Source organism: Algoriphagus sp. TR-M9, from assembly GCF_027594545.1.
In the GTDB taxonomy this organism is placed as follows: Bacteria; Bacteroidota; Bacteroidia; order Cytophagales; family Cyclobacteriaceae; genus Algoriphagus; species Algoriphagus halophytocola.
The window spans coordinates 402,501-460,171 of the sequence record NZ_CP115160.1 but is presented as its reverse complement, the minus strand read 5'-3'; the positions used below and the strand labels follow the sequence as shown (position 1 = coordinate 460,171).

The window sequence follows — 57,671 nt, the reverse complement described above, 5'->3', positions numbered from 1 at the left end:
AACTTTTTCATGTGTTTATAATTTTTTTTAAGGTCACATGGAATCTTCGCATGAATTATAATCATCCCTCTGTGTGTCGCTTCGGGTCATGCTTGATTTCATATAATTATAATTGATTTTTAGTGGTCATATGGAATCTCGCCAAGGAAATATCCATCCTTCAATGTGTCCTTATCGACAGGCTCGATTTCATAAGGCTCATTTCAATTTAGACTTTCAAGATCTGCTGTTTTCACCATTTAACAAAGTCTTAATTTTACGAATGGAGCTTATCCCTATCTTTGGGCTATAAAAATTTGCTATAAGAACAAAACTGAAAGACAAGCTGGTTAAATCCAGTCCAAGAGGGCTACTTTCTCAATTAAAAGCTATACACAAGAAATCGAGTTTGTCACAAACGACACGCACCGGGATGATTCAACATGGTGCGCTATCTTATGTGGCCATAAAAAATCAATTAAAACCAGATGAAAAGAACAGGAATATTTACTTTGGCTTTCACGCTAGTATTTTTCAATCTGTTTGCGCAGAACAGAGCAAACAAACCCAAACTGATCGTAGGCATAGTGGTAGATCAAATGCGCCAGGAATACCTGCACAAATATTACGATCGCTATGAAGAGGGCGGATTTAAGCGCCTGATGAACGAAGGCTTTATGGCCAAAAATGGTCATTATAACTACATCCCTACTTACACCGGACCTGGTCATGCATCCGTATACACCGGAGCTACTCCCTCCACGCATGGCATTATCGGGAATAATTGGTACGTGAAAGAGCTGGGAAAATCCATTTACTGCGCAGAAGACAGCACCGTAAGCAATGTAGGGGGAACAGCAAGATCAGGCGAAATCAGCCCTAGAAACCTTCTGTCCACTACAGTCACAGATGAACTGCGCATGGCTACCAATCAAAGATCCAAAGTGGTGGGTGTAGCAATCAAAGACCGAGGAGCAAGCCTACCGGCTGGACACCTTGGAGATGCTTATTGGTATGAGGGTGCCAATGGTGAATTTATGACTTCCACTTACTACTATGAATCCCTACCAGACTGGGTGAAGGAATTCAATGAGCAAAACAAACCTGCTTCCTATCTGAATCAGACTTGGGAAACACTCTACCCTGGTGACACTTACATCCAAAGTATAGCTGATGACAATGACTTTGAAGCAGCATTTTCAGGAAAAGACACCCCCTCCTTTCCTTATGATCTAGCAGCTTTGCAAGAAAATAATGGAGGTCTGGGCATGATTTCTTCTACTCCTTTTGGCAACTCACTAACACTTGACTTTGCGCTAGCTGCGCTGGAAGGGGAAAAAATGGGAATGGGCGAGGAAACGGATTTCCTAGCTCTGAGCTTCTCTTCTACAGATTATGTAGGTCACAGATTTGGTCCTACCTCCAGAGAACTGGAAGACACCTACCTCAGGCTGGATCAGGAGATAAAAAGGCTTTTGGATTACTTGGATGAAAATTATGGCAAAGGGGAATACCTGGTTTTCTTGACTGCAGACCATGCAGTAGCCGACATTCCTTCCCTAATGCAAAGCATGAATATGCCGGGTGGATACCTGAATAGCGGGCAAGTAAAAAGTGAAACAAATGATTTTCTGATCAAAAATTATGGACCGGGGGAATGGGTCAAAAACATCTCCAATGATCAGATCTTCCTAAATGAACCCTATATTTTAGAAAAAGGGATCTCCCTAGCAGATATGGAAAATGCTTTGGCACATTTCCTTTTGAGATTTGACGGAATCAAAGAGATTTATACTTCATCGGCAATGAGAAATTCATTCTTTGCGAAGGGAAGACCACACCTGGTACAAATGGGGTACAATCAAAAAGCCTCTGGCAACCTGATGATCATTCTGGAATCTAGCTGGCTATCTGGCTCAGGACCTACTGGCACTACTCATGGTTCCGGCTATACCTATGACACCCATGTTCCGATTTTGTTTTATGGATGGAATGTAAAGGCAGGACAAACCTCACGCTATATCACGATTACAGATATAGCTCCTACGGTGTCCATGTTGCTAGACATCAAGCTTCCAAGTGGTGCTACAGGACAACCTATTTTGGAAATCACGGATTAAGCAACTCTAAGTCTATTAAAATCCAAAAGGGGCTGTTTCAAAAGTATAGCTAGCTACCTTGAGGAAAGTCGAAATGTATCCTAATTTATAGGAAATAACCTTCGACTTCCCTCAGGCAGACACCAAGAAACCTGTTGAGACAGCCCCTTTGCTTTTTTAGTCCGGTCAGTGTTTTAAGCTGCTAAATCAAAGGCGTAGAAATCTTGGTAAAAATGGCCTTCCAATATCTTACAGCGAGCCAGAGGTTTGATCTGATCGGAGCAAGTAGGCATAACTCTACTCTGTCCAACTCATCGGATAGTTTTCGTCCACAAACTCCAAGGCATCAGTGGTGATTTGGAGCGGTCTGAAAGTATCCAGCATAACGGCATACTCATCGGTAGATTTCGCTCCGATGGATTTCTCCACCGTCCCTGGATGTGGCCCATGCGGCAAGCCTCCCATATGAATGGTAAAGGAACCTCGATCTATTCCTTTTCTACTCATAAATTCGCCCTCAGCATAGTAAAGAACCTCATCGGAGTCAATATTAGAGTGATTATAAGGTGCAGGTATAGCCAGAGGATGATAATCAAATAGTCTGGGAACAAATGAACAAATCACAAAACCGCCTGCCTGAAAAGTCTGATGCACCGGCGGGGGCTGATGAATCCTCCCGGTGATGGGCTCGAAATCGTAAATAGAAAGCGCATAAGGATACAGGTATCCATCCCAGCCCACTATATCTAATGGACTATGCTCATAGGCGTATTGGTGAAGCATGCCCTGCTTTTTGATCTGCACCAAATACTCGCCCTTTTCCTCTTCGATATGAAGCTCATGAGGTGGGCGTATATCCCGCTCACAGTACGGCGAATGCTCCAGTAGCTGTCCTACTTCATTTCTATACCGCTTGACAGTCTCAATAGGTCCATGCGATTCAATGATCAACAGCCTGAGCGCACCTTTTTCACTGAATTCAAATCTATATATGGTGGTGCGTGGAATCACAATATAATCTCCCTTCCTCACCTCCAGCTTGCCAAACTGCGAGTACAATACCCCTTCTCCATCATGCACATAGATCAATTCATCTCCATCTGCATTTTTAAAAAAGTAATCCATCTTCCTTTGCTTCGGAGCGCAGATTCCCATCATCACATCTCCATTCATCATAAGCATACGCCGGGATGACAAGTAATCCTCACCGGTAAATTCCACACCGGAAGTCTTGAGGTGAGTCTGGTTTAAGCCATGCTCCTGGGCGACTTCGCAGCGGAAAGGCACAGGTTCTCCAATGGATTTCACTGCATTTGGATTATGGATGTGATACAGGGTGGAGTAAATACCGGAAAAGCCCTTGGAACTGACCAGCTCTTCTTTATAAAGAGAGCCGTCGGGCTGTCTGAATTGAGTGTGTCTTTTGGGAGGGATTTCCCCCAGTCTATGATAAAAGGCCATGAATTTTGGGTTTATTTCTTGGTCTCAAGTTAAGCATTCTGATAAATCCAATCAGCGAAAAAATGTAATTCTAATCAGGCGAATATAAAAAAAGCGACCGAAGCCGCCTTTTATTCTAAATCAATACTCTTCGAAGAATTCCTTCTTGATAGTTTCCTCTGCTTCTCCAGTACGTTTCTGGATTTTGCCCAGCAGTTGATCTTCCTGTCCTTCTACATAAGCAAGATCATCATCGGTCAATTCCCCGTACTTCTCTTTCAGTTTACCTTTCAGGATATTCCAGTTTCCTTTTAATTTTAAGTTAGTTGCCATAATAATAGTGGTTTTGGTTTTACATTAACTATTTTATGGATTGCAAAGCCCATTCCAACAACAACCCAAAATGAAGCAGCTACTATTTCTCTTTTCCTTCATCATCTGCATAAACTCATGCATACAGGCTCAGGAAGCCCGTTTACTTTGGTCTGATGAGTTTAATACTGAGGGGCTGCCTGACCCTAATCATTGGAATTACGATGTGGGAGACCATGGTTGGGGAAATGAAGAACTGGAATATTATACACAGAATGACCTTAAAAATGCCCGAATAGAAAGGGGAATTTTGATCATAGAGGCAAGAGCAGACTCTACCCGTCCCAAGGGATACACTTCAGCCCGCTTGGTAACCAAAGGAAACGCATCTTGGAAATATGGCTATGTGGAAGTAAAAGCCAAGCTACCGGAAGGACGCGGTACCTGGCCCGCGATCTGGATGCTGCCAGACGAGAACACCTATGGAGGATGGCCCAAAAGCGGAGAAATAGACATCATGGAGCATGTAGGGTACGATCCCGGCAAAGTACATGGGACCGTCCATACCGAGGCTTTCAATCACACCATTGGTACACAGAAAGGAGGAAGTCTACTCATCCCGGACTTTCATACCGATTTTCATGTATTTGCGATTGACTGGACTGCGGAAAAGATTGACTTTTTTATTAACGGGAAAAAGTACTTCACTTTTGAAAATACCGGTGGCGACTACAAGGAATGGCCATTTGACCAGACTTTTCATTTAATCCTTAACATCGCAGTGGGCGGAGGTTGGGGAGGGCAACAAGGCGTAGCTACTGACATCTGGCCTCAGCGCATGGAGGTGGATTACGTGCGGGTGTATGACCAAAACCCCCAGCGCTAAGCAACAATTCCCATGCGTAAAAACCTACTGAAATGAATGGATCTGGATTCACCAAAAGAAAATTGACAGCATTGCTTATTGTAGGCGGTTTGCTACTGGCTATATATGCCAAAAATCTATTGGAGAGGAGGTCATTTGAGGGGATGAGCAATACTTTCAAAGAGGTGTACAATGACCGGTTGATCGTGGAGGGATATATTTTTCAGATCTCGGAGCATCTTTTCACCATTCAGAAATTAATAGATCACTGCCAGCTTTCTGCCAATCATGACGACGTGATCCCTCAGATCATGGATAATGAAAAAAGCATTCTATCCATCGTGGATTCCTTTGAAAAAACAAAACTTACGGCGCAGGAAAAGGCCTACCTGAGTGACTTCAAATCCATCATTGTAAATGACCTAAACATCCAGGACTACACGCTCATTTACACCGATTCGGCAGGGGTGAACACCACTCAAGTCAGAAAATATGACGAAAAAATAAGCTTAGCCCAGCAAGATTTAGATGAGCTAAGCAAAATTCAATTGGATGAAGGGGAGAAACTCATCAATAAGGCCAATATCGTGATCAATCGCTCTAAACTCTGGTCACAATTTGAAGTTGCCTTGCTGTTTATCCTAGCGATCAGCATTTACCTATTACTGTTCAGAGGTAAGTTTCAGCTCCCTTCGTCAGATTCTTAAGGTTACAGAGAAAGGTTAGAAAGGTAGCTGGCATTTCGCTCAGCTGCTTCTAGTGGGTTTGTGTTCACAAATCTCTCTTGCTCTACCACAAAATATTCCATACCATATTTCTTAGACTGCTTGATGATATCCACATAAGGGATTTCACCTTTACCTAGCAATACTCCACGATCATGGGCATCGCTTCCGGCAGCCTCTGCATCTTTCACATGGCATAGAGTAAACCTTCCCGGGAATTTGGCCACATAAGCCAATGGGTCATACCCTGCCACATAAGCCCAGTACATATCCAGTTCGAAATCCACCAATTTCGGATCCGTATTATTCATCAAAATATCCTGAGGAAGCTGTCCGTCTAGCTTTTCGAAAGTGTAGGCATGGTTATGATAGGCAAACTTCAGCCCATGCTTCTTCAGCGTTTTACCGGCATCGTTGAATCGATCTGCTATTTTCTTCCAATCATCCACCGTCTTCTGCGCCCCTATATATGGACAAATCAAATACTTCATCCCCACCTCTGCTGCCTGCTCGGCCTGGGCATCTAGGTCTTTGAATACATTGGCATGGGATGAGATGAAGTCTACTCCGGTATCCTTGAGTAAATCCTTGCATTCTGCCGGACTCATCCCCCATAGAATTCCTTTACCTCCATCAAAACCTTCAAATTGCTTGTATCCGAATCCTGCCAGTTTGCGCATGGTGCCGGCGGCATCCTTGGCCATATCTTCTTTGACAGAATAAAGCTGTATCCCAAACTTTTTCAGCTTGGCAAATGACTCAGCAGCTGAGACTAAGCCCGTCGGTAAAAAAGCACCTGCTCCTAGCAGGGCACTCACTTGTAGAAATTTTCTTCTGTTATTGTTCATAGTGTTTTGCTCCTTAATTTTTCTCAATAATTAAGGTAGTTTAATTCAAAGTTAAATCGCGTAGGCTTTGTCCGAATCTGACCAAGGAATACATGGGTCAAATCTGCCCGGCGTCTCCACAAAGTTCAGCGCCTGAGTAGCTCCTATTTCCGAGGAGAAATATCCCAAAACAGTAAGATCTCTTAGCATATTGATGACTTGAGGATCTCGGCTGTCTCCACTGGCTTTGTATTTCTCGTACATTCCGTTCAGATAGGAAAGTCGTTCTTCTGCCGGTGCTCCCACGAAGTCTTTGCCATGTTCTGATTTAAAGTCCTTTCTGATGGTATTCAGCCCATCCACAAAGGTCTTTTGCTGCTCCGCATCATAGCAATCCTTCACCATCATTACCATAAAGGGGCCGATTCCGGCAGCTTTGGCACCTGGGGTATCTGTCTCCGGGATAATCGTATCTCCCAGTTCATCCAAAAAAGCAATGTCATCCGGGCCAAAGTTAAGCCCTTCAATCTGATGCTCAGGAGAACAGCCAGACAGCAGCGCACTGGCTCCCACCATAGTCCCGCCCATCATTAGGGCTACGCTTTTCAATGCATCTCTTCTATTCATTGTCATGGTTTCCTTGGTTTAGATTATAGATTTCCTTTTTTCAGTTCACTCACAGCAAAATCAGCTGCCCGGGCTGTCAAAGCCATATAGGTAAGCGAAGGGTTCACCGCAGAGGCAGAAGTCATGCAAGCTCCATCAGTCACGAAGACATTTTTTGCTTCCCACACTTGGTTATTGCCGTTCAATACAGAGGTTTTAGGATCTCTTCCCATTCTCGCTGTCCCCATCTCATGGATCCCCTGGCCAAAAGTGTAGCCGGCATCCCATGAATTAACGTTTTTGAATCCGGCGATTTCCAGCATTTCGGCGGCATCGTCCATCATGTCTTTGCGCATTTTCTGCTCATTTTCCTTGATCTCTGCATTCATCACTAGGGCTTCCATGCCCCACTTATCTTTCACCGTATCGCTAAACTTGATCGTATTGTCATGATAAGGTAGAATCTCTCCAAATGCAGTGATGCCCATGGACCAAGGTCCCGGTTTAGTCAGTGCATCCTTCATAGGTGCTCCGAAATTAAGCTCAGCTACGTCACGGCTCCAGCCGCTCCTACTTGCCCCGCCCTGATAACCAAATCCGCGTAGGTAATCTCGCTTATCCCCATGTACATTTCGGAACCTCGGGATATACAGTCCTGTAGGTCTTCGACCAAAGTAATATTTATCTTCATAGCCTTCCATGGTACCACTGGCTCCCAATCTGAAGTGGTGATCCATGACATTATGCCCTAATTCATCAGAGCTACTACCCAATCCACCCGGCCAGATATCTGTAGCTGATCTCATGAGTATAGCTGTGGAATTGAAAGCGGAAGCACATAGAAATACGATTTTAGCATCATACTCAATGGTCTGATTGGTTTCTGCATCCAGCACCTCTACACCTGTGGCCTTTTGCGTATCCTTATCATAAATCACCCTGCGCACTATAGACCATGGTCTTAAAGTCAAGTTTCCGGTAGCCTCAGCAGCAGGTAAAGTAGAAGCTTGGGTACTGAAATACCCTCCAAAAGGACATCCCAGTGAACACTTGCTTCTATACTGACAGCCCGGACGTCCTGGAAGCGGCTGGGTAATATTGGCTGGTCGCCCGATGGTCCAAGTTCTCGCACCTTTATAGTGGTCTTTGATCCGTGCTGCAGCATCCTTTTCCACACAGTTCATGGGCATAGGAGGCATAAATTCACCATCTGGCAAAACATCCAGTCCATCTTTGGACCCAGATACACCGGCAAATTTCTCTACATAAGAATACCAAGGGGCGATATCCTTGTAGCGAATAGGCCAATCTACTGCTATACCTTCTTTGGCATTAGCCTCAAAATCCAGGTCAGACCATCTATAAGACTGTCTTCCCCAAAGAAGGGATCGCCCTCCTACCTGATACCCTCTAAACCATGTAAATGGTTTTTCTTCTACATAGGGTGATTCATCCTCATGTGCCCACCAGTCCAGGTTCAGTTCATTGAGTACGTAGTCTCTTCTCAAATTCGGGTGATTTTCCAACATCTCCTGAGTTCTCCTGCCTCTGTGCGGAACCTCCCAGGGTGGAAGGGTTGCGGTTTTATAATCCTCCACATGTTTCACCATAGGCCCTCTTTCGAGAAGCAATACTTTTAGCCCTTTTTCTGTCAGCTCCTTTGCGGCCCATCCTCCACTGATTCCGGATCCGACCACAATAGCGTCATAAGCTTGATTTGCCATAAATTATGGTATTTAAGTTAATATTTTTATACGTCGCAGACTTCTACAGCATGCCTCAGAGAGGCCATCTTATCTGCTGACCTTGGTATGAATTCGTGGGAAACATATCCCTTAAAGCCTGACTCTACGATGGCTTTCATGACAGCTGGGTAGTAAATCTCCTGATTTTCATCCAATTCATTTCGTCCAGGATTTCCAGCGGTATGGTAATGCCCAAAGTACTGATGATTATCCCTGATACTCCTTACGAGGTCTCCCTCATCGATCTGCATGTGGTAAATATCAAAGAGTAGCTTGAAATTATCACTGCCCAGACGCTTGCATAGCTCCACTCCAAAGGCAGACTTATCGCAGAGGTAATCTCTGTGGTTTACCCGGCTATTGAGCAACTCCATTTGAAGTATAACTCCGTGTTGCTCTGCCAAAGGAATAAGCTTTTCCAGGCCTTTTTGACAGTTTTCAAGTCCAGTCTCGTCATCCATTCCTCTTCTATTGCCAGAAAAACAGATCAGATTTTTGTAACCTGCATCTGCTACTTTAGGAATCATTTCAGTGTAGTTCTTGATGAGCTGCTCGTGAAATTTCACCTCTCCAAAACCATCTGTCAATCCTAGCTCGGCACCATTGCACATGGATGAATCTATCCCATGTTTCTTCAGGATGGCCCAGTTGTCCGGTCCTATCAGGTCAATGCCTTTTATACCTATCTTCTTGGCTTCAATGCAAAGTTCTTCTATTGTATAGTTTTCCCGAAAGCACCAGTGGCATACGCCATGGGTTATATTTCCTTTTAATTGGTAGGGTTTTTCTTCTTTGGAGTCAAAAGAGGTGAGACTGCCCAGTGCAGCCCCACCCAAAAGAACCTTTTTGAAGGATTCTCTTCGGCCAGGGTTAATAGGTTTGGTCATTGGAGTTTATTTTTAAGTTATAATTTGTCAATTATTGAAAAGGGCGATGAAAAGTAAGAAAACCATCACGGAAATACCAACAGGAATCTAGCTATTTGGGATATTGAAACAGGAATGGTAGGTAGAAGTATAAGAGAGCTGCTGATTTAATCACCCAATACGCGCAAGGTCCTTCTGACGGCACTATCCCAAAGGGAACCCTATTTCCACTTTAGATTCTACTCTTTTTGCTGTATTTTAGGCAGCGATTTTGGATCCCCAAACTGTGAAAGGAATCATGCTTGCCAAAAGCCATTTATATCCAGATTCGGCTACTAATCAATTATTTCATCATTTTCCATCCGGTGAGCAGGTTTTTACACGGGGATTCAATTAATTCAAAGAATTAAACCTGAATATAAAAATACGCCATGTCTATTTCTAAAAAACTGAAACTAGGGCTCATCGGAGGAGGCCCTGGATCTTTTATTGGAGCTATTCACCTTAATGGTGCACTGATGGATGGAATGTTCGAATTGGTAGCTGGTGCTTTCAGCTCCAATCCCGAAAAATCCAGACAAAGAGGAGAGGAATTAATGCTTGACCCTTCCCGTGTTTATGCAAATTACGATGAGATGTTTACCAAAGAGCTGGAATTACCGGAATCAGAGCGAATGGATGTAGTGGCAATAGTCACACCCAACAACGTTCACTTTGACCCTACAGTAAAAGCACTTGAAAAGGGTTTTCATGTAGCACTGGACAAACCTTTGACGCTGAACTACCAGGAAGCTAAAGCGCTTTATCCTATTGTCAAGGCCTCAGATAAGCGCTTTCTTTTGACTCATACCTACTCGGGATATCCGATGATCAAGCAGGCCAAACAGATGATCGCTGAGGGCAAAATCGGCAAAGTGAGAAAAGTGTATGTAGAGTACCCTCAAGGCTGGCTGTGGAAACTGCTGGAATCTGAAAACAACAAGCAAGCCGAGTGGCGGACTGACCCCAACAGAAACGGACTGGCGGGCTGTATGGGAGATATAGGCACCCATGCATTTCATTTGGCAGAGTATGTGTCGGGAGAAAAAGTCAAAGCACTTTGCGCTGACCTGTATATTAAGGTAGCGGGCAGGCCCATAGATGATGACGGAGTGGTGCTGTTGAGATTTGAAAATGGTGCATCAGGGGTTTTAATGGCCTCACAAACCGATACTGGAGCAGAGAACAATTTGAAAATCCGAATTTACGGGGAAAAAGGAGGCCTGGAATGGCAGCAAGAGTTAAACAACACCCTGATTGCTACTTGGCCAGAATCCCCTGATCAAATATTAAGAGCCGGGACTGGCTACCTGGGATCCCTGGCACAGGAAAATACCAGAACTCCAGCAGGCCATCCTGAAGGATATGTGGAAGCTTTTGCTAACCTTTACAGGAATTTTGCCAGATGCATCTATGCAGACCGTGCTGGAGAGACTCCAAAACCTGAATGGGAGGACTATCCGGGAATTGAAGATGGGATCCGGGGGATGGCATTTATAGATCATGTCCTGAAGAGTAATGAGTCCGATCAAAAATGGACTCCATTTAAAGTTGAAAAATAAATTATCAAACCTAAAAACACCTAAAAACATGAAAAGTATTAAGGGCCCTGCAATTTTTCTCGCACAATTTATTGACGACAGCGAGCCGTTTAACAACCTGAAGAACATCTGTAACTATATGGCTGATCTGGGCTACAAAGGGGTGCAGATACCTTCTTGGGATGGCCGCATGATAGACCTTCAAAAAGCCGCAGAAAGCAAGACTTATGCAGATGAAATTGCAGGCACTGTGAAGGAAGCAGGATTGGAAATCACCGAGCTTTCCACCCACCTCCAAGGCCAGCTTGTAGCGGTACACCCTGCCTATAATGAACTATTTGATGGCTTTGCGCCAGCAAACTTAAAAGGTGACCTCCAAGGCAAAACTGACTGGGCAATCCAACAATTAAAGTACGCTGCTAAAGCTTCGCATAACCTAGGGCTGACCGCACACGCGACCTTCTCCGGAGCCCTGATGTGGCATACCGTGTATCCTTGGCCACAGCGACCTGCTGGACTAGTGGACACAGGCTTTGACGAACTCGCAAAAAGATGGGTGCCAATCTTGGATGAATTTGACAAATATGGCGTGGATGTGTGCTATGAACTCCATCCAGGCGAAGATTTGCATGATGGAGTAACATTTGAAATGTTTCTAGATAAGGTAAAAGGTCACCAAAGAGCAAACATACTCTATGACCCAAGTCACTTTGTACTACAGTGTCTAGATTACCTTCAATTCATTGATATTTACCACGAAAGAATCAAAATGTTCCACGTTAAAGATGCAGAATTCAACCCTAGCGGTAAGCAGGGCGTGTATGGAGGCTATCAGGGATGGGTAGAACGAGCAGGCCGTTTTAGATCTTTAGGAGATGGACAAGTTGATTTTAGCGGAATTTTTAGCAAACTTTCGCAGTACAATTTCGACGGATGGGCCGTTCTGGAATGGGAATGCGCTATCAAACATCCAGAGCAAGGTGCCGCAGAAGGGGCCCCATTCATCGATTCACATATCATCCGAGTGACAGAGAAGGCATTTGATGATTTTGCTGGAACTGGAGCTGATGAAGCATTCAATAAAAAAATACTAGGAATCTAATTACTTACTATAATAGAAACAATGAAAACGATTAAACCTTTGAATCTGGCATTTGTTGCAATTGCCGGTTTAGCTTTCGCCTGTGGCGGAGGAGAAAAATCAACAGAAACTACCACTTCAGCTCCAGTAGCTGAAACTCCGGCTCCAGAAAAGGAAATCAGCTTGGAAGAAAAGTATAAGGACGACCCAATCTATATTAAGGGACTTGCTAAACTAAAAACTTCCGACTGTACCACCTGTCATATGGTGGAGCGAAAAATCGTAGGACCTTCTTATGCTGATGTAGCGGCAAAGTATGAAACCACTGAGGAAAACATCAATATGCTCGCTGATAAGGTAATCAACGGAGGTGTAGGAGTTTGGGGAGAGGTACCTATGCCGGCACACCCGAATCTTAGCATGGAAGACGCCAAAGATATGGTGAGCTATGTACTATTACTGAAGAAGTAAGCAATGAAGAAGCAATTCTTAGCAGCTGTAATTCTGGCGGCTAGCTTAGGGGCTTGTTCTAGTGAAAAAGCCCTAGAGCAGGTCACTGAGGAACTGGAGTCTGAGGCCAGCAGCGCAGAAAATAAAGAAGATTGGATTAATCTTTTTGAAGGGAAAAACTTCGATCACTGGCATAAATACGGTGGAAAAGAAGTTGGGAATGCCTGGAAAATTGATGATGAAGGTGTAGTATATCTGGATGCTGAAAACAAAGACCAATGGGGCGAAGGCGATGGAGGAGATTTAGTAACCAACGATGAGTATGAAAACTTCCATTTCAAATACGATTGGAAAATTTCAGAAAATGGCAATAGTGGTGTAATATTCTTAGTACATGAATCCCCAGAGTACCAGCAGACCTACTATACAGGTATGGAAATGCAGATAGTGGACAATGATGGCCACCCAGATGCCAAGAATATCAGCCACAGAGCAGGAGACCTTTATGACCTAATAGTCAGCAGTGAAGAAACTGCAAAACCTTGGGGAGAATGGAATCAAGCTGAAATCATCGTAAATGACGGAGAACTAGAGATGAAACTCAATGGCAGCACCTTGGTGAAGACTACCCTGTGGACTCCAGAATGGGAAGCATTAATTGCTGACAGTAAATTCAAGGACATGCCAGGCTTCGGCACCTTCAAAAAAGGAAGAATTGCACTCCAAGACCATGGCGATTTGGTTCATTTCAAAAATGTAATGATCCAAAAACTTTGACATGTGTTTCACAACAATCAAAAACCTCCGAATTGGAGGTTTTTTTATGCCTTTTTCGTAATAGAGGATTTATAAATTAGCCTAAAAATAAGAAAAGCAGCCCATTTGGACTGCTCTCTTGTGATCCCTCTGGGGCTTCCCGATTCGACTCGCTTTGCTAAGTCTTATCGGGACAGGCTTCTCGCCCTTCCCTTATTATAATCACCAAGTGATCCCTCTGGGGCTTCCCGATTCGACTCGCTTTGCTTCGTCTTATCGGGACAGGCTTCTCGCCCTTCCCCTATTATAATTATCAAGTGATACCTCTGGGGCTTCCCGATTCGACTCGCTTTGCTACGTCTTATCGGGACAGGCTTCTCGCCCTTCCCTTATTATAATCACCAAGTGATCCCTCTGGGGCCCGAACCCAGGACCCTCCCGATCAAAATCGGGATGCTCTACTGAGCTGAGCTGATCAGAGATTCAATATATTGTCTAGACTTCATCCTCTTTATGTAGGATTCTCGGCGCTTCGCCGACTTTAGATCATCAAATGTTTCCGTATAGACTACACGCCAGGGAATACCCGTTGCCGTAAATTTTGAGTGACCAATATTATGCTCACGCAAACGTCTTTCTAAGTCCGTACATGCACCAACATAGTATTTGTTTAGCCTGTTGGAAAAAAGTATGTAAAGTGTTGCCATATCAGCATAGATTTGACTAAAAATAAGAAAAGCAGCCCATTTGGACTGCTCTCTTGTGATCCCTCTGGGGCTCGAACCCAGGACCCATACATTAAAAGTGTATTGCTCTACCAGCTGAGCTAAGGAATCATTTACTATTAACAACAGTGAAGCTTTTTCCACTGTAAAATCTATTCTTTGACTCGAAACCAGGACCCTCCCGATCAAAATCGGGATGCTCTACCAGCTGAGCTAAGGAATCATTTTTTTATTAACAACAGTGAAGCTTTTTCCACTGTAAAATCTACTCTTTGACTCGAAACCAGGACCCTCCCGATCAAAATCGGGATGCGCTACCAGCTGAGCTAAGGAATCATTTATTATTAACAACAGTGAAGCTTTTTCCACTGTAAAATCTACTCTTTGACTCGAAACCAGGACCCTCCCGATCAAAATCGGGATGCGCTACCAGCTGAGCTAAGGAATCATTTACTATTAACAACAGTGAAGCTTTTTCCACTGTAAGATCTACTCTTTGACTCGAGACCAGGACCCTCCCGATCAAAATCGGGATGCGCTACCAGCTGAGCTAAGGAATCATTTATTATTAACAACAGTGAAGCTTTTTCCACTGTAAAATCTACTCTTTGACTCGAAACCAGGACCCTCCCGATCAAAATCGGGATGCGCTACCAGCTGAGCTAAGGAATCATCACTACCTTTAAAATAAAAAGCGGAACGTTATTCCGCTTTTCAAATAGTGATCCTGTCAGGACTCGAACCTGAAACCTACTGCTTAGAAGGCAGTTGCTCTATCCAGTTGAGCTACAGGACCTGGATAAATTATTGCTCGATCGTGAAGATCTCACAACGGTAAAACAAAGTCGGGGTGGCAGGATTCGAACCTACGACCTCCACATCCCAAATGTGGCGCGATACCGGGCTACGCTACACCCCGAAACTTTCTTTTTAACTCCTTGAAGTTAATTATTCTAATTGTTATTGATTACCTAACAGGCTTACCAATAACTCCAATAAACTATACCAAATAACATTTTATTCGGCGATACAAGATTTTTTAAAGTCGGGGTGGCAGGATTCGAACCTACGACCTCCACATCCCAAATGTGGCGCGATACCGGGCTACGCTACACCCCGAAACTTTCTTTTTAACTCCTTGCAAGTTAAACTCTGTGATCCCTTTTGGGCTTCCCGATTCGACTCGCTTTGCTACGTCTTATCGGGACAGGCTTCTCGCCCTTCCCTTATTGTAATCACCAAGTGATCCCTCTGGGGCTCGAACCCAGGACCCATACATTAAAAGTGTATTGCTCTACCAGCTGAGCTAAGGAATCATTTTTTTTATTAACAACAGTGAAGCTTTTTCCACTGTAAGATCTATTCTTTGACTCGAAACTAGGACCCTCCCGATCAAAATCGGGATGCGCTACCAGCTGAGCTAAGGAATCATTTTTTTTATTAACAACAGTGAAGCTTTTTCCACTGTAAGATCTATTCTTTGACTCGAAACCAGGACCCTCCCGATCAAAATCGGGATGCTCTACCAGCTGAGCTAAGGAATCATTTTTTTATTAACAACAGTGAAGCTTTTTTCACTGTAAGATCTATTCTTTGACTCAAAACCAGGATCCTCCCGATCAAAATCGGGATGCGCTACCAGCTGAGCTAAGGAATCATTTTTTCTGAAAATTTTCAGAAATTTTAACTGCTTTTTATCAGTTAAAAACTTTTCAAATCGACTTCTTGGCCTTGCTTTTTGCCAGATCATTACCGTAATTGGACTGCAAAAATAAGAGGACAATTCTTAAATGCCAAACGTGAAATCAATCTTTCTTACAAAACTTTTGATATTTTTATCAATATCCTTGCAAAGTATTCATTGTCAAGCAGATGCAATCAGCCTAGAAAAAGCAGATTCTTTGTTTGACCAAAGGAGCTACAAAGAAGCCATGGAAATTTATTCATCCAACTTCGAGGATGGCATCTATTCTCCTGCTATGCTCCTCAAAATGGCATTTATCACTGAAGGCATAGGAGATCATGAGCAGGCCACACTCTACCTCACCAAGTATTATGACATCTCGCCAAACCCTCAAGTGATTACAAAAATCAAAAGCCTGACCGGTCAAAATCAACTTGTAGGTTATGAAGTAAGTGATGGCCAACGCTTCTTTATTTTTCTTACTGAATACCAGGACTACATCGTAGGTACGCTGGCCTTCTTCTTGCTGATATCTATTATTGCCATCTGGTGGACAGGTAGGAAGGAAGACAAAAAACAAACTTACTGGCCTACCCTCATGTTATTAGTCCTTACTTTTCTGGCCAATAATTTTCTAAATGGTCCAAAAACCGGCCTTATCACTAGCAGCCCTACCTACATAGTAAGCAAGCCCTCTGCTGGTGGGGACCTAGTGGATCAAGTAGAGCCCGGGCACCGAGTACACATCAAGTCAAGCAAAGACATCTGGTATGAAGTGGATTGGAAAAACAAGAGCGCCTACATCAAAAAGTCAGACGTGACCAGACTATAACTTCATACCTCCGCAGAAAGGAAAAAACTTGTTTATCTACTCGTAAATCCAGATTCTTGAGCATGAAAAACCTGCTCTTGATCTTTTGCATTTTGATTTTAGCAAGCGCTTGCCAACAATCCGTCTCGGACGAGCACTTTTATGATGCCGGTATTTCAGTAGACTTGGCGAAGTTTAGAAAACACCAGGTATCCGACATTCATTATCAGCTAAACTTTAAAATCCCGGAGAAGAAAGCTGATCCTATACCTGCAAGTTTGACCCTAGAAGTCAAAATTTCTGACCTTACCCACCCCTTGATTTTGGATTTCAATGAAAATTCTAAGAATCTAAAATCACTAATCGTAAACGGTACCGCCACACCTATTGATCATAGAAATCAGCATTTGGTCATTCCAAAGACCGCTTTACTTCAAGGACTTAACTCTATTTCAATTGAATTCATCGCTGGAGAACTTTCTCTAAACCGAAATGAGGACTTTCTCTATACCCTGCTAGTCCCCGATCGGGCCAGCACGCTATTCCCTTGTTTTGATCAACCCAATCTGAAAGCCAACTACACCTTGACCCTATCCGCACCCAACACGTGGAAAGTCCTGGCTAGTGCACCAATAATAGATTCCTCTCAGGATGGTGAACTTACTGCTCACCAGTTTGCTAAGTCTGACTTAATGAGCACCTACCTATTTTCTTTTGTGGCCGGAAAATTTGAAGAAGCGGAAGTAACCGCTGATTTCCCACAGAAAATGCTTTACCGGGAAACCAACCCTGAAAAAATTGCAGCTAGCATCCCTGAGCTTTTCAGGTTACATCAAAAAGCTAAGGACTTTTTGGAGGAGTACACTGCTTACCCTTTCCCATTTCAAAAACTCGATTTTGCCACCATTCCCATTTTCCAATACGGGGGAATGGAGCATGTGGGAGCTATTCAGTACCGGGAATCCTCACTTTTTCTGGATGAAAATGCTACCGATTCCCAATTGCTCAGCAGAGCAAAACTGATAGGACATGAAACGGCCCACATGTGGTTCGGGGATCTGGTGACCATGGATTGGTTTGAGGACGTTTGGATGAAAGAGGTTTTTGCAAATTTCATGGCCGGGAAACTTGTCAACCCCACATATCCCGAGATCAATCACGAGCTTTCTTTTCTTACCAATCACTACCCTTCCGCTTATGGAGAAGACCGCACCAAAGGAACCAACCCAATTCGACAGAATTTAACCAATCTGAAGGACGCTGGCTCATTATATGGTAGCATCATCTATGACAAAGCCCCCATCATGATGAGACAGCTGGAAACCGCCATGGGGGAAAAGGAATTTCAGAAAGGCATACAGCAATACATCAAGACCTACGCAAATGGAAATGCAGACTGGAATGCCCTTGTTGAGATTTTGGATGAAAATACAGAAATAAACCTTCAGCAATGGAGCGAAGTCTGGGTAAATCAATCCGGCAGACCTATTCTTTCAGACAAAATAGAACTTGGTGAAGACGGGACAATCAGCTCCTTTGTGATCACACAAAAAGCAGAAGATGGATCGGATAAAGTTTGGCCCCAGCTTTTCGACATTTCCTTTTTCTATAAAGACGGGATTAAAACCTTTTCAGTGGCGATGGAAGATAAAACGCTGGATCTGAAAGAAGCAATAGGCGAGAAACAACCTACAGCCATTCTTTACAATAGCAATGGCTTAGGATATGGCGTTTTTCCTATAGATCAATCATCATTGATAAACATCTCATCTTTGAAAGACGAGGTGATGCGAGGACAGTCTTACATCAACCTATATGAAAACACCCTATCAGGTAATATTGCTCCAATTCTGGCTTTTGAAACTTTCCAAAAAGGAATTGCTGCAGAGCAAAATGAGATTCTTGCACGCTTGATTTCTGGAGAACTCAACAGTATTTTCTGGAACTACCTCACAAAAGAGCAACGTAAACAAGTTTTACCTGCCTTGGAAAAGCAACTTTGGAATCAATTGCATCAGGATCTTCCAACTAACTTGAAGAAAACGATCTTCGCGCTTTATAGCGGAATTGCCTATTCTCCTGCCGGACAGGAGCGTTTGTATAAAGTCTGGAAGAAAGGTCATAAAATCAAAGACCTGAAACTAAACCCGGACAATTTCACCAGCCTAGCAATGGATCTGGCTCTTTACGGCCATTCCAAATCAGATGAAATACTGACTGAGGAAAGGAGTAGAATTAGCAACCCTGACAAGCTGGCCCGCTTTGATTTTCTCTTGCCGGCTTTATCACAAAATGAGGGTGAACGTGCCACACTTTTCCAGTCTTTTGCTAGGGCAAGTATGCGTGAAAAAGAGTCCTGGGTACTTTCCGCCTGCGGCTATATTCATCATCCTTTGCGCCAGGAAGCAGCGATCGTGTACCTCCCACTAGCCTTACAACTTCTGGAAGACATTCAGAAAACAGGAGACATCTTCTTTCCTAAAAGGTGGATAGCTGCGACCCTAGGACAATACTCATCGCCAGAAGCTGCTAAAATCCTTGCAGCGTTCTGGAAATCTAACCCTGACTACAATCCTATCTTGAAAAACAAAATCCTTCAGGCAACAGACGATCTGATGCGGGTACAGAAAATCAAAAAGTAGCATCAGTAGCAGTGAACAGGTTTAATGATTGCACCCGTAATTAGCATGCAGCACCTGTCATTTCGTAAAATCAATCCTAAAAAACTTGTACTTAAAGACCCCAATAAAAAAAGCCATTCACTTAACGTGAATGACTTATTTTTTTACTAAACACCCTTGTGGCGCAGGGGTGAAGCAATGTTATTTGCTAGCAATATAGCTCACTAGGTCGATTACTTTGTTTGAGTAACCCCATTCGTTGTCGTACCAAGAAACTACTTTCAAGAATGTGTCAGAAAGCTGGATGCCGGCACCTGCATCGAAGATAGAAGTTCTAGCATCTCCAAGGAAATCATTAGAAACTACCGCATCTTCAGTGTAGCCAAGCACACCTTTCATCGAAGATTCAGAAACTTCCTTCATTTTAGCACAAACTTCCTCGTAAGTAGCTGCCTTCTTCAACCTTACAGTCAAATCTACAACAGAAACATCTGGAGTAGGAACTCTGAATGCCATACCTGTCAATTTACCGTTCAACTCAGGGATTACTTTACCTACCGCTTTAGCAGCTCCTGTAGATGAAGGGATGATGTTTTGACCAGCACCACGTCCACCTCTCCAGTCCTTCGCAGAAGGTCCGTCAACAGTCTTTTGAGTAGCAGTAGTCGCGTGAACTGTAGTCATCAAGCCTTCCTCGATTCCCCAGTTGTCATTCAATACTTTGGCGATTGGAGCCAGACAGTTGGTAGTACAAGAAGCGTTAGACACGAAAACCATGTCAGAAGTGTAAGAATCTTCATTTACGCCCATCACAAACATCGGCGTGTCATCCTTAGATGGAGCAGACATCACTACTTTCTTAGCGCCAGCATCGATGTGGCCTTGAGCAGTTTCTTTAGTCAAGAAAATACCGGTTGATTCGATTACATAATCAGCTCCTACTTCTCCCCACTTCAGGTTAGCTGGGCTTTTCTCAGAAGTAACCCGGATGCTATTTCCATTCACTACCAATGCGCCGTCTTTTACCTCTACAGTACCTTTGAAGTTACCGTGAGTAGAGTCATACTTCAGCATGTACGCCATGTAATCCACGTCGATCAAATCGTTGATCGCTACTACCTGGATATCTTCTCTTTCTTGCGCTACTCTGAACGCCAAACGTCCGATTCTACCGAATCCGTTGATTCCAACTTTAATCTTGCTCATATTTATTTTGATTTGAGTATAGGTTTGATTCCTAAAAACCCCTTTATAGGGTATGCCACTTTTGGCTAAAAATCCCTGAGGGATGGCTAAGTTATTATAAATATTTGGCTAGCCCAAACTATCTTTGAGCACTGGGGCAAACATTGGAAATTCAATCGATTTCAGAAACAGAATTTTCTTAAAAAGTGAAAAAACACTTCTTTCCCGATCCATTTTTCTAATTTAAAGTCTCACTTACCCCATTTTTGATGTTTGAAAAAGCAATTCTCGAAACTGCCGGATACACCCGGGCGATACATTCTATCTCCAGAAAATTTGGAAGTACCCAAATCGAACGCGGTGCTGCGACTCTTTTTTTTGTAAACCAAGAAGGCTATGCACTGACCTGCAAACATGTAGCACAATGGCTTTCCCAAGCCGACAAAATCAATCAACGATACCATTCCTTTCTACAGCAAGGTAAGAACTCAAGCGGAGGACAGCGCTCAGCATTGGCAAAAAAGCTAGGCTTAAAATCTGACTCCACCTCAGAAATGCGAATCACTTTTGTGGATTGTGTGGATCAGATCAAAAACATGAAGTTCTTCCTTCACCCGGAATACGACTTGGCCCTGATCAAATTCGAAGGCTTCGAAAAGACACTCTTTACGAATGTTCCGAAATTCAAAAAAGACCATTCAGACATCCATCCCGGGGCAATGTTGTGCAGGCTGGGATTTCCCTTTCCTGAGTTTTCCAACTATCAATTGAACACTCAGAACCAATGTTTGGAATGGACCAATACTGGAAACAAGCGATCGCCCAGGTTTCCCATAGACGGCATGCTTACCCGATTTCTGGGAGACAAAAACGGAAAAGTCTATGGAATGGAAATGAGCACCCCTGGACTCAGAGGTCAAAGTGGCGGACCGCTTTTCGATGCCAAGGGAAAAGTCTGTGGCATGCAGAGCCGAACCAAGCATTTACACTTAGGATTTGATATTGAAGAAAAAGCGATCATTGCCCATGGCAAAGCCAAAAAAGTGAATGACTACGCTTTTATCCATCTGGGTGAATGCATTCACGTCTCAGTAATCAAGGAGTTTATGCGGGCAAATGGCGTGAGTTTTGAGGAGGAATGATTGGATTTGGGATTGCGACAAAACGGGGCAGAAGGTTGTCTAAGCTCTCCGCAATCGAAAAAAGCCATCCAACACAATGGTCAGATGGCTTTCTAATTTTATCGAATTTCCTCTTAAACCAAAGTGGTCAAAATATCATTTAGCGTAGCGCTTGGTCGCATCGCTTGAGATGCTAGTGCCGCATCTGGCCTGAAGTATCCACCGATGTTCAATGGAGTTCCTTGAGAACCGTTCAGTTCACCCACTATAGTAGCTTCCTGTGCCTCTAGTGCCTGAGCCAGAGGAGTGAATTTAGCCTTCAATTCTGCATCCTTATTTTGCGCAGCAAGTGCCTGAGCCCAATAAAGTGCCAGGTAGAAATGACTTCCTCTGTTGTCCAGTTTACCTACGACTCTGGCTGGGGATTTGTCATTTTCCAGCCATTTGCCCGTCGCCTGATCCAAAGTTTCACCCAGAAGCAAAGCCTTATCGTTATGGAAAGTTCTGCCTAGATGCTCTAGGGAAACTGCCAATGCAAGGAATTCACCGAGAGAATCCCAGCGTAAGTGACCTTCAGTCACGAATTGCTCCACGTGTTTAGGCGCAGATCCACCAGCTCCGGTTTCGAACAAACCTCCACCATTCATCAATGGAACGATAGAAAGCATTTTGGCAGAAGTACCCAATTCCAAAATCGGGAACAAATCTGTCAGGTAATCTCTCAGCACATTTCCAGTCACAGAGATAGTATCCATGCCTTCTTTGATTCTCGCCAAAGAGAAATTAGTGGCTTCGATCGGAGAAAGGATAGAAATCTCCAATCCTTCCTGGTCATGCTCTGGTAGATATTTATTTACTTTTTTAATCAATTCCGCATCGTGCGCTCTGTTGGGATCCAACCAGAAGACCGCAGGAGTGTTAGAAAGCCTCGCTCTAGTTACTGCCAGTTTTACCCAGTCCTGGATCGGAGCATCTTTAGTCTGGCACATTCTCCAGATATCGCCGGTTTCTACTTCGTGAGAGAAAATTTCAACACCGTTTTGGTCGATCACTTTGACCTCTCCAGCATAGGAAATTTCAAATGTCTTGTCGTGAGAGCCATATTCCTCCGCTTTTTGCGCCATCAAACCTACGTTTGGAACAGACCCCATGGTCGCAGGATCAAATGCACCATGTCTTTTACAAAACTCAATGGTGGCACTATAAACACCAGCATAAGAACGATCTGGAATGATGGCCTTGGTGTCTTGTTGATTTCCTTCTTTGTTCCACATCTGACCAGAGGTTCTGATCATAGCAGGCATGGAAGCATCGATGATCACATCACTCGGCACATGCAGATTAGTAATCCCTTTATCAGAATTTACCATGGCTAGGTCCGGGCTATCGGCATAGCAGGCCTCAATATCTGCCAAAATCTCGGTTTTCTGCGCTACCGGAAGTTTCTCCAGACTGGCCAGCAAATCCCCAAATCCATTATTTACATCTACTCCTGCTGCCTCTAGGGTAGCCGCATGCTTGGTGAAAACCGGTTCGAAAAAGACTTTAACAGCATGTCCAAAAATGATAGGGTCTGAGACCTTCATCATGGTGGCTTTCATGTGCAGTGAAAACAACACGCCTTTTTCCTTTGCGTCAGCTTTTGCTTTGCGAAGGAAAGCCTTCAATGCAGCAATACTCATAGTTGAAGCATCGATCACCTCGCCTGCCTGGAGCTTCAACCCTGATTTTAGGATTTCTTTTTTTCCATCTGCACCGTGTAGCTCAATGGAGACTACTGCCTCATCTGCCAGGGTATGTGACTTTTCACTTCCGTAAAAATCCCCCTCAGTCATGCTATCTACATGAGACTTGGAATCAGCCGTCCATTTGCCCATTCTGTGCGGATGCTTTTTGGCATAAGCCTTCACGGCCTGTGGAGCTCTACGGTCGGAGTTACCTTCACGGAGAACTGGGTTTACAGCAGACCCTTTGATTTTATCGTATTTGGCTTTCACCGCTTTTTCCTCGTCAGTTTTTGGCTCTTCCGGGTAGTTGGGCAGTGCATAGCCTTGCGCCTGTAGTTCTTTGATGGCCGCTTTCAACTGAGGGATAGAAGCAGAGATGTTTGGAAGCTTTACAATATTAGCTTCCGGAGTCTTAGCTATGCTGCCAAGCTCTGCCAGGGCATCTGGAATCTGCTGCTCGGAACTTAAGTATTCGGGGAAAGTGGCAATGATTCTACCGGAAAGTGAAATATCGCGGGTTTCCACGGCTACACCCGCAGACTTGGTGAAAGATTCTACAATTGGCAATAAAGAATACGTGGCAAGAGCCGGAGCTTCATCTGTCAGCGTATAAAGGATTTTTGGAGTTTGGTTACTCATGGTTTTAAGAATTCAAAAGGCTTGTTTCACCCTGAATCTTCTAGCGACCTATGGAGATCTGTTCCATTTGACTATTAAAATGGAGTATAAAAAGAGAAACAGGGTCTTAAAATATCGCGGCTAAAATACGCAAAATATCCTTGTTTCAAATTCCGCTCGCATAAAGTCCTGAGCGAGTGAAAAATGCATTATTTGATCAAGAAATCATCCGAATCCATCCAAGCAGGAAATTTCTGACGAAAGGCCTCCAGCTCTTCAGCGTCTAGATGTACCAGGGCGATCTTATCCTCTTCCCCCATATACTCAAGCTGATTCCCTTTGTAATCGTAAGCGGCTGAGTGACCGTTGTACATGACCCCATTGCCGTCTGCTTTGACCCGGTTGACACCTATGGAATATGCCAAATTTTCAATCGCCCGAGCAGGCAAAAGCGCATCCCAAGCTGATATTCTAGCTGCTGGCCAAGAGGCTACATAAAAAATCAAGTCATAGGCAAGCTTTCCATCTAGGGTTCTATTTCTAGACCAAACGGGAAATCTCATATCATAGCAAACCTGTGGACAGACTCTCCAGCCATTCAGCTCAAAAATCGGTTGCCTCAGCCCGGCAGCAAAAGTCTGCTCTTCCTTCGCCATCCTAAACAAATGCCGCTTATCATAGTGCTGGATCATTCCTTCGGGACTCACCCATAGCAGACGGTTGACAAAGCCTTCCTCCGTTTTAATAATGGCGCTTCCGGTGATATAGGCCTTCTTTTGCGAAGCCATCTGACGAAGCCACCTGCATACGGTAAGATTCATGGGTTCGGCCAGTTCCTCCGCATCCATAGAGAATCCCGTGGGAAACATTTCGGGAAGTATAATCAAATCCACCTGCTCCTCCATGCCCCAAAGCTTCTCCTCTAGCATGGCCAGGTTTGCCACCTTATCTTTCCAGTGGAGATCCGTCTGAACTAGTGCAATGGAGAGCTTTGGTGATTTTATCATCTGGTAGGGTAAATCATTCTATAATCAGTGGACACTTTGCCCTTGCTGACATCTATTAGTTTTGACTTTACAAGACGCTTTTTGAGGCCTTTTAAGTAATCAATGAAAAGAATCCCCTCCAGATGGTCAAACTCGTGCTGGATCACCCGGGCTGTCATACCAGAAAACTCCTCTTCTTTCAGGTTCCAGTTTTCATCAAAATACTCAATTGTCAGGGATTCTGGTCGGGTGATTTCTGCCCGCACGTCTGGAATACTCAAGCAGCCCTCTTCGAAGCTGTAGTCGTCTCCATACTCTTCGAGTATCACTGGGTTGATAAAGGCTCTACGGATTCCTTTTTCCTCATCGTCCTCATCCAGCATCAAGGTGCTATCAATTACAAAAAGACTGATTCCCTGATTGATTTGCGGAGCGGCCAAGCCCACGCCGCTGGCATGGTCCATGGTGGCAAACATACTTTTGATCAGCTCATCTAGCTCGGTTCCTTCGGTAATCTCCTCTGCTTCTTTTTTCAGAATGGGATTACCATAAGCAACTATAGGATATATCATTGTTTTTCTAAATAGGATTGTAGAATAATTGCAGCGCTCACCTTGTCCAGGTTTCCGGCCTTTTCTTTCCGGTCCTTCTTTTTGCTACCCATGGTGATCATGCTTTGCATGGCCATCCGCGAAGTGAAGCGCTCATCTACCAGTTCGATTTTTTTATCTGGGAAAGCAGCTATAAGCTTATCTTTCATTTGAAGTACTTTGGGCGTCATTTCATTGTCCTGACCATTGAGACGGGTGGGATATCCCAGTACCAAGGTATCCACTTCCTCTTTTTGGCAATAGCTCTTGAGGTAGGACAGCAATGCTGCAGTCTCTATGGTTTCAAGTGGGTTTGCCAGCATTTTCAACGGGTCGGTAACAGCCAAACCGGTTCTTTTGGTTCCCAAATCTATAGCGAGTATTCTGGGCATCAGTTTCTTTGGATTTTTTTCTTGATCTGACGAAGTACCTCCCGCTCCAACTCTACAGCCTTTGGAAATAGCAGATCATCCTCGATTTTCGCATGGATTTTCAGCTCTTTTTCAAAGTCCTGCAATTCATGATAGAGCACTTTCATAGTCAGGGGCGCACTCTGATCTAGGGTATAGTCCATGGTCAGCTTACGTATGCCTTCCATTTCATCATCGTGGATTTCGTGCTGATCTGCCAATAGCTGTATAGGATCCCGTTCGATGATGGTCATTGCATCTTGCAGGGAGAACCGGTTGTTTTCTATATCCTGAAGCAGCTCTATCCGCTTAAACAGGCGGCTCTCCTCCTCATGAATATGATGAATGAAGTCTTCAACAAATAGTGGAAACATGATTCTCAGGTCAGCCATTAAACTGGCAAACTGAGGCTCTGGATTGATACCAGAGATAATATTGGAGAGAAAAGGAAGTTCCTGACGAACAAAGTAGTAATGCTTTTTCTTGAGATAGGCTACCAATACTTCAATAGGATTCAAAAAAAGCTCCTCATTGGTAGGTTCTGTGCGCTGGGCCCAGGATTCCAGCTCGGTAATCAGCTGGCTGGAATGAACCTTGTGTTTCTTGCATACCACTTCCAGTGAATGAGAGGAATACTGATAAAAGCTGATGCCAAAATAATGCAGGACGGAAGCAAAGACGTAGTTTTCAGAAACTAAGTCGCCTATGAGGGCTTTTTCAAAATCGTCCGATTTTCGCATGGTGCAAAATTAATTTTTTTAACAGAAAAAAGGGGAATAAATTTAGCCAATATCCTGCACGCTCGTATAAACATTTACTAGCTTTATCAAAAGACCCTTCGATTTGCAGGTATTTTGAAGTAATTTACTGAATTGAAAAACAAAATAACCAACTGAAAGAGAAAGCCGTGAGTGAGACGAAAAATACTAAATCCCAAATAAGACTTCCTATTATCTTGGCATTGGCCATTTCAGCAGGAATCTGGATCGGTGCGACCTTTGCCGAGCCTAAGGGAAATCAAAATGACTTAAGAGCTGCACTTTATAAGCTGCAGGAAATCATGACCTATGTCAACAGAGACTATGTGGACAGTGTCAATACCACCGAACTAGTAGAATATGGCATAGATAAGATGCTCGAGCATCTTGATCCACATTCCAGCTATATCCCTGCTAAGGATGCCTCGCTGGCCCAATCCCAGCTGGATGGAGAGTTTGACGGTATTGGGGTAGAATTTGGGATCATCAGAGATACCATATACGTAGTGGCTCCGCTGACCGGTGGCCCGTCCGAGGCACTGGGGATACAGTCTGGTGACCAGATCATCACCGTGGACGGAGAAAATGTAGCCGGTGTAGGTGTGACTAACCGAGATGTGTTTGAAAAACTACGTGGCCCCAAAGGCTCTGAAGTAGTCATAGACATCAAGAGAAAAAACCAGAAGGATCTGATCGAGTACAATATCACACGCGATAAAATCCCTCAATACAGCATTAATGCCTCTTACATGGTGGACAATGAAACTGGTTACATCAAAGTCACCCGTTTTGCAGCCACCACTTATGATGAGTTCAAAGAGTCAATTCTGGACCTGCAAAGCAAGGGCATGAAAAAGCTGATCATAGACCTTCAGGGCAATCCTGGCGGCTATATGGGTGCTGCTATCAATATGGCTGATGAACTTCTGGGCGACAAGGATCTGATCGTTTCTCAGCAAGGGAAAGTAGATCAATACAGCCAAAAGGCTTTTGCTTTTAGAGAAGGAGTTTTCGAAAATGGATCTATCATTGTTTTAGTCAATGAAGGCTCTGCTTCCGCATCGGAGATTTTGGCCGGAGCTATTCAGGACAATGACCGCGGCCTGATCGTGGGCAGAAGATCATTTGGAAAAGGATTGGTACAAATGCCGATTGACCTTTCTGACGGAGCGGAGTTACGATTGACTATTGCGAGATACTACACCCCATCCGGTAGATCTATCCAAAAACCTTACGATGCAGACTACGAAGCCTATGAGCGAGATTGGATCAACCGATACGAGCACGGGGAATTCTTCTCTGCAGACAGCATCAAATTCAATGACAGCCTGAAGTATGAAACCAAAAAAGGCCGCGTGGTTTATGGTGGAGGTGGAATCATGCCAGACTACTTCGTTCCTTTGGATACCACCATGAATTCTGCCTACGTGAGTAAAATCTTCAATTCCAACTCAGCTAGAGAATTTGTGCTAGACTTTGCCAATAAAAACAAGGCGAAATTTGAAGGAATGGATTTCCCAGAATACTATACAGACTACACGGTAAGTGATGCGATGCTAGATGAATTGGTAGAATATGGTAAAAAGAATAAAGTGGACTTCGATGCCGCTGACTTCAATAAGTCTAAGGAATACCTAAGAATACTGGTAAAGGCCCATTTAGGCCGACAACTGTATGACGAAAGTGCTTTCTACAAAGTGGTCAACGACATCAACGAAGTCTATTTGCAAGCGCTTAAATTATTTGATGAAGCCGATCGAATAGCCATGGCAAATGACCTTCACGAATCAAATGTTAATGAGGAATAAGCAAATCACGCTTATCGCCACAAAAGCGCCTGCGAAAACAGGTGCTTTTTTTGTACCAAAATATGGATACTACCACCAGGATCAGCATAGCGAAATAGGAGCAATGCCAAGATTCTGAATAATAGCTCCCTCATGCCAATTCTTCATTTCTTGTAAAATTGCTTTCCTTCTATTTTCAAAAAGCCTATCATTAGCTACAAATCCTTAGAAACCCAGTCCAAAAGCACCATGAAAACATTATTTACAGTACTATTACTCAGTATATCCATGAGCACATTTGCCCAGATCAAAGTAAACCATATTGCCGTCCACGTAAGTGATTTGGAAGAGAGCATGAACTTTTATCAAAATATCGTAGGTCTGGAAGAAATCGAAGAACCCTTCAAAGATGGGCTGCACGCCTGGTACAATATAGGAGGAGGTGCTGCTCTGCATATCATCGAAGCTCCCAATATCCCAACCCAAATCTCAAAAGTAAATCACCTCTGTTTTAGCATGAAGGATATGGATGCCTTTATCAAGACCTTAGAAAACACCGATTATCCTTTTGAAAGCTGGCTAGGAGAAAAAGGAAAGGTTACCATTCGAGTGGATGGCATACGCCAGATTTACATCCAAGATCCAGACGGCATGTGGCTGGAGATCAATGATGATTATTAAAGTTTATGGATATCCGCAGTTCTACATTGAACCCAGGGTTGCGTCGTTCCTCCTTACCCTGGGCTATTAAAAATTTGACCCCTTCAGGGTCTCAAAATCTACTGTATAGACCTACTTTCAGCATTGAGCTTTGAGCTTCTGCCTTTGATTCTGAGACTGCCGCGGCTCGTACCTTGCCTTCCTCCTTCGGCCGACAGGCGCAGTGGCCATACCAAACTTTCCACTTCCAACATCTTCGGTCATCGGTCTTCCGACCAGATAAGCGAAGGATCTAAGGTGAATGGCATCATTGCGGATAATCCTATTAAAGCTTTTCTCCCCCATTCTTTACAATAACCCAGACCACAAAATCTGGGTTTCTATTTTTATAGGCATGCCATTTTTATTGCAGAAATAAAGTGATTCTAGGACAGCCCTCCCCGTTAATTCATTGTTAAAATTTCCGGGATTATTTATAGGGATTGATTAAGATTTCTTCAAAGAAATCACGAACACCTAAAAAAATAACAGGTTTGATTTGATGGAATTCAGTTGATTATTGACTTTTCCCTTCCTATAAAAGCTAATTCCGAAGCTAAAAGCCATTTTGGTGTTACCACTTGTTTATTTTCTTGTCCTTTAAAATAACAAATTCAAAACCCCATTTTTCAACCTGATCTTCTACTCTTCAATACTTTTGGGCTTTGATAAATCAGCCTCTTTTTAACTGAATTAAAAACTGATTATCAATTACTTAAATACATTTCTAAAGTTTTAAAATCAAAAAATGAAGAAGACTTTTACAGTTATTGCTTTGTTGATGCTGCTCTTGCCTACATGCCTACTAGCGCAGGTACAGATCAAAGGAAAAGTATCAGACGCCACGGGAGAAGGTCTCCCCGGAGTCACGGTTTTGGTGAAAGGAACCACCAAAGGGACGGTTGCAGATTTTGAAGGCAACTACAACATCATGGCCGATGAAAATGCCACGTTGATATTTAGTTTCATAGGATTTGAAGCGCAAGAAGAAACGATTAACGGTCGGAGCATTATCAACGTCACCCTAGAGGAAGACAGCAGATCTCTGGACGAGGTAGTAGTCACCGCGATAGGAATTAAGCAACAGAAGAAAAAGCTAGGTTATGTGACCCAAGAGGTTCCTATGGATGCAATAGCTGAAGCGTCTACCCTCAATTTGGGCAATGCCCTTTCTGGGCAAATAGCGGGACTTACTGTCAGCAACCCTACAGGAATGTTTCAATCACCATCTTTTAGCCTAAGAGGAAAAAACCCTTTAATTGTACTGGATGGGGTACCTGTAGAGACAGACTTTTTTGATATCTCACCTGAAAACATTGAAAGCATCAATGTGCTAAAAGGAGGTGCCGCTTCTGCACTTTATGGCTCTAGGGGTAAAAATGGAGCTATTCTCATCACCCGGAAAAATGCTTCAAAAGAAGGCCTTACTGTGACTGCCACTACCAACAATATGGTGACGGCAGGTTTCACGGTTTTTCCTGAAACGCAAACCGAATACGGCAACGGCTCTAATGGCAAATACGAATTTTGGGACGGAGCAGATGGTGGCATTTCAGATGGTGACATGATCTGGGGTCCCAAATTCGAGCCTGGAGTCATGGTACCTCAGTGGAACTCTCCTATCCGAGACAAGCAAACTGGTGAAGAAATCGAGTGGTACGGTAGTGTCACCGGGACGGTTTACGATGACAAATCCCGCTATGAGCGCGTCCCAACCGAGTGGAAACGCCATGACAATTTGAATGATTTTTTAAGAACAGGTGTAGTCACCAAAAACGATGTGTCTGTTGCCTACCAAGGAGAAAAAGCTCAATTGCGATTTTCTGCAAACTATGCTTATCAGCAAGGGCAGGTACCGAACACCTCGGTAAATACCGGAGGATTCAATTTTAACTCCTCTTTCAAACTCAGCGAGAAATTACAGTTGGACGCCACTCTAGGATACAATAAGGTCTATTCTCCCAATTATCCTAGGTATGGCTATGGCCCAAAAAACCACATGTACACTATTCTGATTTGGATGGGCGATGATGTAAATGGACAGGACCTGAAGGATCACATGTATGTACCTGGACTGGAAGGCTACAGACAGGCAAACTTCAACTATGCCTGGTATAACAATGTCTACTTCGCTGCTCATGAGCTCAACCAAGTCCACAATAGAAATGTCATGGACGGGAAGCTGAAACTGAAGTACCAAATCACTCCTGATCTGTATGTGCAAGGGAGAATTTCTGCAAGACAAAAGTCATTGTTTGAGGACATGCAAAGTCCCAAATCCTACATGAACTATGGGGATTCAAGAAATGGAGATTACAAGTTTTGGAATGATGATCAGCTTAACCTGGATACTGATTTCTTAGCCGCCTATAACAAATCCCTGACAGAGACCCTTGGACTCACGGTAAATGCGGGTGCCTCTAGTTTCTACAGAAGTTACAAGCAAGCATACTCCTCTTCAGATGGACTCATAGTACCTTATGTATACAGTTTAAACAATACTCAAGGACCTGTTCAGGCCTCTAATTATCTTGAGGAAAAGGAAATCCGAAGTCTTTATGGTTCGGTAGGACTGGACCTATGGCAGTCAATTTTCTTGAATGTAACGGCTAGAAATGACTGGTCATCTACCTTACCCAAGGCCAACAACTCTTATTTCTACCCTTCGGCTTCGGTGAGCGCTATTGTTTCGGAGTTCATCAATCTGCCTAAGGCTATTGATTTTGTCAAAGTATATAGCTCTTGGTCGGAAGTTTCTAGCGATTTGAGCCCATACAGCATCTATTCTGCATACAATAAAGGAATCACCTATGGCTCTACACCTTCTGTAAACTACTCTTCCAGCTTGGTGAATCCGGAGATTATGCCTCAGAAATCCACCACTTTTGAAGCCGGATTATTTACATCCTTTGCGCAAAAAAGATTTACGCTTGAAGGAACTTACTACAGGATTCTTGACGAAAACCAGATCATTGACCTAAGTATTTCCCAAGCTTCAGGATTCAGCACTAGAAAAGTAAACGGAAACGAATACACCACCAATGGATTTGAATTGATGTTAAACTATGCTGCGATTCAGAAAGAAAAATTCAGCTGGAACATTGGTGCCAACTGGACAAAGTTTGAGCGAAAACTCACCGGAATCTACGGAGGTGATGACAACTTTGGCAACCTAAAAGTGGGTGACCGGGCAGATAGCTATTACGCGACAGTATGGCAAAAAAGCGCTGACGGTCAAGTAATACTGGACGCAAACACCGGAATGCCTAGCAGAGATCCCTTCCCTACCAATATCGGCCACCTTGACCCTTCTTGGAGATTTGGAATCCAAAATCAATTTAACATCAACAAGTTCAGGATAGCCATGGATGTAGATGGTGCCTGGGGAGGACTACTCCGGTCTATCACTATAGAGAAAATGTGGTGGGGAGGAAAGCATCCTAACTCTACCCAATATAGAGATGAGGAGTACGCGGCCGGACAACCTGTCTATGTACCTGAAGGTGTAGTGGTCACCGAGGGGGAACTAGTGCGGGATGTAGATGGAAATGTGATCTCTGACACCCGGGAATACGCACCGAATACTACGGCTGTGAGCTGGCAGACCTGGTCTCAGACTTACCCATATAGAGCTCAAGTCACTGAAGACGAAAGTGAAACCTTTGCCAATGTGTACGACAGATCTTTTCTGAAGCTGAGGAGACTATCTGTGACGTATGACCTGATGAACATCCTGCCATCCAATAAAATCAAGAACCTAGACCTGACCTTGTACGGATACAACCTTTTTGTACTGAAAAAACTACCCTACCTAGACCCTGACTTTGGAAATGACAATAACCTGCAGGATCCATCCTCACGATATGTGGGCATGACTTTGAAAGCCGTATTTTAATTGATTTCAGTCAGACAAAAGCTAGAATAAACATGAAAAACATAATAGCAATCCTTCTCTTTTCTTTGATGCTTTCCTCCTGTGCTGATTTGGAGGAAATGAACATCAATCCAAACCTCCCCACTGAAACCCATCCACAGCTCCTCCTTACAAATGTAGAGTGGGATGTATTCAGAGCTTATGGAGGTACCTCCCCGCTTTATGCCCAAAAAATGCTGGTGCAAACTGATGGAGAGAACACCAATCAATACTACAAATGGGACAGAGGTAGTTTTGGACCTTACTCCGTATTGAGAAATGTCACCAAAATGATCGAAGAAGCCGAGCGTATCAATGAACCCTCTTATGTTGCATTAGGGAAGTTTTTCCGCAGCTACTACTTCTTTAACCTAACACTGAACTTTGGTGATGTTCCTTATACTGCCGCTTTGAAAGGGGAAACGGATGAGGGTTATGCGCCTATTTATGATGAACAGGCAGAGGTTTTCAAAGGCATTTTAGCCGAACTTGCAGAAGCCGAAAACATTCTTGCTGCGCAAAACACCATCATAGCCGGGGACATCATCTACGGTGGCAATATCCTTTCTTGGAGAAAACTCATCAATGCCTTTCGACTAAAGGTGCTTTTGACTTTGTCTCCAAAAGAAACTTCTGGAGAAATCGACTTCAGTGAATTCAACAGTATTTACACTAATAGTCCTTTAATGGAAAATGAATCCGAGAGTGGTCAACTGGTTTTCCTCGATCAGCAAAACAACAGGTACCCAGACTTCAATAGTAGTGGATTCAGCTCTGGAATGTACATGGACTCCACATTCATCCAGCGGCTTCAAGAAAGAAAAGATCCCCGTCTTTTTATCTACAGCACTCAAACCAAATCTGCCAAGGAAGCAGGAAAGGCTATAGATGACTTTAGCGCTTATGAGGGAGGCGATCCAGCAGCTCCTTATGGAGAAGTGAATGAAAAAGCTACACAAGGCAATGTTTCGAAAGTAAACGATCGCTATCATAGAGATCCGGTCAATGAGCCTTACAAACTCCTTGGCTACTCTGAACAACAGTTGATACTGGCCGAGGCTGCCGTGAGAGGGTGGATCAATGCAGACGCAAAGACACTCTATGAAGAAGGTGTGAAAGCTTCATTTCAGTTTTACGAGATGTATTCTGAAGAATACAGTGGCTATGTAGATGCAAATGCCGCATCAAATTACCTGAGTGAGCCTATCAATGATTTTTCTAAAGCAATGAGTGATGAGGAGAAAATCCAATTGATCGTGATGCAAAAGTACCTGCAGTCATTCTTCCAGATGCAATGGACTTCATTCTATGATCACCATAGAACGGGCTACCCTGAATTCAGAAGACCGGAAGGCGTAGAAATCCCTTATAGATGGATCTATCCACAATCAGAGTATAACTATAATGCAGACAACGTAACTTCTGCGATTGCCAAGCAGTTCGGCGCTGGCAACGACAACATCCACGAAATGACATGGTGGATAAAATAAAAAATCTGATTATCCGAATGAATGCCAGTAGTTAAGGAATGGGACTGGATAGTAGTGGATATACATATAAAAAAATAGCTTACAGCTACCATAAGATAAAAAATGCCCGGATTACCGTCCGGGCATTTTTAGTTACTTATTTGTTATCGTAAAGCGCTTGTGGCCAATTATCATTTCCTAGATTAATATCCGGAAGGATTTTATCAGGATCGATTACCACAGACTCGATTTTCTTCTCGGTTTTGATCAGGTGATTCCAAGTATCTCCTCTTTGCCAGATCTCCACTGGGAGCATTTTGCGCTCCGTAGTACCATCGTCATAGCTGATTTCTAGCAGCACCGGCATAGGAATCTCTCCTTTGTTGCTCAATACTACCACATAATTTCCCGCATAAGGAATCACCGCGCTGATACCTAGATCGATATTTCCGGTACCTGTGAACCAACCATTCCAGAACCAAGAAAGATTCTCTCCTGCCACATTGTCCATATGGTTAAAGAAGTCAGAGGGCTGAGGATGCTTGTAAGCCCAAGTTTTGATATAGGATCTAAACGCATTGTCAAATCGCTCATGACCCAAAATATACTCTCGAAGCATCAACAGTCCCATCGCAGGCTTGTTATAAGCGAGCATTCCAAGATTACTGATATTAACCACATCAGGGTAAGTGTCTATGCCTTCTCTGGTTTCGCTGGTGAAGAAATTAACATACCTTCTGGTTTGATTCAAATTGGAAGGATACTCCCCGTCATTGAAGGCCAAAGTACTGTAGTGGTTGATGAAAGTATTGAAACCCTCATCCATCCAAGCATATCTACGCTCGTTGGTTCCAACGATCATGGGGAACCAGTTGTGTCCAAACTCATGATCAGTCACTCCCCAAAGTCCTTCCCCTTTGGAATTGTAGCTACAGAAGTTCAATCCCGGGTATTCCATCCCTCCAATGTCAGCTGCTACGTTCGTAGCACTGGCGTAGGGGTACTCAAACCACTTTTCTGAATAATGCTCGATAGAGGCCTTACTGTATTCTGTAGACCTGGCCCATGCTTCCTGACCATCGGATTCTTTTGGATAGACAGATTGGGCCAGAATTTTCTTTCCGCTAGGAAGATCGATTTTTGCAGCATCCCAGATGAATGCTCTTGAAGCAGCAAAGGCTACATCACGGCTGTTTTCTATGGCAAACTCCCAGGTAATAGTCCCGTCTTGCTTAGGCCTGGTCAGTTCCGTATTTCCCAATTCATCCGCTGTGATCAACATTACTGTAGTATCGCTTTCTTGTGCTTTTGCGTAGCGATTTTGAAGTTCCTTACTCAGTACTTCCTTAGGATTCAATAGTTCCCCCGACCCTACTACTACATAGTCGTAAGGAACCGTCACGGAATATTCAAAGTCCCCATACTCCAGATAAAACTCACCTGCTCCAAGGTACGGATCCACATTCCATCCTTCTATATCGTCGAAAACAGCAACCTTTGGATACCACTGCGCAAACGCGTAGATCCAGCCATCTTCAACTTCCAATCTTCCCATCCTGTCCATTCCTTCTACCGGAACTTTGAAAGAGAAATCCATTGAGACAGTCGCTGTTCCACCATTGGCAGGGATAGGTTCATTGAACCAAACTTGCATTCTGGTGTCGCTCACAATGTACTTATTTGAAGTAGAGCCTTTAGAACCCACTTTGGCCTGAAGATTTGCGATGTCATAGCCACCGTCAGTATCACCATTGTAGCGATTACCCTGAATCGGTGTGGTCAGCGTACCTCTGGAGTCTTCCTTAAATCTGTTTTGCTCCATCTGCATCCAGATAAAGTCCAAGGACTCCGGGCTGTTATTGGTGTAACTTAGCGTGATACTCCCCGACAAGGTGTGCGCTTCCTCGTCCAGCGTCACGTTGATTTCATAATCTGCCTCATTTTGCCAGTAGCCCACATTAGGCTTGCCTGAAGCCGAGCGGGTATAGGTACCCTTTCGGTTCATGAACTCCCCAAACTCGGCCTGGTTGTTCTCCTTGACTTGCTGCGCAAAAGAAGTACTAATTCCTGTCAGACTGGCTCCGGCAAGAAGTAGCGTCATAAATAATTTACTTCTCATAATTCATATTTGGTTTAGCCCCAAAAATAGACATTGTGATGGATCCATCCATTGAATATTACACAAGTGTAGCCTGATTAACATTTTTTTGAAATAAAGCAGTATTGCAAAAGGCTTTTTTTAACCCCACTTTTGAAGCCTCAAACGCATACATTTTCATGAAAAAATTAATTCTTCTGGTCTTTTTGTCTTCACTTTCAAAAGAGGTTTTTGCTCAAAATGACAGCACTGCACAAAACTTACAGGAGGTTTTGGTGCATGAAAACAGGATACAGATCCCCTTTTCCAAGCAAAGTAGAAACTTGACCATAGTCAGTAAAATGCAGCTTGAAACTACCCCTGCCCGGAGCTTACCGGAAGTTTTGTCCTTCGTACCCGGAGTGGATGTGAGGCAAAGAGGCGTGACTGGTGTGCAGGCAGACGTGGGGATACGAGGCGGGTCATTTGACCAGACACTGATGCTGCTGAACGGCATCAAGCTGACAGATCCGCAAAGTGGACACATGATGATGAACATCCCCATCCCTATGGTCAACATAGACCGGGTGGAGGTCCTTAAAGGCCCTGCTTCCCGTATTTTCGGGCAAAATGCCTACACCGGAGCCATCAATGTCATCACCGAACTGAGCGACTCCAAATATGCCAGAATCCAGGGGTATGCTGGGGATTTCGGCATGAAAGGGATCAATTTCGCCAGTTCATTGCCACTTGGAAACTACAAGCAAAACCTGGCATTTTCCCACGACGACTCGAATGGTCATTGGTACAATTCAGATTATAAAGTCAATAACATTTTCTATGAAGGAGGCTTGGATTTGGGAGAAAATCAAACGCTGAAAGGCATGGTCGCCTATGCAGATCGGGATTTTGGGGCAAATGGATTCTATGCCAGCACTTACCCTGATCAGTACGAAAGCATACAGACTACCCTAGCCTCCCTGAGCCATACTTTGGATCTGAAGAATTTCTTTCTGAACACCCGTGCCTACTGGCGAAAAAATGCTGATGAATACCTGCTGCGAAGAAACGAACCGGAGTTTTACAAAAACAACCATTTGAGTAATGTCTATGCATTGGAAGCAAATGGGAATTTCAAAACTGGACTTGGAACCACCGGATTCGGAGTAGAAACCAGAAAAGAAGTACTGGAAAGCACCAATTTGGGTGATCAAGAACGCACACTTACCGGTTTGTTTTTAGAACAACTTGTGAATATAGGTGACCAGGTAGATCTGCGAGCAGGGCTGTACTCCAACTACTATTCTCAGTATGGCTGGAAGCATTTCCCCGGAGCAGAGCTGGGCTTCCAGGCAAGCGAAAGCCTGAGGTTTTACACGGGTTATGGGGTGAGTTACCGCATTCCGACCTACACCGACCTGTACTATGTGGGTCCCACAAACATAGGAAACGATGAGCTTCAACCTGAGCAAGCGCAGAATTATGAGATAGGTGCCAAATGGAGCAAATCCGGCATCCACGCAGAATTAGTGTATTACAACCGTCACACTGACAATCTCATAGACTGGGTAAGACCAGATGAGGACACCCCATGGCAACCTCAGAATTTCAACGAAGTCACTTTTAACGGAATTGAGGCATCTCTAAGCTATAAGCTAAGTCCCACTGGACAAAGCATACAGATCAAGGAGTTTTTACTCTCCTATAATTACATAGATGCAAACCAAGTGCAGCAGCCTGGTATAGAAACACGATATGCGTTGACGGCTTTGAAAAACCAGCTGATCGGAGGAGTACTGCTAGGAATTGGCCAAAAATTCGAATGGAACACCAAGGTCAGAAATGTAGAGCGAATGAATCAGGATCCCTATTTTCTACTGGACATGAGAGCTGATTACAACAGAAGCGGGAAGTTAGGATTCTTTGCCGAAGCGTCTAATATCACCAATACGGAATACGTAGAAGCAGGCACTGTACAAATGCCCGGCAGGTGGTTCAGGGCAGGATTTATGTTGAATTTTGAATAAGCTCTTAAAGGAAAATAAATTACTACCTCATTATCAACCGATTATTCCATCTGTATTAAAAAAAAATAACACAACATTTGCGACAAATGAAATTCAAATTACCTTTGCATTCCCTTACGGAAGGAAAGGGAAACAAAGATGGGAGTTTAGCTCAGTTGGTTCAGAGCATCTGCCTTACAAGCAGAGGGTCGGGGGTTCGAATCCCTCAACTCCCACATTTTATTCTTTATGCTCAATTGTGAGTAAAAAACACTTCTTGGGAGTTTAGCTCAGTTGGTTCAGAGCATCTGCCTTACAAGCAGAGGGTCGGGGGTTCGAATCCCTCAACTCCCACAAAATCCCGGATTTACATTCGGGATTTTTTGTTTTAAGTGCTACCAATTCTATAAAACAAAATATGATATATATCCGCTTTTCTGCCATTAAGGAGGCTCAAGCAATATAGCACATGTTAAACTTTAGAATTGAGGCCTCTTCAGCCTTTCCCGCTCCTGCGGGAGTCTTCGGTCACTTGTATTGAGCGCAGTCGTAGTATCGGTCTTCCGACCAGATAAGCGAAAGATCTAAGGTGACAGGCATCATTTCGGATAATCATAAAACAAATTAAAGCATATTTAAAAAACTCCGGATCCTCATAGTTTTCATGTGTTTATAATTTTTTTTTAAGGTCACATGGAATCTTCGCATGAATTATAATCATCCCTCTGTGTGTCGCTTCGGGACATGCTTGATTTCATATATCAAACTTAATCCCCTGTGCCAAAGGCAAAGTAGAGGAGTAATTGATGGTATTGGTCTGCCGGCGCATGTAAGCTTTCCAGGCATCAGAACCTGATTCACGACCTCCACCGGTTTCTTTTTCACCCCCAAAGGCCCCTCCGATTTCAGCTCCTGAAGTCCCTATGTTCACATTGGCAATACCGCAATCCGAACCTGCCACAGAGAGGAAAGCTTCCGCTTCCCGCATATTGAGGGTCATGATAGCCGAAGATAAGCCTTGAGGAACGGCATTTTGTATGGCAATAGCCTCTTCTAAGGTTTCATACTTGATCAGGTAAAGAATAGGCGCAAAAGTCTCATGCTGCACTATTTCGTAATGATTTTCTGCTTCATAAATAGCAGGTTTCACATAGCATCCCGACTCAAAACCTTGACCTTCCAGAAGTGCTCCTTCCACTACTGCTTTCCCTCCGGCAAGTTTCACTTGCTCTAGCGCATCCAAATACATCTTTACCGCATCTTTATCAATGAGCGGACCTACGTGGTTTTTTTCATCCAAAGGATTTCCTATCACCAGTTTACTGTAAGCCGAGGCCAGTCTTGATTTCACTTCCTCGTAGACTTTTTCATGTATTATCAATCGACGAGTACTGGTACAGCGCTGACCTGCTGTTCCCACTGCACCAAATAGCGCCCCGCGAATGGCCATATCCATATCCGCATTTTCAGTGATGATAATGGCATTGTTGCCGCCTAGCTCCAAAAGTGATTTGCCCAGCCTAGCTCCTACAGTCTGAGCTACTATTTTCCCCATACGAGTGGAGCCTGTGGCAGAAACCAACGGAATCCTCACATCCTGGCTCATCATCTCCCCTACTCGATAATCCCCATTTACCAAGGAGCAGATGCCCTCTGGCATGCCATGCTTTGAAAATACTTCCCCTGCAATCAATTGACAGGCTATGGCCGATAGAGGTGCTTTTTCTGAAGGTTTCCATACACATACATCTCCGCAAACCCAGGCCAAGGCTGAATTCCAGGACCATACGGCCACCGGGAAGTTAAATGCAGAAATAATCCCAACAATTCCCAATGCATGCCACTGCTCATACATCCGGTGGCCGGGACGCTCGGAATGCATAGTCAGCCCATAGAGCTGCCTAGATAAGCCAACTGCAAAATCACAGATATCTATCATTTCCTGCACTTCACCCAGGCCTTCCTGATAAGATTTCCCCATTTCGTAAGAAACGAGCTTCCCCAGATCAGCTTTCTTCTCGCGTAAGGCATTCCCGATTTCACGCACGATTTCTCCGCGCTGTGGAGCAGGAACCTTCCTCCAGCTTTCAAATGCTACCTGTGCCCGGGCTATGACTTCTTCATAGGTTTCCCGATCGGTCACTTGCACTTTGCCTATCAGCACAGCATCTGCCGGGCTGATGGAAGAGATTGATCCTTCTCCGGAATCTATCCAATCTGATCCTGTAGACGCTCCTAGGTTTTCAGTCTTAATCCCAAGTCTTTTAAGTGATTCTTGAATACCAAATTGATCTGCCATTGTTATTGGGTTTTTATGCGTTTGAAGCCATGCAAAACTATCTGAAATAGTCTGATGGGATTTAAATTACTCTTTTATCACAATCCGCACAGGATTTACCTTGTTGAATTTTTGCTTAAAACTCTTGCCTGCATAGATCTTATAGATGAAATTAATTCTATAATCACCTGTATTCACTGCCTGATCATAGGGACCAGTTTCAATTAAATTCAAATTCTTATACACGTAGCTGGTAGTAATGGAAAATCTCGGACCATTATACCCGAAAAAACCTCTCAAGTAATACGTAGGTGCCACACCCCATTTCTTATACTCCTCCACATTCCTCCATTTGGTGTAGCCCCCACTTAGATTGACAGATGCGACCCCCGTGAGGTAAAAGCTTTTCCAAAACACAAGAGTCCCAGCCATACCCGCATTTGGGCCTGCCATAAAGTAACTGGCTCTGTCGAAATTAATCACATCTGTCTCTGGATTAGATGGCAGTAGCAGTGAATCTCCATGCATATTACCCCCGTACCCTTCAAATCCTATAAATGGGGAATACGCTGATTTTTTTTGGATGGAAGACTGATTCCAAGCTGCAGCAATGGACAATTTGTCTCCAAAGAACAAGTAATTCAAATTGATCCCCAAAGACATTTGACGCAAATCCTCTCTTAGGTAATCTTCGTCAGCATAAGTCCTGTTTTCCGCATCTATCTTGTATCCGTTGTAAAATTGTCCGAAGAAATCCACAATCACCTTTGGCGCATAGATATGGGACTGCAAATCCAAATTGCCCGGCCAATCCCCAATCTTGTCCGGATAAAGAAAGCTCACGGGAAAGGAAGCATTAATGGTCAGATCCTGATAGGTAAACCCTAGGCCCATTTTCAATCCTGTGTTGGGCACTAAAGTGAGTCGCTCCTGTGTCTCAGGCACCTTAGCCACCAGTTTGGTGTATTTCCTACTGAAAAACAATCGAGTAGCCATTACGTCACGCGAACTCTCCACATAAGTGGAATCGTAGCGTAGATTAAGATTCTGGGCAAAGGTGGGGAGGCTGAAAAGCAGCATAAATAAGACAATAGCAACCTTTGCTCGGATCATAGTGATATAGGTAATCGCAGACCGAAAGTTCATCAAAAAAACAGCAAAAAAAAATCCGGATCGTAATCCGGATTTTTTTCAAACAAGTTGAGTTGGAAAAGTGGATCGGTTAAAATCCTGTGTCTTAAAGAATGAAATACTATTGAAAAGTTGTTTAATCACCATTTTAAAGTTATAAATTCAACAGAAGAATACAAACTTTTAACACATTTATTTACCTGAAAACCAAATAAATACCTTTAATTCATCTTTCACTCAAAAGATAAGCAAAGCTTAATCCTGCAATTATTACCAACTTGACAAGTCATATTCATCAAACCTTTTTAGTTCATTGAATCCAAAAGTATCCATAATTATCCCCTGCTACAATCAAGGGCACTTTCTCAAAGAAACCGTAGAATCTGCTGTAAATTCAGCTTACCCTACTCTTGAAATCATTATCGTCAATGATGGCTCTACGGATAATTCAGAAGAAATAGCCGAACAACTCACCGAAAGCTATTCCAATGTAGCTTTACTAAATCAACTAAACTCCGGAGTCACCACTGCAAGAAATGCCGGAATCGAATTTGCCTCTGGCAAATACATTTTACCACTGGATGGAGATGATTTGATCGCCCCAAACTACATTTCAGAAGCAGTACAGGTTCTGGAAAAAAGCCCCAAGGTGAAGGTAGTATATTGCGAAGCTGTGAAGTTTAATGAGAGTGGTTCCAAAGAATGGAAATTAAAACCCTTTAGCAGGCAAGCCTTGGCAAAAGACAATATGATTTTCGTCAGTGGGATTTTCCGAAAGTCAGACTGCATGGCAGTCGGGGGCTTTAGCACTGATATGAAATGTGGCCGGGAGGACTGGGAGTTCTGGATCAAAATGCTAAAAAACGGCGGAGAAGTGGTAAAACTTCCTTTTGTTGGTTTCTACTACCGTCTGCACTCAGGAAGTAAGCGAAAAAAAACAGGCTCAAATCAAAAAAAACGAGAGCGAATAGCTTACCTCAATAAACACCATGCTGCGTTCTTTGAGCGTGAATTAAATGGACCGCTTCGCTTTCAACGGACTTGGTCAAAGCCTTATAACAATCTCATGAAATGGCTAGGCAAACTCTGAGAAGAGAACAACACATACTAAAACCCCTTAAAAACTAATATTGATCACGCCACAAGTAAAATCTGCATTCAAAACTTATTGGAAACACCTGAGATTTAAGCTCAGCGCTAGAGATAGTTTTATTTTCTTATTCTATTACCGTTTTTTCTACTCTCCCAAAGAAGGCTGTTTGCCCGACTTCCTTTCCCAATATTCCCTTTCAAAAAAGACGGATTTCTATGTGATTCAGGTAGGTGCAAATGACGGGATCACTAATGACCCAATCCACAAATTCATCAAAAGAGACCGGTGGAAAGGGGTTCTGCTGGAGCCACAGCCTGAAGTATTCAGAGAATCTTTAAGCAAAATCTACAAAAACCACCCCGGGCTAACTCCTATCTGTGCGGCAATTGGTTACAATGACGGTTCCCAAAAATTATATAAAATCGGGTTTAGTACCATGAGATGGGCAACTGGACTGGCTTCCTTTTCAGAAGAGAAAATAAAAAGCCTTTTTGACGAGGGGATAGTACAGAAAAACTGTGAGAAGAATGGATTAGAAATTCCAAGTGATCCTGATCAACAGATTACATCTGAAGAAGTCAAGGTTATTAGTCCTGAAACACTCATCAAAACCTACTCAATTCACCAAATTGACCTTCTCCAAATAGATGCAGAAGGCTTTGACCTTGAAGTCGTGAAGATGTTTGATGTGAAGAAAACCAAACCTAATGCTATTATTTTCGAAAATGAGAACCTCAACCCCCATGACCTAGAAGAATGCTATCGGCTACTTATATCCGAAAATTATAGTCTTAGAGAATTTGGCAGGGATACCTTGGCTGTAAAAAAAGAACTGGTTCAATTCGCTCACTTTTTCAATTAGGGGATTAGACCTATTAAATCATCAGATCTTATCCATCCCCTTCCAGAACTTCAGGAAATAGTATTTCAGGGGATTGCTGTATTTCAGTTGCTTCCATGGCCTGCTCGCATGAGGTCTATGCCATACTGGACTGTTCATAAGCACATGATTCTTGAATCCGAGTTCTATGGACTTTTTAGAAATAAACGTGTCATACCAGTCCTTTGCCTCATCCAAAGCTGCAAAATCATAAGCCTCCAAAAATGCCCGTGAAAACAGTGTACAGCAAAAGCTCAAACTACGACTAGTATCAATCACCGGCTCTTTCACACCTTTGAATTTCAAGTACGGAAAATTCACCACACCCCCTTCATCCACTGTCACTGCCCCCACTAAGCCGGATTTTGCCTGGCCTTCCTGAAACTTCAACATTACCTCTATGGTATTCTTCTCCACCACTACATCTGACTCCACTACTATAAAAGGAAGCTGAGCTTCATTGGCTAGCTTATGAGTCATCTGAAGCACGAGTTTGTAATTAGGAGAAGGGTGGTCCGTATGATCTTCCAGATGAACTAACTCATAACCAATGTCAGCTTGTTGTGCTTCCAGCCCGGCTTTGGTCTCCACAGTGCTGAAATCGTTAAAAATAATATGACGAACAGGCACAGTAGAAGCGGCTATTGCTCTAGCTGTATCCAGTGTAGTATCCAGGGAATTTTTAACGGGAGTGATTACGATTACTTCAGCCATGGGGTAAGTTTTCCCAAAAATAGTCCTTTCTTTTTTGGCAAAAAATAACCCCGACGTTTGCCGGGGTTAAGTATTGGTTGTATTAAGCTAATTCGCCAAGTGCTTTTTTCATTCTTCCCAGGGCATCTACCAGTTCTTCGTCTGACGCAGCATAAGAAAGCCTGATACAATCCGGTGCTCCAAAAGCCGCTCCAGTCACTAAGGACACATGAGCCTCGGCTAACAGGTACAAGCATAGATCACTGGCATCGTTTATAGTATGCCCTTTTGCAGACTTGCCAAAGAAAGCTGTCACGTCTGGGAAGAAGTAAAATGCTCCTTCAGGTACGTGGGTCTTAATCCCTGGGATGTCACGCAATAAGTCCAACACCAATCCTCTTCTTCTCAGGTAAGCGTCAGCCATTTCAGTAGACGGAGTCTGATCACCTGTGATGCCAGCAAGAGCAGCTCGCTGCGCGATACCCGTACCTCCTGAAGTAAACTGACCTTGGATTTTCTCTACAGCCTTGGCCATCCAAAGAGGCGCACAGATGTAGCCCACTCTCCAGCCAGTCATAGCATAGCCTTTAGAGAATCCGTTTACAGTGATAGTTTTGTCAAACATGCCTGGGAAAGAGGCGATGCTATAGTTTCTACCGGCAAAGTTGATCTTCTCGTAGATTTCATCTGCGATGACCATTATATTGTCATGCTTCTTCACTACATCTGCGATGGCTTCCAGCTCTTCTTTGCTGAATACAGATCCAGTAGGGTTACAAGGAGAGGAGAAAATCACGCCTTTGGTTTTAGGCGTGATCGCTGCTTCAAGTTGAGCTGCGGTAGCCTTGAAGTTATTTTCCAGTGTACCTTCGATCAAAACAGGCACACCGCCTGCCAGCTTGATGATCTCCGCATAACTTACCCAGTAAGGAGAGAAAATCACTACTTCATCCCCTTCATTGATCATGCACATAAAGACATTGGCAATGGAGTGCTTTGCCCCTGTGGAAACTACCACATGCTCTACCTTGGCTTCGGCGATTTCATTTTCTTCACGAAGCTTCTTTGCGATAGCTTCTCTCAGATCTTGATAACCTGCTACTGGGGGATAAGAAAAATACTTGCCTTCGTCTATGGCAGACTTGGCCGCCTCCTGGATGTGCTTAGGAGTCTTAAAGTCAGGTTCGCCTAAACTGAGGCTGATGATGTCAGTTCCTTGAGATTTCAGTTCTCTTGCTTTTTTTGCCATGGCAAGAGTGGCTGATTCCTCCATATTGATTATCCGGTCTGATAAGATAGAGTTCATTGTTTGAGAGATTTTTTTACAAATTCCACAAAAATAGAGAGAAGATTATAAAATCTAAACAATCCACTGCTTTTGATCTCGAAATGTTATTTTTGGGTAAAATACACCAAAGTAAATTGCGTTTTCCTTTACGATGAGTAGATATTATATCAGTTTTATTTTCCTGTTCTTTTTGAGCGGAGCCACTTTTGCCCAAAACGAAGAATCGAACCCCAAAGCTGACCCGGACAGCAGCGGAGTAGTGAACTCTGCCTTGCTGCCCACGACTATGCCCTTGCTGCTCTTTGATGATTCCAAGGAGAAGGAGGAAAAGAAGGAGAAAAAGAAAAAAGCCCGCAAAAATGAATGGTTTGGGATCAAAACCAGAAAGGGCTACACGCGCCAGGAATTCCGCGGTCAGCAAGTCATAGAATATTTTAACTATACCGATGCCGAGCGCAGGCCTGACCCCTATATCCGTGATGTATATTGGTACGATCCGCAAGAGCGGGCAGTAAACTCAGATGGCTACGTGGTGGGCGAAGGATATTTGCTTCATGGCCCATACGAAAGAGTAGTCAACGAGCAAGTAGTCGAAAGCGGGATGTTCTACTATGGCACCAAACATAAGACCTGGATGCTTTTTGATTCGGAGAATGTACTGCAGGACAAAAATCACTTCGAAGCAGGATGGCCCAGGGAGTCCAGGATCAGATATTACGACCAGACCAGCAAGTCAATCAAAGAAATCATCCCGGTACAATACGACCTGGAAGAAGGCAATTATTACCATTTCTACGAAGACCAACAGGTGGCGGTCACCGGAGAATATGAATACGGGGAAAAAGTGGGCTTATGGACCGAATACTGGGACACTGGAAACACCAAAGCGATCCGCAAACGGGAAATCCAGTATCAGGAACAGGCTTATACCAAAAATTTCCGCCCCTACATTCGTGCAGAATGGGATAAGGACGGAAATTTGGTTTACCGAAAGGACAATTGATTATTTCTCGCGGAACTTGAATTGCTGGCCACCTACAGAGGCCTCATACATCAAGCCGCCTTTTGTTCGGGTAAAAACGGCCACTCCGTCAATATATTTGGCATTGGCAGATGCTCCTGAAGCTGCGGCTACTGCTGAAACCTGCGCAGACATTTCCACATTATTGGCTTTGAAGCGGTCAAAAGCAGCCGAATCTTCGAAGAAAACCACTTCAGAATAAGCCTGTCCGCCGGCCTGAAAACCTATGGTTACCTGCGTCATTTTTGCATACCCCACCTGCTTTCCTCCTTGAAAGGCCACACCATTTCCGGCAGCCCCACCTATCCCTAGCCCTCCTTTTCCTACATTTGGTAGGATAATATATCCATAGGATGAGTCAAAAAGATCCTGCATTCCCGGATCGTCTTTAATAAATGCAGCTTTGGCTTCCTGACTGTCTTCTTCGATTTGTCGGTCTTTCTTTTCGCTCTGCGCAAAAGTCAAAACTGCCATCATGGCAAACAGGATGGTAAACGTTAATTTCTTCATGATATTGTGGTATTGAAACTGTGGTGATAATTAATAAAAAGCATCTTCAAAATGACGGAAATTGATATTCCCGTGTCGATCCTTATAAACGCCAACTATATCAAAACGGATATCATGATGCCAATCATTTTCATAAATATAATGGTCAGCTGCTTTGATAATCAGCCTGCGCTTGGTGGAATCTACAAACTCCTCCGCAAAACCAAAGCCAGTTCCAGACCTGAACTTAACTTCTACAAAAATCAGCAGCCCTTTATGCTTTAAAATCAAATCTATCTCTGAGTGGGAGTACCTGTAATTGGTATCCAATAGTTCGTACCCTTTTTGCACCAACCAGTCAGCTGCTAGCTGCTCTGCCAATCTTCCAGAATCATTATGCTCTGCCATCTTGGAAATTGTTTAATTTTGAAAAATCAATGAACGAACCCAGTGGGTGTTCAGTTTGAAAAGTAAATCCCTCGGACTAGCCGATGAATGAAATTATCAATAAAAAAGTAGAATTCCGAGACCTCGGCAACATGGATTACCAGGAAGCCTGGGATTATCAGGAGAAGCTTTTTGCCGCCATCGTTGACTTAAAAATCAAAAACAGGGGATTACAGCCTTCAGAGCAATCACCCACTTCGAATTACGTGTTATTTGTCGAGCACCCACATGTGTACACCCTGGGCAAAAGCGGCAAAGAGGAAAATCTACTATTGGATCAAAAAGGACTGGAAGATCACCAGGCTCAATATTATAAAATCAATCGTGGAGGCGATATCACCTATCATGGCCCTGGGCAGCTGGTAGGCTACCCGATATTGGACCTGGATAATTTCTTTACGGACATCCACAGGTACCTCAGGTTACTTGAAGAATCCATTATTTTGACTTTGGCAGATTATGGCGTAGAGGCTGGTAGGATTGATGGACTCACAGGAGTATGGATAGACCATATAGCCCAGCAAAATCCCAGAAAAATATGTGCAATGGGAGTCAAGTCCAGCCGATGGGTCACCATGCACGGCTTTGCATTCAATGTCAATGCGGATATCAGTTATTTTGGCCACATTATCCCATGTGGGATAGATGATAAAGCAGTGACATCTCTGCATCTTGAACTAGGCAGACCAGTGGATCTACAGGAGGTTAAAATAAAAGTACAGGGCCATTTGAAGGATTTATTTGAAATGGACACCACAGCTTCAATTTGAAATGAAGCATGTAGTTGGCGACACACAGCGGAATGATTATCCATGGTGCGAGATTCCATATAACCTTTGAAAGACAAACTATAAACAGATGAAAAAAGATATTGATTTCAGCCCGGTCACAGGTGTGAAAGTGGCCATTGCGAGAGAAGAAACCGACAGCGGTACGCAGTGGGGTGTTTACATCATTAACCTGAACCTGATCGAATTGAAGCACGTCATGATCACTTCCCGAGGCTACGGTGAAATCAATGGAGAAACCAAAAAAACCTCTACCCTTCGCCATGTGATCGAGGAGCTGGGAGAGCAATCTGTGGCCAAAGTAGAAAGCATAGATCCCGCCGTATTTGCACTGACCAATGAATTCTGGGTGAGTTACTATATCATGGACCAGATTTTTGATAAAAAGTTTATCTTTACTTCAGGTAGTTTTGACCCAGGCTTTATCAAAATGATTCCGGAAATTGGTCTGGAAGGAGTTCTCCACTCGTAAACCATCGCTTATGGCAGATTTTTTTGATCACTTGAATGACATCCTTTTCCTCGACATTGAGACAGCCTCATTGACGGAGAAATTTGAAGATCTGCCCGAGCGAATCCAAGAAGAATGGCTGAAGAAAGAAAGGTTAATCCAATCCTCGGCTGATCAAAATGAGCCCGGAGATCTATATTTCGACCGGGCAGGAATCCATGCTGAATTTGGGCAGGTAGTATGTGTGGGAGTGGGCTATTTCCAATGGAAAAAGAAGGACAAAAAGCTGGTATTCCGGTCAAAATGTTATGCAGATCCGGAGGAAAGGGAACTTCTTTTGGAATTCAAGGCTTTGTTAGAAAAGAAAAAATGGATTCTTTGCGCCCATAACGGTAAAGAATTTGATTTCCCATACCTATGTCGCAGAATGCTGGTGCAGGGAATTGCTCTTCCGGAGCCTTTGCAGATTGCAGGCAAAAAGCCATGGGAAGTTCGCCATCTTGACACGATGGAATTGTGGAAATTCGGAGATTATAAACATTACACCCGATTAGAACTTTTAGCTTCGATTTTTGCAGTACCCTCATCCAAGGATGATCTGGACGGAAGTCAGGTCAACACCACTTTTCATCTGGAAAAGGACGTGGAGAAAATCAAAAAGTACTGCTTGAAAGACGTAGAAGTGACTGCAAGGGTCTTTTTGGCCATGCATCCACAGCAGGAAGAACTGGAGATCGAAATCATCCAATTAGAAGATTCAAAAAAAGATCACAAAGATTAATGGGCGCAGGGACATAAATCTTTTTACCTTAACCCTAATCAACAACCCAAATCATGGGAAGAAAATCAGACAGAAAAAAAACAAGTAAAAATAGAAAAGGAAAACACACTGATGCAGCCAGCCTGGCGCGTCAAATCCTTCAATTTTTAGACGCTCACTACGGTGAGGAATTTAACGCAAAACAGCTCATCAAAAAGCTGGAAATCCGAGATGCGGTCACCAAAGGAGGCGTAGAGCCAGTACTCAGCAAACTGGTGGAAGCTGGCTCGGTATCCAGAAATCCCAGAAACTACTATTCCTCTACTAAGGATCCAGAGTTCATTGAAGGTGTAGTAGATTTTGTAAATCCTAGGTTCGCATTTATAGTACCTCTAGACCCTGAGAAAACCGAAGGAGACATTCTGGTCAAGGAGGCAGACTTAAAACAAGCACTGGACGGAGACAAAGTTCGGGTGATGATCTACCCCTTAAAAGGGAAAACCGGCCGGATTGAAGGTCGGGTATTAGAAGTAATCGAAAGAAACCGGGACGAATTTGTAGGGCGAGTAGAAATCTCTCCTCGTTTTGCATTTGTGGTGCCGGACTTTAAAAAAATGCACAAAGACATCTTCGTACACCGAGGAGGTCTAAATGGAGCCCAGCACGGCGAAAAAGTAGTGGTCAAACTCACCGAATGGAGAGAAGGTGACAAAAACCCCACTGGTGAAGTATCCCGGGTCCTTGGCAAAGCCGGAGAGCACGAAGTAGAAATACATTCTATCATGGCCGAATTTGGATTGCCTTTTGAATACCCAGAAGAACCTGAAAAAGAAGCGGAAGCCATATCGGACAAAATCACCGCTAGGGAGATAAAGAAGCGAAAAGATTTCAGAGATGTCTTGACCTTTACTATAGATCCCGCAGATGCGAAAGATTTTGATGATGCCATTTCCTATCGTAAGCTAGCAAATGGAAACCACGAAATCGGAGTTCATATCGCCGATGTGACACATTATGTACAGCCCAAAACTTCACTGGAGAAAGAAGCCTACAATAGAGCCACTTCTGTGTACCTAGTAGACCGCACCATCCCAATGCTACCGGAACGCCTCAGCAATGGACTTTGCTCCCTGCGTCCAAACGAAGACAAACTGACATTTGCCTGCGTTTTTGAAGTGGATGATCAAGCAAATGTGAAAAAACACTGGATAGGCAGGACCGTCATTCACTCCGATAGACGTTTTGCTTATGAGGAGGCTCAAGAAAATATAGACAATCAGTCTGGAGACTTTTTTGAGGAGCTGACTTTACTGAATAATCTAGCGAAGCAAGTACGGAAAAAGAGGTTCCAGCATGGAGCAGTGAACTTCGAAACCGTAGAGGTCAAATTCAAATTGGATGAAAAAGGCACCCCGCTAGGCCTGATGGTAAAGGAGCGCAAAGACATCCACAAGCTGATTGAGGAGTTCATGCTGCTGGCAAATAAATATGTGGCGGAGTTTATCTTCAATAAAAACAAAGGCAAAGACACCTTTGTATATAGAACACATGACTTCCCTGACATGGAGAGATTGGAGACCTTTTCAGGCTTTGCAAAGCGCTTTGGGCACCCATTTGAAATAGAAAATGAAAGGACGATTTCCACAGCCTTAAACAAACTGATGGATGAGATCCAGGGCAAACCAGAGCAGAATGTTTTGGAACAGCTGGCGATAAGAAGTATGGCCAAAGCGAAATACACCACAGAGCCGAAAGGGCACTTCGGTTTGGCTTTTCCGCACTATTCCCACTTCACTTCACCGATCAGAAGATACCCTGACATGATGGTTCACCGACTACTTGAGTTATATTTGGAAGGTGGAAAGTCTCCAGACCCGGAAGCTTGGGAGCAAAAATGTGTTCATTCATCGGAACGTGAAAAACGTGCATCCGATGCAGAAAGAGCCTCCATCAAGTACAAGCAAGTAGAATTCATGTCTCTAGCCGAAGACAAAGATTACGAGGGAATAGTAGCAGGAGTTACAGAATGGGGCGTATTCGTAGAGATCACCGAAACAAAGTGTGAAGGCATGATCCGAGTACAGGACATGGATGACGATTACTATGATTTTGATCAGAAAAACATGAGACTGATCGGATCGAAAACAAAAAAAATGATCACTTTGGGAGACAAAGTGGTGGTCAGAGTAGTTAACACAGATATTGACCGTAGAACTATAGATTTGGAATTTGCTGATAATGACAAAAAGAAGCCACGCGCCCGCGCTGTTAGGTAAACTAGAGACCTTTATCCAAAACCTCCCAGAGGAAATCGGGATGGGTAACAACCCCAAAGAACTTTATGATCCCATTACCTATATTTTAGGCTTAGACGGCAAGAGAATCAGGCCTCTGCTCAGTTTGCTAGCCTATGGTATCTACGCAGATAAGCCGGATCAAATCCTAAGCCAAGCAGCGGCGGTAGAAGTCTTTCACAATTTCACACTGATGCATGATGACATCATGGACAATGCCCCGCTGCGTAGAGGCAGAGATGCTGTCCATGTGAAGTGGAATCGGAATATCGCCATTCTCTCCGGGGACGTGATGCTGGTCAAGGCATACGACTTATTGCTGGCTACAGGCCCCGAGCATCTCCAAGTAATCCTTAAGTCCTTTAACAAAACAGCCTCTGAGGTTTGTGAAGGCCAGCAGCTAGATATGAATTTCGAATCTGAAAGACATGTCAATGAAGCCGATTACCTGACCATGATTCGTCTCAAAACCGCTGTTTTATTAGGTTTTGCCCTAAAGCTAGGAGCCACTTTAGCAGGAGCCGAAGAGCAAGATGCCCAAAAACTCTATGATTTTGGAGTAAATGTAGGCGTAGGATTTCAGCTCAAAGATGACCTGCTGGATGTATTTGCAGATCAGGAAAAATTTGGCAAACAGGTAGGTGGAGATATCATTTCCAATAAAAAAACCTTCTTACTGATCAAAGCTTTGGAACTAGCTACCGGCGAGGAAGCCAGGTTACTGAATCACTGGCTGGACAAATCGCAATTTGACAAGGAGGAAAAAGTAGCAGCTATAAAAGGCATCTATGAAAGGCTGGGAATCCGCAAACTGACTGAAACAAAAATGAACTCATTCTTCGAAGAGGGATTTGCGCAGCTCGACACCATCAAATACAACAATGAAGACTACTACCTGGAACTCCGACAAATCACTGAGGAGCTGATCCATCGAGAAAAATAATCCATGAATTTATCCATTACTGTAGTCATCATCATCCTGACTGCCATTACTAGTTTTTACGGTATCAACAACCCTGCATTCCTAGAACGCTGGATGTTTACCCCTTACAAAATCAAAAGGAATCAGGAATGGGACAGATTTGTCACCTCGGGTTTTATTCACAAAGACTATATCCACTTATTCTTCAACATGTTCACCTTCTACTTCTTTGGGGGCGTGGTGGAGCAAGTGTTGAGCTATAAATTTGGGTCCATCTTAGGAGGTGTTGTATTCGTGTTTTTCTATATTTTGGCGATCATAATTTCAGATCTTCCGACCTATTTCAAAAATAAAGACAACAGCTACTACAGAGCTCTAGGGGCATCAGGAGGCACTGCAGCTACCGTGTTTGCAAGCATCATCATCATGCCCTTGTCAGACATCTGCCTGTTTGGTATTCTATGCCTTCCAGGGTTTATTTTGGGGATTCTCTTTTTGCTATATTCTTATTTTAAAGGCAAAAATCAGGACGATGCGATCAACCATGACGCGCATTTATTCGGAGCCTTATTCGGGATATTTTTTATCCTGGCCATTGCTCCGGAAAGTGCCAGCTCATTTCTTAACCAAATCTTAAGTTACAAGCCTTTCTAATCATCCCAGAAGTCAAACGAAGAAGCCCAACCGAATCTTTCAAGAGTCAGTTGGGCTTCTTTGTAAATGTCGCTTAAAAAATCACAAATCCAGATTTTGCACTGAGAAGGGAAGACAAAGCCTTTAATGCAAAGAAATCAGGCATTTAAGAAATAAGGAAAAGCTCCGCTAGATAAATGCGTTAAATAAAACGTGGCGAGTGATTTTGAAGCTTTTTAGATTCAGAACAGAACTCCTAATCCATTTTAAATCAAAGTCTGCCCGGCACTAAACAACAAAAGAGCCTCTTCGACTGAAGAGGCTCTTTTTATACTTCTTGAAGTTAAAGCTGATTAAGCTTCAGCTGGCAATACGCTTACGTATGATTTGCCATCGAATTTCTTTCTGAAGGTAACTACACCGTTTGCAGTAGCAAACAAAGTATGGTCCTTACCTAGGCCTACGTTTTCACCTGGGTGATGCTTAGTACCTCTTTGTCTTACAATGATATTTCCAGCGATTACCTGCTCGCCACCAAATTTCTTCACACCCAATCTTTTGGAATGCGACTCTCTACCGTTTTTGGAACTACCGACGCCTTTCTTGTGTGCCATGGTTTTATTCTTTTATTGTTTTCCGAAGAGAAAACTTAGATTGAAATACTTTCTATCAATACTTTGGTGAAGTCTTGTCTGTGACCGTTCTTCTTCTTGTAGCCCTTACGGCGCTTCTTTTTGAAGACGATTACTTTATCACCTTTTACATGATCTAGGACCTTCCCAGATACCTTCGCTCCTGCCAAAAGGGGAGCTCCTACAGACACAGATCCATCAGCTTCTGCCAATAGCACCTGGTCAAATTCCACGGAAGCGCCAGTCTCTGCGTCTAGCTTTGGAGCATAGACAAACTGATCTTGCGTTACTTTGAACTGCTTTCCTGCGATGTTTACAATTGCGTACATATTTCTAGATTCTTTTGAAATCGGAGTGCAAATATAAGGAAGATCAATCGAACAAAAAAACCACCTTGTAAAATATTAAATCTACCTACCTTTGAATCGAAAGCTGAAGTCAAAAACACCATAGAATTTCTTTTTTGAAAGGCAAAATTCAGGTAAAACAAATTTCAATTTGAGGAGAAAAATTTATTCAATCGACTGAGCTTCAAATTATTGAATCTGACTTAATTCAGCCTTCAGAAATTGACCCGAGTTCAGGTTTTGTCTTGAATTTTGGTTGATAAACATTTTTCAAGTTTTTTAAAATTATTTCAAACCCTTAAAAACAGCCCTTTTAATTAATCTAAAACTTTATTTAAAAATTGATTACAAGCTGATATTTAACAGTTTATATAGTTTTTGACCCCCGTTTAAAAAACACCTTAAACAAGAGGTTCACGGGTTTTATTTCCCGATTTTCATCCACATATTTGTTCAAAGGCTGTTCTACAAAGGCAGCTTTTGCCATCTCTAGTCGGGAGTAATCACCTGACAATCATTTCAAAAAAAGCAGTTTTAATTATTTACAGTAATAATCGAGTATCATGTCCTTAGAACCCATATTACAAGAGAACAAAAACCGTTTTGTATTATTCCCTATCCAGCACGACGACATCTGGCAATTCTACAAGAAAGCTGAGGCTAGTTTCTGGACAGCTGAGGAGATCGATCTAGGCCAAGATATGGTAGACTGGAAAAATCTGAATGATGGAGAACGTCATTTTATTTCTCATGTCTTGGCATTTTTTGCGGCAAGTGACGGGATCGTAAATGAGAATTTGGCTGAGCACTTTGTATCTGAAGTACAATATACAGAGGCTAAATTTTTCTATGGTTTCCAGATTGCCATGGAAAATATTCACTCTGAAACTTACAGTCTGTTAATAGACACTTACGTAAAGGATGCTGCGGAGCAAGATAAACTGCTCAATGCAATCGAACATATAGACTGTGTAAAGAAAAAGGCAGACTGGGCACTGAGATGGATTGATAATGGAAACTTCCAAGAGAGACTGATTGCCTTTGCTGCAGTAGAGGGGATTTTCTTTTCGGGTTCATTCTGCTCCATATTCTGGCTCAAGAAAAGAGGACTGATGCCAGGGCTTACTTTTTCCAACGAATTGATTTCCCGTGACGAAGGACTGCACTGTGATTTTGCCTGTCATCTATATACAAAGCATCTGAATCACCAACTCCCTAAGGAAACCGTCACAGAGATCATCAAAGATGCAGTGGAGATAGAGAAAGAATTCGTGACTGATGCCCTTCCTGTGCGTTTGATCGGTATGAACGCTGACCTAATGTGTCAGTATATAGAATTTGTTGCAGATAGACTATTAGTTGAGCTAGAATGTGACAAAGTTTGGAACAGCACCAATCCATTCGACTTTATGGATATGATCTCCCTTCAAGGTAAAACCAATTTCTTCGAAAAGAGAGTAGGTGACTACCAAAAAGCTGGAGTCATGAAAAACAACGACAGTAAAGATGATTCGCCAAGATTCTCGATTGGCGAAGATTTCTAATAGAACCCCTTTTTTCCATTACCCTAAAATCCCAAAGAAATGCTTGTATTAAAAAGAGACGGACGACGAGAATCAGTAAGATTCGACAAAATCACAACAAGAATAGAAAATCTATGCTATGAATTAGATCCCAAATTCATTCAGCCTATCGATGTAGCCAAAAAGGTGATCGATGGTCTATATGATGGGGTATCTACTACAGAGCTGGATAATCTTGCCGCAGAAGTCTGCGCATCTCTGACAGTGAAGCACCCGGACTACGCAATACTAGCAGCTAGAATAGCCATTTCTAACCTCCATAAGACCACCAGCCAGTCTTTTTCAAATACCATGAAAAGACTGTACACGCATGTCAATCCAAAGACTGATGAAAATGCAGCGCTTTTGGATCCGGAGGTATATGGTATCATCAAGAAAAACGCGGCAAAACTAGACGCTGCTGTGGACTACAAAAGGGATTTTGGGTATGATTATTTTGGGTTCAAGACTTTAGAGAGAAGTTACTTGATCAAGCTAAACGGCAAAGTGGTAGAACGACCGCAGCACATGTTAATGCGCGTGGCCGTAGGGATTCACAAAGATGACTTGGATTCGGTCATAGAAACCTATAATCTACTTTCAGAAAAATGGTTTACCCATGCCACTCCTACGCTCTTCAATGCGGGCACACCAAAACCACAACTTTCATCGTGCTTCCTATTGACGATGAAAGACGACAGCATTGACGGTATATATGATACGCTTAAGCAATGTGCTAAAATCTCGCAATCTGCCGGAGGAATTGGCCTATCTATACATCATGTCAGAGCTAAGGGTTCTTACATCAAAGGCACTAACGGAGTTTCGAATGGGATAGTACCCATGCTTCGAAACTTTGATATGACCGCAAGGTATGTAGATCAAGGAGGAGGAAAGCGAAAGGGAAGTTTTGCGATTTATCTAGAGCCTTGGCATGCTGATATCAAGGATTTCTTAGAACTAAAGAGAAACCATGGTAAAGAGGAAATGAGAGCCAGGGATCTATTCTATGCACTTTGGATTCCTGATTTGTTTATGAAGCGCGTTGAGCAAAATCTCGAATGGTCATTATTTTGCCCGCATGAGGCTCCAGGCCTATCTGAGGTTCATGGAGAAGAGTTTGAAAGATTGTATGAAAAATACGAAAGAGAAGGCAAAGCCAGAGAAACGATCAAAGCGCAAGAACTTTGGTTTGAGGTACTCGAATCTCAGATAGAGACCGGGACTCCTTATATGCTATACAAGGACGCTGCCAATGGTAAGTCCAATCAGAAAAACTTAGGTACTATCAAATCCTCCAACCTTTGTACTGAAATCATAGAATACACTGCTCCTGATGAAGTAGCAGTATGTAACTTAGCCTCTTTAGCACTTCCTAAGTTTGTCACAGAAGGGCCAGACGGGAAATTGATGTTTGATCATCAAAAACTATATGAAATCACCA

General features: G+C 43.4%; 49 protein-coding genes and 7 tRNA genes (2 of these 56 cut by a window edge). 28 read left to right on the top strand and 28 right to left on the bottom strand.

Annotated features, from left to right (window positions below; translation table 11 throughout):
* Positions 1-11, bottom strand: partial view of an aminopeptidase P family protein gene (locus tag PBT90_RS02195; protein ID WP_270131317.1) — the beginning only. It extends 1,588 nt beyond the left edge of the window; the window shows 11 of its 1,599 coding nt (coding positions 1-11); it begins with the start codon at positions 9-11; the stop codon falls past the left edge of the window.
* A gap of 456 nt (positions 12-467) precedes the next feature.
* On the opposite strand from PBT90_RS02195, the gene pafA reads away from it, so the two are divergent.
* Complete coding sequence (pafA, locus tag PBT90_RS02190) at positions 468-2,099, top strand: alkaline phosphatase PafA (protein ID WP_270131314.1); 1,632 nt, start codon at positions 468-470, stop codon at positions 2,097-2,099.
* A gap of 276 nt (positions 2,100-2,375) precedes the next feature.
* Here the strand turns inward: pafA and PBT90_RS02185 are convergent, their stop codons facing one another.
* Positions 2,376-3,539: a homogentisate 1,2-dioxygenase gene (locus PBT90_RS02185; protein ID WP_270131312.1), complete on the bottom strand. Its 1,164-nt coding sequence runs from the start codon at positions 3,537-3,539 to the stop codon at positions 2,376-2,378.
* A gap of 120 nt (positions 3,540-3,659) precedes the next feature.
* A complete protein-coding gene (locus tag PBT90_RS02180; RefSeq protein ID WP_264808707.1) occupies positions 3,660-3,851 on the bottom strand; it encodes a CsbD family protein in 192 nt (63 codons plus the stop codon).
* A 70-nt stretch (positions 3,852-3,921) separates the two neighbouring features.
* On the opposite strand from PBT90_RS02180, the gene PBT90_RS02175 reads away from it, so the two are divergent.
* Both PBT90_RS02175 and PBT90_RS02170 read left to right on the top strand, forming a co-directional pair.
* Complete coding sequence (locus tag PBT90_RS02175) at positions 3,922-4,716, top strand: glycoside hydrolase family 16 protein (RefSeq protein ID WP_264808706.1); 795 nt, start codon at positions 3,922-3,924, stop codon at positions 4,714-4,716.
* A gap of 32 nt (positions 4,717-4,748) precedes the next feature.
* Positions 4,749-5,402, top strand: a complete 654-nt coding sequence (locus PBT90_RS02170; RefSeq protein WP_270131309.1) for an MCP four helix bundle domain-containing protein — start codon at positions 4,749-4,751, stop codon at positions 5,400-5,402.
* A gap of 2 nt (positions 5,403-5,404) precedes the next feature.
* On the opposite strand, the gene PBT90_RS02165 is transcribed toward PBT90_RS02170, so the two are convergent.
* The 4 genes from PBT90_RS02165 to PBT90_RS02150 are packed head-to-tail and all read right to left on the bottom strand — an operon-like array spanning position 5,405 to position 9,485.
* Positions 5,405-6,295: a sugar phosphate isomerase/epimerase family protein gene (locus tag PBT90_RS02165; RefSeq protein ID WP_270131307.1), complete on the bottom strand. Its 891-nt coding sequence runs from the start codon at positions 6,293-6,295 to the stop codon at positions 5,405-5,407.
* Between the two features lie 24 nt (positions 6,296-6,319).
* Complete coding sequence (locus PBT90_RS02160; protein WP_264808703.1) at positions 6,320-6,880, bottom strand: gluconate 2-dehydrogenase subunit 3 family protein; 561 nt, start codon at positions 6,878-6,880, stop codon at positions 6,320-6,322.
* Positions 6,881-6,897: 17 nt separating this feature from the next.
* Complete coding sequence (locus PBT90_RS02155) at positions 6,898-8,577, bottom strand: GMC oxidoreductase (RefSeq protein ID WP_264808702.1); 1,680 nt, start codon at positions 8,575-8,577, stop codon at positions 6,898-6,900.
* A gap of 26 nt (positions 8,578-8,603) precedes the next feature.
* A complete protein-coding gene (locus PBT90_RS02150) occupies positions 8,604-9,485 on the bottom strand; it encodes a hydroxypyruvate isomerase family protein (protein WP_264808701.1) in 882 nt (293 codons plus the stop codon).
* Between the two features lie 410 nt (positions 9,486-9,895).
* Between PBT90_RS02150 and PBT90_RS02145 the strand changes: the two genes are divergently transcribed.
* The 4 genes from PBT90_RS02145 to PBT90_RS02130 are packed head-to-tail and all read left to right on the top strand — an operon-like array spanning position 9,896 to position 13,352.
* Positions 9,896-11,065 carry a Gfo/Idh/MocA family protein gene (locus PBT90_RS02145; protein WP_270131304.1) on the top strand — a complete coding sequence of 390 codons (1,170 nt, stop codon included), beginning with the start codon at positions 9,896-9,898 and terminating at the stop codon, positions 11,063-11,065.
* Between the two features lie 28 nt (positions 11,066-11,093).
* Positions 11,094-12,146 (top strand): sugar phosphate isomerase/epimerase family protein, encoded by a 1,053-nt coding sequence (locus PBT90_RS02140; RefSeq protein ID WP_270131302.1) that lies wholly within the window; start codon positions 11,094-11,096, stop codon positions 12,144-12,146.
* A 21-nt stretch (positions 12,147-12,167) separates the two neighbouring features.
* Positions 12,168-12,596 carry a c-type cytochrome gene (locus tag PBT90_RS02135; protein WP_264808698.1) on the top strand — a complete coding sequence of 143 codons (429 nt, stop codon included), beginning with the start codon at positions 12,168-12,170 and terminating at the stop codon, positions 12,594-12,596.
* A gap of 3 nt (positions 12,597-12,599) precedes the next feature.
* Positions 12,600-13,352, top strand: a complete 753-nt coding sequence (locus PBT90_RS02130; RefSeq protein ID WP_264808697.1) for a DUF1080 domain-containing protein — start codon at positions 12,600-12,602, stop codon at positions 13,350-13,352.
* A gap of 437 nt (positions 13,353-13,789) precedes the next feature.
* Here PBT90_RS02130 and PBT90_RS20425 read toward each other — a convergent pair whose 3' ends face one another.
* From PBT90_RS20425 to PBT90_RS02105, 6 genes are all read right to left on the bottom strand, one after another.
* On the bottom strand, positions 13,790-14,038 hold the full coding sequence (locus PBT90_RS20425; protein WP_396127657.1) for a GIY-YIG nuclease family protein: 249 nt from the start codon (positions 14,036-14,038) through the stop codon (positions 13,790-13,792).
* Between the two features lie 56 nt (positions 14,039-14,094).
* Positions 14,095-14,167, bottom strand: a tRNA-Lys gene (locus PBT90_RS02125).
* A gap of 611 nt (positions 14,168-14,778) precedes the next feature.
* Positions 14,779-14,852: transfer RNA gene (locus tag PBT90_RS02120), tRNA-Arg, on the bottom strand.
* A 49-nt stretch (positions 14,853-14,901) separates the two neighbouring features.
* Positions 14,902-14,975, bottom strand: a tRNA-Pro gene (locus tag PBT90_RS02115).
* A gap of 126 nt (positions 14,976-15,101) precedes the next feature.
* Positions 15,102-15,175 (bottom strand) — tRNA-Pro (locus tag PBT90_RS02110).
* Between the two features lie 124 nt (positions 15,176-15,299).
* Positions 15,300-15,372: transfer RNA gene (locus PBT90_RS02105), tRNA-Lys, on the bottom strand.
* Positions 15,373-15,987: 615 nt separating this feature from the next.
* On the opposite strand from PBT90_RS02105, the gene PBT90_RS02100 reads away from it, so the two are divergent.
* On the top strand, positions 15,988-16,572 hold the full coding sequence (locus PBT90_RS02100) for an SH3 domain-containing protein (RefSeq protein WP_333482153.1): 585 nt from the start codon (positions 15,988-15,990) through the stop codon (positions 16,570-16,572).
* Between the two features lie 62 nt (positions 16,573-16,634).
* On the top strand, positions 16,635-19,193 hold the full coding sequence (locus PBT90_RS02095; RefSeq protein ID WP_270131298.1) for a M1 family metallopeptidase: 2,559 nt from the start codon (positions 16,635-16,637) through the stop codon (positions 19,191-19,193).
* Between the two features lie 180 nt (positions 19,194-19,373).
* Here the strand turns inward: PBT90_RS02095 and gap are convergent, their stop codons facing one another.
* Positions 19,374-20,378 carry a type I glyceraldehyde-3-phosphate dehydrogenase gene (gap, locus tag PBT90_RS02090; RefSeq protein WP_264808694.1) on the bottom strand — a complete coding sequence of 335 codons (1,005 nt, stop codon included), beginning with the start codon at positions 20,376-20,378 and terminating at the stop codon, positions 19,374-19,376.
* Between the two features lie 248 nt (positions 20,379-20,626).
* On the opposite strand from gap, the gene PBT90_RS02085 reads away from it, so the two are divergent.
* Positions 20,627-21,499: a S1 family peptidase gene (locus PBT90_RS02085; RefSeq protein WP_264808693.1), complete on the top strand. Its 873-nt coding sequence runs from the start codon at positions 20,627-20,629 to the stop codon at positions 21,497-21,499.
* 113 nt (positions 21,500-21,612) lie between these two features.
* Here the strand turns inward: PBT90_RS02085 and PBT90_RS02080 are convergent, their stop codons facing one another.
* The 5 genes from PBT90_RS02080 to PBT90_RS02060 all read right to left on the bottom strand — a co-directional run bounded on the left by PBT90_RS02080 (position 21,613) and on the right by PBT90_RS02060 (position 26,549).
* A complete protein-coding gene (locus tag PBT90_RS02080; RefSeq protein ID WP_270131295.1) occupies positions 21,613-23,844 on the bottom strand; it encodes an NADP-dependent isocitrate dehydrogenase in 2,232 nt (743 codons plus the stop codon).
* 188 nt (positions 23,845-24,032) lie between these two features.
* A complete protein-coding gene (locus PBT90_RS02075; protein WP_270131293.1) occupies positions 24,033-24,830 on the bottom strand; it encodes an amidohydrolase in 798 nt (265 codons plus the stop codon).
* A complete protein-coding gene (gene def / locus PBT90_RS02070; RefSeq protein ID WP_264808690.1) occupies positions 24,827-25,381 on the bottom strand; it encodes a peptide deformylase in 555 nt (184 codons plus the stop codon). Before def ends, PBT90_RS02075 begins: the two co-directional genes overlap by 4 nt.
* Positions 25,378-25,791 carry a Holliday junction resolvase RuvX gene (ruvX, locus tag PBT90_RS02065; RefSeq protein ID WP_264808689.1) on the bottom strand — a complete coding sequence of 138 codons (414 nt, stop codon included), beginning with the start codon at positions 25,789-25,791 and terminating at the stop codon, positions 25,378-25,380. Before ruvX ends, def begins: the two co-directional genes overlap by 4 nt.
* On the bottom strand, positions 25,791-26,549 hold the full coding sequence (locus PBT90_RS02060; protein ID WP_264808688.1) for a hemerythrin domain-containing protein: 759 nt from the start codon (positions 26,547-26,549) through the stop codon (positions 25,791-25,793). Before PBT90_RS02060 ends, ruvX begins: the two co-directional genes overlap by 1 nt.
* Before the next feature lie 167 nt (positions 26,550-26,716).
* Between PBT90_RS02060 and PBT90_RS02055 the strand changes: the two genes are divergently transcribed.
* From PBT90_RS02055 to PBT90_RS02040, 4 genes are all read left to right on the top strand, one after another.
* Positions 26,717-28,375, top strand: a complete 1,659-nt coding sequence (locus tag PBT90_RS02055; protein WP_270131289.1) for a S41 family peptidase — start codon at positions 26,717-26,719, stop codon at positions 28,373-28,375.
* A 228-nt stretch (positions 28,376-28,603) separates the two neighbouring features.
* A complete protein-coding gene (locus PBT90_RS02050; RefSeq protein ID WP_270131287.1) occupies positions 28,604-29,035 on the top strand; it encodes a VOC family protein in 432 nt (143 codons plus the stop codon).
* Positions 29,036-29,801: 766 nt separating this feature from the next.
* Positions 29,802-32,948 (top strand): SusC/RagA family TonB-linked outer membrane protein, encoded by a 3,147-nt coding sequence (locus PBT90_RS02045; RefSeq protein WP_270131285.1) that lies wholly within the window; start codon positions 29,802-29,804, stop codon positions 32,946-32,948.
* Positions 32,949-32,980: 32 nt separating this feature from the next.
* A complete protein-coding gene (locus tag PBT90_RS02040) occupies positions 32,981-34,456 on the top strand; it encodes a SusD/RagB family nutrient-binding outer membrane lipoprotein (RefSeq protein ID WP_270131282.1) in 1,476 nt (491 codons plus the stop codon).
* Between the two features lie 136 nt (positions 34,457-34,592).
* Here PBT90_RS02040 and PBT90_RS02035 read toward each other — a convergent pair whose 3' ends face one another.
* The gene (locus tag PBT90_RS02035) at positions 34,593-36,536 is read right to left on the bottom strand and encodes a M1 family metallopeptidase (RefSeq protein WP_264811500.1); all 1,944 of its coding nucleotides are present in this window, start codon (positions 36,534-36,536) and stop codon (positions 34,593-34,595) included.
* A 176-nt stretch (positions 36,537-36,712) separates the two neighbouring features.
* On the opposite strand from PBT90_RS02035, the gene PBT90_RS02030 reads away from it, so the two are divergent.
* The 3 genes from PBT90_RS02030 (at position 36,713) to PBT90_RS02020 (ending at position 38,872) form a co-directional block, all read left to right on the top strand.
* Positions 36,713-38,539 carry a TonB-dependent receptor plug domain-containing protein gene (locus tag PBT90_RS02030; protein WP_270131280.1) on the top strand — a complete coding sequence of 609 codons (1,827 nt, stop codon included), beginning with the start codon at positions 36,713-36,715 and terminating at the stop codon, positions 38,537-38,539.
* 140 nt (positions 38,540-38,679) lie between these two features.
* Positions 38,680-38,754, top strand: a tRNA-Val gene (locus PBT90_RS02025).
* A gap of 43 nt (positions 38,755-38,797) precedes the next feature.
* A tRNA-Val gene (locus PBT90_RS02020) sits at positions 38,798-38,872 on the top strand.
* Positions 38,873-39,272: 400 nt separating this feature from the next.
* Here PBT90_RS02020 and amaB read toward each other — a convergent pair.
* Together amaB and PBT90_RS02010 are read right to left on the bottom strand one after the other, a co-directional pair.
* The gene (gene amaB / locus PBT90_RS02015; RefSeq protein WP_264808680.1) at positions 39,273-40,817 is read right to left on the bottom strand and encodes an L-piperidine-6-carboxylate dehydrogenase; all 1,545 of its coding nucleotides are present in this window, start codon (positions 40,815-40,817) and stop codon (positions 39,273-39,275) included.
* A 66-nt stretch (positions 40,818-40,883) separates the two neighbouring features.
* Entirely contained in the window at positions 40,884-41,909 is a 1,026-nt protein-coding gene (locus PBT90_RS02010; protein WP_270131277.1) for a DUF4421 domain-containing protein, read from the bottom strand.
* A 331-nt stretch (positions 41,910-42,240) separates the two neighbouring features.
* Here PBT90_RS02010 and PBT90_RS02005 point away from each other — a divergent pair, with 331 nt between their 5' ends.
* Positions 42,241-43,017 carry a glycosyltransferase family 2 protein gene (locus PBT90_RS02005; RefSeq protein ID WP_264808678.1) on the top strand — a complete coding sequence of 259 codons (777 nt, stop codon included), beginning with the start codon at positions 42,241-42,243 and terminating at the stop codon, positions 43,015-43,017.
* A 40-nt stretch (positions 43,018-43,057) separates the two neighbouring features.
* Entirely contained in the window at positions 43,058-43,882 is an 825-nt protein-coding gene (locus PBT90_RS02000; protein WP_264808677.1) for an FkbM family methyltransferase, read from the top strand.
* A gap of 21 nt (positions 43,883-43,903) precedes the next feature.
* On the opposite strand, the gene PBT90_RS01995 is transcribed toward PBT90_RS02000, so the two are convergent.
* Positions 43,904-44,614, bottom strand: a complete 711-nt coding sequence (locus tag PBT90_RS01995; protein WP_264808676.1) for a glycosyltransferase family 2 protein — start codon at positions 44,612-44,614, stop codon at positions 43,904-43,906.
* Between the two features lie 82 nt (positions 44,615-44,696).
* Positions 44,697-45,899: a pyridoxal phosphate-dependent aminotransferase gene (locus tag PBT90_RS01990; protein WP_264808675.1), complete on the bottom strand. Its 1,203-nt coding sequence runs from the start codon at positions 45,897-45,899 to the stop codon at positions 44,697-44,699.
* A gap of 133 nt (positions 45,900-46,032) precedes the next feature.
* On the opposite strand from PBT90_RS01990, the gene PBT90_RS01985 reads away from it, so the two are divergent.
* Entirely contained in the window at positions 46,033-46,884 is an 852-nt protein-coding gene (locus tag PBT90_RS01985; protein ID WP_264808674.1) for a toxin-antitoxin system YwqK family antitoxin, read from the top strand.
* On the opposite strand, the gene PBT90_RS01980 is transcribed toward PBT90_RS01985, so the two are convergent.
* Both PBT90_RS01980 and PBT90_RS01975 read right to left on the bottom strand, forming a co-directional pair.
* Positions 46,885-47,412: a YSC84-related protein gene (locus PBT90_RS01980; RefSeq protein ID WP_264808673.1), complete on the bottom strand. Its 528-nt coding sequence runs from the start codon at positions 47,410-47,412 to the stop codon at positions 46,885-46,887. It abuts the gene before it with no gap.
* A 30-nt stretch (positions 47,413-47,442) separates the two neighbouring features.
* Positions 47,443-47,799, bottom strand: a complete 357-nt coding sequence (locus PBT90_RS01975; RefSeq protein ID WP_264808672.1) for a YraN family protein — start codon at positions 47,797-47,799, stop codon at positions 47,443-47,445.
* 83 nt (positions 47,800-47,882) lie between these two features.
* Between PBT90_RS01975 and lipB the strand changes: the two genes are divergently transcribed.
* The 6 genes from lipB to PBT90_RS01945 all read left to right on the top strand — a co-directional run bounded on the left by lipB (position 47,883) and on the right by PBT90_RS01945 (position 53,707).
* The gene (lipB, locus tag PBT90_RS01970; protein ID WP_264808671.1) at positions 47,883-48,608 is read left to right on the top strand and encodes a lipoyl(octanoyl) transferase LipB; all 726 of its coding nucleotides are present in this window, start codon (positions 47,883-47,885) and stop codon (positions 48,606-48,608) included.
* 88 nt (positions 48,609-48,696) lie between these two features.
* A complete protein-coding gene (locus tag PBT90_RS01965) occupies positions 48,697-49,098 on the top strand; it encodes a hypothetical protein (RefSeq protein ID WP_264808670.1) in 402 nt (133 codons plus the stop codon).
* Between the two features lie 10 nt (positions 49,099-49,108).
* Positions 49,109-49,858 carry a 3'-5' exonuclease gene (locus PBT90_RS01960; RefSeq protein WP_264808669.1) on the top strand — a complete coding sequence of 250 codons (750 nt, stop codon included), beginning with the start codon at positions 49,109-49,111 and terminating at the stop codon, positions 49,856-49,858.
* Positions 49,859-49,911: 53 nt separating this feature from the next.
* On the top strand, positions 49,912-52,113 hold the full coding sequence (rnr, locus tag PBT90_RS01955) for a ribonuclease R (RefSeq protein ID WP_264808668.1): 2,202 nt from the start codon (positions 49,912-49,914) through the stop codon (positions 52,111-52,113).
* Positions 52,076-53,074 carry a polyprenyl synthetase family protein gene (locus PBT90_RS01950; protein WP_264808667.1) on the top strand — a complete coding sequence of 333 codons (999 nt, stop codon included), beginning with the start codon at positions 52,076-52,078 and terminating at the stop codon, positions 53,072-53,074. The genes rnr and PBT90_RS01950 overlap by 38 nt, the downstream gene beginning before the upstream one ends.
* A gap of 3 nt (positions 53,075-53,077) precedes the next feature.
* The gene (locus PBT90_RS01945) at positions 53,078-53,707 is read left to right on the top strand and encodes a rhomboid family intramembrane serine protease (protein WP_264808666.1); all 630 of its coding nucleotides are present in this window, start codon (positions 53,078-53,080) and stop codon (positions 53,705-53,707) included.
* Between the two features lie 332 nt (positions 53,708-54,039).
* On the opposite strand, the gene rpmA is transcribed toward PBT90_RS01945, so the two are convergent.
* On the bottom strand, positions 54,040-54,300 hold the full coding sequence (gene rpmA / locus PBT90_RS01940; RefSeq protein ID WP_264808665.1) for a 50S ribosomal protein L27: 261 nt from the start codon (positions 54,298-54,300) through the stop codon (positions 54,040-54,042).
* A 35-nt stretch (positions 54,301-54,335) separates the two neighbouring features.
* On the bottom strand, positions 54,336-54,647 hold the full coding sequence (rplU, locus tag PBT90_RS01935) for a 50S ribosomal protein L21 (RefSeq protein WP_264808664.1): 312 nt from the start codon (positions 54,645-54,647) through the stop codon (positions 54,336-54,338).
* 578 nt (positions 54,648-55,225) lie between these two features.
* On the opposite strand from rplU, the gene PBT90_RS01930 reads away from it, so the two are divergent.
* Both PBT90_RS01930 and PBT90_RS01925 read left to right on the top strand, forming a co-directional pair.
* A complete protein-coding gene (locus PBT90_RS01930; RefSeq protein WP_264811499.1) occupies positions 55,226-56,209 on the top strand; it encodes a ribonucleoside-diphosphate reductase small subunit in 984 nt (327 codons plus the stop codon).
* Positions 56,210-56,248: 39 nt separating this feature from the next.
* A protein-coding gene (locus PBT90_RS01925; protein WP_264808663.1) for a ribonucleoside-diphosphate reductase subunit alpha crosses the window boundary here: on the top strand, positions 56,249-57,671 show its 5' portion. 974 nt of this gene lie beyond the right edge of the window; the window shows 1,423 of its 2,397 coding nt (coding positions 1-1,423); it begins with the start codon at positions 56,249-56,251; the stop codon falls past the right edge of the window.

Bases quoted from the DNA above. Each gene is read 5' to 3' on its own strand.
- PBT90_RS20425 (WP_396127657.1), bottom strand. From the start codon at position 14,038: ATGGCAACACTTTACATACTTTTTTCCAACAGGCTAAACAAATACTAT.
- rnr (WP_264808668.1), top strand. From the start codon at position 49,912: ATGGGAAGAAAATCAGACAGAAAAAAAACAAGTAAAAATAGAAAAGGA.
- pafA (WP_270131314.1), top strand. From the start codon at position 468: ATGAAAAGAACAGGAATATTTACTTTGGCTTTCACGCTAGTATTTTTC.
- PBT90_RS02085 (WP_264808693.1), top strand. From the start codon at position 20,627: ATGTTTGAAAAAGCAATTCTCGAAACTGCCGGATACACCCGGGCGATA.
- PBT90_RS02170 (WP_270131309.1), top strand. From the start codon at position 4,749: ATGAATGGATCTGGATTCACCAAAAGAAAATTGACAGCATTGCTTATT.
- PBT90_RS02140 (WP_270131302.1), top strand. From the start codon at position 11,094: ATGAAAAGTATTAAGGGCCCTGCAATTTTTCTCGCACAATTTATTGAC.
- PBT90_RS02095 (WP_270131298.1), top strand. From the start codon at position 16,635: ATGAAAAACCTGCTCTTGATCTTTTGCATTTTGATTTTAGCAAGCGCT.
- PBT90_RS01990 (WP_264808675.1), bottom strand. From the start codon at position 45,899: ATGAACTCTATCTTATCAGACCGGATAATCAATATGGAGGAATCAGCC.
- def (WP_264808690.1), bottom strand. From the start codon at position 25,381: ATGATATATCCTATAGTTGCTTATGGTAATCCCATTCTGAAAAAAGAA.
- PBT90_RS02155 (WP_264808702.1), bottom strand. From the start codon at position 8,577: ATGGCAAATCAAGCTTATGACGCTATTGTGGTCGGATCCGGAATCAGT.
- PBT90_RS02040 (WP_270131282.1), top strand. From the start codon at position 32,981: ATGAAAAACATAATAGCAATCCTTCTCTTTTCTTTGATGCTTTCCTCC.
- PBT90_RS02135 (WP_264808698.1), top strand. From the start codon at position 12,168: ATGAAAACGATTAAACCTTTGAATCTGGCATTTGTTGCAATTGCCGGT.
- PBT90_RS02080 (WP_270131295.1), bottom strand. From the start codon at position 23,844: ATGAGTAACCAAACTCCAAAAATCCTTTATACGCTGACAGATGAAGCT.
- PBT90_RS01995 (WP_264808676.1), bottom strand. From the start codon at position 44,614: ATGGCTGAAGTAATCGTAATCACTCCCGTTAAAAATTCCCTGGATACT.
- PBT90_RS01960 (WP_264808669.1), top strand. From the start codon at position 49,109: ATGGCAGATTTTTTTGATCACTTGAATGACATCCTTTTCCTCGACATT.
- gap (WP_264808694.1), bottom strand. From the start codon at position 20,378: ATGAGCAAGATTAAAGTTGGAATCAACGGATTCGGTAGAATCGGACGT.
- PBT90_RS02100 (WP_333482153.1), top strand. From the start codon at position 15,988: ATGGAAATTTATTCATCCAACTTCGAGGATGGCATCTATTCTCCTGCT.
- PBT90_RS02030 (WP_270131280.1), top strand. From the start codon at position 36,713: ATGAAAAAATTAATTCTTCTGGTCTTTTTGTCTTCACTTTCAAAAGAG.
- PBT90_RS02075 (WP_270131293.1), bottom strand. From the start codon at position 24,830: ATGATAAAATCACCAAAGCTCTCCATTGCACTAGTTCAGACGGATCTC.
- PBT90_RS02150 (WP_264808701.1), bottom strand. From the start codon at position 9,485: ATGACCAAACCTATTAACCCTGGCCGAAGAGAATCCTTCAAAAAGGTT.
- PBT90_RS01950 (WP_264808667.1), top strand. From the start codon at position 52,076: ATGACAAAAAGAAGCCACGCGCCCGCGCTGTTAGGTAAACTAGAGACC.
- PBT90_RS02045 (WP_270131285.1), top strand. From the start codon at position 29,802: ATGAAGAAGACTTTTACAGTTATTGCTTTGTTGATGCTGCTCTTGCCT.
- ruvX (WP_264808689.1), bottom strand. From the start codon at position 25,791: ATGCCCAGAATACTCGCTATAGATTTGGGAACCAAAAGAACCGGTTTG.
- rplU (WP_264808664.1), bottom strand. From the start codon at position 54,647: ATGTACGCAATTGTAAACATCGCAGGAAAGCAGTTCAAAGTAACGCAA.
- PBT90_RS01965 (WP_264808670.1), top strand. From the start codon at position 48,697: ATGAAAAAAGATATTGATTTCAGCCCGGTCACAGGTGTGAAAGTGGCC.
- PBT90_RS02010 (WP_270131277.1), bottom strand. From the start codon at position 41,909: ATGATCCGAGCAAAGGTTGCTATTGTCTTATTTATGCTGCTTTTCAGC.
- PBT90_RS01945 (WP_264808666.1), top strand. From the start codon at position 53,078: ATGAATTTATCCATTACTGTAGTCATCATCATCCTGACTGCCATTACT.
- rpmA (WP_264808665.1), bottom strand. From the start codon at position 54,300: ATGGCACACAAGAAAGGCGTCGGTAGTTCCAAAAACGGTAGAGAGTCG.
- PBT90_RS02160 (WP_264808703.1), bottom strand. From the start codon at position 6,880: ATGACAATGAATAGAAGAGATGCATTGAAAAGCGTAGCCCTAATGATG.
- PBT90_RS01975 (WP_264808672.1), bottom strand. From the start codon at position 47,799: ATGGCAGAGCATAATGATTCTGGAAGATTGGCAGAGCAGCTAGCAGCT.
- PBT90_RS02050 (WP_270131287.1), top strand. From the start codon at position 28,604: ATGAAAACATTATTTACAGTACTATTACTCAGTATATCCATGAGCACA.
- PBT90_RS01985 (WP_264808674.1), top strand. From the start codon at position 46,033: ATGAGTAGATATTATATCAGTTTTATTTTCCTGTTCTTTTTGAGCGGA.
- PBT90_RS02130 (WP_264808697.1), top strand. From the start codon at position 12,600: ATGAAGAAGCAATTCTTAGCAGCTGTAATTCTGGCGGCTAGCTTAGGG.
- lipB (WP_264808671.1), top strand. From the start codon at position 47,883: ATGAATGAAATTATCAATAAAAAAGTAGAATTCCGAGACCTCGGCAAC.
- amaB (WP_264808680.1), bottom strand. From the start codon at position 40,817: ATGGCAGATCAATTTGGTATTCAAGAATCACTTAAAAGACTTGGGATT.
- PBT90_RS02060 (WP_264808688.1), bottom strand. From the start codon at position 26,549: ATGCGAAAATCGGACGATTTTGAAAAAGCCCTCATAGGCGACTTAGTT.
- PBT90_RS02145 (WP_270131304.1), top strand. From the start codon at position 9,896: ATGTCTATTTCTAAAAAACTGAAACTAGGGCTCATCGGAGGAGGCCCT.
- PBT90_RS02175 (WP_264808706.1), top strand. From the start codon at position 3,922: ATGAAGCAGCTACTATTTCTCTTTTCCTTCATCATCTGCATAAACTCA.
- PBT90_RS02035 (WP_264811500.1), bottom strand. From the start codon at position 36,536: ATGACGCTACTTCTTGCCGGAGCCAGTCTGACAGGAATTAGTACTTCT.
- PBT90_RS02180 (WP_264808707.1), bottom strand. From the start codon at position 3,851: ATGGCAACTAACTTAAAATTAAAAGGAAACTGGAATATCCTGAAAGGT.
- PBT90_RS02185 (WP_270131312.1), bottom strand. From the start codon at position 3,539: ATGGCCTTTTATCATAGACTGGGGGAAATCCCTCCCAAAAGACACACT.
- PBT90_RS01980 (WP_264808673.1), bottom strand. From the start codon at position 47,412: ATGAAGAAATTAACGTTTACCATCCTGTTTGCCATGATGGCAGTTTTG.